Below are 57,671 nucleotides of genomic sequence, written 5' to 3'. Positions count from 1 at the left end.
TCGACAATTTCCGCGCGGGCTGTGCCGGCATGATCCTGGCGCCGGACACGATCGATTACGCCCTGCGCGCCTATAACCGCTACAAGGCCGGCGACGAGGCAGGGGCGGATGCCGCCTATCGCGAGGTTCTGCCGGCGATCACCTTCATCATGCAGTCGATCGAGACGCTGCTTTGCTACGGCAAGCGCATTTTCGGCGCGCGGGCCGGCATCACGATCCATGACCGTGGCCCGGCGCTCAGGCCGACCGAATTCGGGCTGAAACTGGTCGAGCGCTATGCAAGGGAGCTCGGCCCCTACAGCAAATGAGGACAGTGCGCGATTTCGACTTGAAATGCGCCGCGCCTTGGGGCACATGACGCCCACCTGCAGGGGTATAGCTCAGTTGGTAGAGCGGCGGTCTCCAAAACCGCAGGTCGCGGGTTCGAGCCCTGCTGCCCCTGCCAGTCGTCCCGCTGGCGACTTCATGCCCGGATGCCCAAGCAGGTTGGCGAGGCATCCATGACCCAGAACATCTACGACGACGAGACCTTCTTCGCGGGCTACAGCCAGTTGCCGCGTTCGGTCCATGGTTTGGACGGCGCGCCGGAATGGCCGGTGCTGCGCGCGATGCTGCCGGAGATGGCCGGCAGGAGCGTTCTCGATCTCGGCTGCGGCTTCGGCTGGTTCTGCCGCTTCGCAGCGGGCGAGGGGGCGGCGAGCGTGCTCGGCGTCGACGTCTCCGAGAAGATGCTGGAGCGGGCGCGGCGCGAGACGCCCGATTCCTACGTCGCTTACGAACGCACAGATCTCGAAACCTACGCGCCGCCGACGGGTGCCTTCGATCTCGCCTATAGCTCGCTCGCCTTCCACTACATCGCGGATCTCGCCGGGCTGTTCTCGCGCGTGCATGCGGCGCTGAAGCCGGGCGGCAGTCTCGTCTGCTCGGTCGAGCATCCGATCATGACCGCGCCGGCGCGGCAGGAATGGCTTGCGGACGCCGATGGCCGCGCGACCTGGCCGGTCAACGGCTATCACGACGAGGGCAGGCGGGTCAGCAACTGGCTGACTGACGGCGTGGTCAAGCGCCACCGCACCATCGGAACCTATCTCGACCTGCTGCTGGGCGCCGGCTTCCGGCTCGACAGACTGGTCGAATGGGCGCCGAGCCCGGAGCAGGTCGCAAACGAGCCGGGCTGGGCGAAAGAGCGCGAGCGGCCCTTCTTCCTGCTGATCGCCGCGAGCCGGGCCTGAGAGCTGTTGCCCGAAAGGGTCTTGGCTAAAGGCCGCAAGCGATGTAAGAGGCTTTCGATGACGGCGCGCAACCCTCCCCGGGTTCCGCGCCGCGAATGTTTCAGGACAGCCGATTCGGTGCGCGGCGGGGCCGCCAGCCGGATCGGAACCCGAGGTGGTTCATGGCGAAATCCAATCCCTTCCAGTTCCTGCAGGAGGTGCGCTCCGAGGCGACCAAGGTCACCTGGCCGTCGCGCCGCGAGACGCTGATCACCACGGGCCTCGTGCTCGCCATGGTGGTCCTTTCCAGCCTGTTCTTCCTCTTCACCGACACCGTCATCCGCTGGGTGCTCGGCCTCGTCCTCGGCGCCCGTTGAACGGAATTACGAACGTGAGCACCCGCTGGTACATCGTCCACGCTTATTCGAACTTCGAGAACAAGGTCGCCCAGTCGATCCGTGACGGCGCCGCCCAGCGCAATCTCGCCGACAAGTTCGACGAGGTGCTGGTCCCGACCGAGAAGGTCGTCGAGGTCCGCCGTGGCCGCAAGGTCGACACCGAGCGCAAGTTCTTCCCGGGCTATGTCCTGGTGAAGTGCGAGATGACCGACGAGGTCTATCACCTCATCAAGAACACGCCGAAGGTCACGGGCTTCCTGGGCGCCGACAAGTCCAAGCCCATGCCGATCCCCGAGCATGAGGCGATGCGGATCAAGGGCCAGGTGGCCGAAGGCATCGAGCGGCCGAAGCCGACGATCGTTTTCGAGGTCGGCGAGCAGGTCAAGGTCGCGGACGGGCCCTTCGCCTCGTTCAACGGTGTCGTCGAGGATGTCGATCACGCTCGTGCCCGCCTCAAAGTCGCGGTCTCGATCTTCGGCCGTGCCACGCCGGTCGAGCTGGAATACAGCCAGGTCGAGAAGCTCTGAGGCTTTTCGATCCGGTTTCGGAGCCCTCATCCTGAGGAGTCGCGTCAGCGCGTCTCGAAGGATGGTATTGGAGGCCCTGGAACCATTTGGAGCATCCTTCGAGGCGTGGCCTTCGGCCGCTCCTCGGGACGAGGGCTGTGGTTCGGCATTAACGAATCCACTTCCCTTCGGTGTCGCCTTATGTCATAGGGCGCGCCTCAACCGCGTGGGAGGCGTGCCGGTCGCCAGCCGGATTCAAGGCGCCGCACCACGCACTGCAACCACCCCGGCCCCGATGAAGAGCATCGGCAGGCGGGGTCGTCGTCGTTCCGAATAGGCATCGGGGCGGACGGCAGGAGCAGCCATCATGGCGAAGAAGATCACGGGCTACGTGAAGCTTCAGGTTCCGGCGGGCGCGGCCAATCCGTCGCCGCCGATCGGTCCGGCGCTGGGTCAGCGCGGCCTCAACATCATGGAATTCTGCAAGGCCTTCAACGCGAAGACCCAGCAGATGGAAAAGGGCATGCCGATCCCGGTGATCATCACCGCGTATGCCGATCGTTCCTTCACCTTCGAGATGAAGCAGCCGCCGGTTTCGTACTGGCTGAAGAAGGCCGCTGGCTTGACCTCCGGCTCGAAGACCCCGGGCAAGGGCGGCAATGTCGGCAAGGTCACCACTGCGCAGATCGCCGAGATCGCCGAGAAGAAGATGGCCGATCTCAACTGCGACACCGTCGAATCGGCTTCGGCCATGATCCGTGGCTCGGCCAGGTCCATGGGCCTGGAAGTCGTGGGCTGAGGGAGGCTGACCAATGGCACATGTCGGAAAGCGCGTCGTCAAGGGCCGTGAAGGCATTGACCGCACCAAGCTGTACTCGCTCGACCAGGCTGTCACGTTCATCAAGGAACGCGCCAACGCCAAGTTCGACGAGACTGTCGAGATCGCGATGAATCTCGGCGTCGACCCCCGTCACGCCGACCAGATGGTCCGCGGCGTCTGCAACCTGCCGAACGGCTCGGGCCGCACGCTGCGCGTCGCCGTCTTCGCCCGCGGCGCCAAGGCCGACGAGGCCAAGGCTGCGGGTGCCGACATCGTCGGCGCCGAGGAGCTGGTCGAGTCCGTCCAGAAGGGCGAGATCAACTTCGATCGCTGCATCGCGACCCCGGACATGATGGGTCTCGTCGGCCGTCTCGGTAAGGTGCTCGGCCCGCGCGGCCTGATGCCGAACCCGCGCGTCGGCACCGTCACCATGGACGTGACCGCCGCCGTCGCCGCCTCGAAGGGCGGTTCGGTCGAGTTCCGCGTCGAGAAGGCCGGTATCGTCCACGCCGCCGTCGGCAAGGCCTCGTTCTCGGCCGAGAAGCTCTCGGAGAACATCAAGGCGTTCGTCGACTCCGTCGCCAAGGCGAAGCCTGCCGGCGCCAAGGGCACCTATATCCAGCGCGTCGCCCTGTCGTCGACCATGGGCCCGGGCGTCAAGATCGAGCCGAACACCGTCATCGGCGGCTGATCAGGCTTCAGGGCAGGGCGGCTGAATCCCGGTCGCCCACCTGCTCTTGATTTCGTGAAGTCAAGAGCCTACTTGGCAGGAGCAGGCGAAGGCGGTATACGCACGCCTGTTTCCATGAGTGAAGGGGCTCCGGCGTGCCTGGCACGAAGGGGTCTGTTTCGCGTTTTTCGGCGGTTTTTCGCTGAAAAGTGGGTGATTAGGGCCACGGAGAGCGATTTCCAAGGCCAGAATCATCCAGTCCTGTCTGAGACTGCAGGTGCCTTCCCGGTTCGTCCGGGAGCATAATTTCGCCAAGAGGCCTGCATAGACGGTGCAAGAGCTTAGTCCCGGATCGCGAGATCCGGACAAGACGGTTCGAACCATCTCGCCCGATCGTGACCCTCAGGGGTCGGGAGCGGGGACAGGGCACCAAGCGTCGCTTTGCGGGACGCCGGTGTCAACCGGGGTTTCGGGAAGCGGCATTTGCAACCGGCGGCAGGCCTCAAAGCTTGTCGCCTACCGGAGAGAGCCCAGTGGATAAAGCGGCAAAGAAAGATGCCGTCGCGTCGCTGAACGACGTGTTTGCGAACACGTCGGTCGTCGTCGTGGCCCACTATGCGGGTTTGACCGTGGCCCAGTTCCAGAAGCTTCGTCGCGAGATGAAGGCGAATGGCGCCACTGTTAAGGTCGCAAAGAACCGCTTGGCCAAGATCGCTCTTGAAGGCACCGACGTCGCGTCCATCAGCAAGCTGCTGACGGGTCCCACCCTGATCGCTTATTCAAACGATCCGGTCGCGGCGCCGAAGGTCGCCACCGCTTTCGCCAAGGAAAACGACAAGCTCGTCATCCTGGGCGGCGCGATGGGCACGACCGCCCTGAACCCCGATGGTGTCAAGGCTCTGGCCACGATGCCCTCGCTCGACGATATGCGCGCCAAGCTCATCGGCCTTATCCAGGCCCCGGCTACGAAGCTCGCGCAGCTCACGAACGCGCCCGCCGGCAAGCTGGCACGCGTGGTTCAGGCTTATGCCGACAAGAATGCGGCTTGATAGCCAGCAAACCCTTATCGTTCGAACCTCTTAAGACAGGAAGTTAAACATGGCCGATCTCGCCAAGCTCGTCGACGATCTCTCGTCGCTCACCGTTCTCGAGGCCGCTGACCTCGCCAAGATGCTCGAAGAGAAGTGGGGCGTTTCCGCCGCCGCCGCCGTCGCTGTTGCGGCTGGTCCGGCTGCTGGCGGTGGCGCTGCCGCCGCTGCTGAAGAGCAGACCGAGTTCACCGTCGTTCTTGCCGCCGCCGGCGACAAGAAGATCGAGGTGATCAAGGAAGTCCGCGCCATCACCGGCCTGGGCCTCAAGGAAGCCAAGGACCTGGTCGAAGGCGCTCCGAAGCCGGTCAAGGAAGGCGTTGCCAAGGACGAGGCCGAGAAGCTCAAGAAGCAGCTCGAGGCCGTCGGCGCCAAGGTCGAGCTCAAGTGAGCTTGGGCCGGCTGATGCCGGTCCGACCGTAGTCACTATTGACAGTCCCGGGGCGGCTCACGCCTCCGGGGCTGTTGCGTCGTTTCCGCAAGGTGCGGCGAATCAGTGAGGCAGATCATAGGATTTGCTTCGAACGGCTGACCCGGCGGCCTTGCGGTCGCTTCCGTCGGACCTCCGGGTCAGCCGTCTGCAACAGCGGTTCGTCGTCAGACGAATCTGCGCGGATGTGTCAAGGTTGGGCATGGCGTTCTCCGCCGGGCCCGAAGAACGCGAGGAACAACATGGTCAATTCGCTCCAGGGTCGCAGGCGCGTCCGCAAGTTCTTCGGCAAGCTCAAGGAAGTGGCCCAGATGCCGAACCTCATCGAGGTTCAGAAGGCGTCCTATGACCAGTTCCTGATGGTCGACGAGCCCAAGGGCGGCCGCGCCGACGAGGGCCTTCAGTCCGTCTTCAAGTCCGTCTTCCCGATCGGCGATTTCTCCGGCGCCTCGCTGCTGGAGTTCGTGAAGTACACCTTCGAGCCGCCGAAATACGACGTCGACGAGTGCCGCCAGCGCGGCATGACCTTCTCGGCGCCGCTCAAGGTGACGCTGCGCCTGATCGTGTTCGATATCGATCCGGACACCCAGGCCAAGTCGGTCAAGGACATCAAGGAGCAGGATGTCTACATGGGCGACATGCCGCTCATGACCGACAACGGCACCTTCATCGTCAACGGCACCGAGCGCGTCATCGTCTCGCAGATGCACCGTTCGCCGGGCGTGTTCTTCGACCATGACAAGGGCAAGACCCATTCCTCGGGCAAGCTGCTCTTCGCCGCGCGGATCATCCCCTATCGCGGTTCCTGGCTCGACATCGAGTTCGACGCCAAGGACATCGTCTATGCCCGTATCGACCGGAAACGTAAGATTCCGGTGACGTCGCTGCTGTTCGCGCTCGGCATGGACGGCGAGGAGATCCTCAACCGCTTCTACAACCACATCACCTACACCAAGGACGCCAAGGGCTGGCGCGTTCCCTACGACGCGGAGCGCATGAAGGGCTTCAAGGCTTCCGAGGACCTGATCGACGCCGATACCGGCGAGGTCGTGGTCGAGGCCGGCAAGAAGCTCGTCGCCCGCACTGCCCGCCAGCTCGCCGAGAAGGGCCTGAAGTTCCTGCGCGCGCAGGACGAGGACCTGTACACCCAGTACATCGCCGAGGATCTGGTCAACCCGGCGACGGGCGAGGTCTATGCCGAGGCCGGCGAGGAGATCACCGAGAAGCTGCTGAAGCAGCTCGTCGACGAAGGTTTCGACGAGATCCCGGTGCTCGACATCGACCACATCACGGTCGGCCCCTATATCCGCAACACGCTCAACGTCGACAAGAACTCGCGTCGCGAGGAAGCCCTGTTCGACATCTACCGCGTGATGCGTCCGGGCGAGCCGCCGACCCTCGAGACGGCTGAGAACATGTTCCAGTCGCTGTTCTTCGACGCCGAGCGCTACGACCTCTCGGCCGTCGGCCGCGTGAAGATGAACATGCGCCTCGACCTCGACGCCGAGGACACCGTGCGCATCCTGCGCAAGGAGGACATCTTCGCGGTCGTCAAGGCGCTGGTCGACCTGCGCGACGGCAAGGGCGAGATCGACGACATCGACCATCTCGGCAACCGCCGCGTGCGCTCGGTCGGCGAGCTCATGGAGAACCAGTACCGCCTGGGCCTGCTCCGCATGGAGCGCGCTATCAAGGAGCGCATGTCCTCGGTCGATATCGACACGGTCATGCCGCAGGACCTGATCAACGCGAAGCCGGCGGCTGCCGCCGTGCGCGAGTTCTTCGGCTCGTCGCAGCTCTCGCAGTTCATGGACCAGACGAACCCGCTCTCGGAAGTCACCCACAAGCGCCGTCTCTCGGCGCTTGGCCCGGGCGGCCTGACCCGCGAGCGCGCCGGCTTCGAGGTGCGCGACGTTCATCCGACCCACTATGGCCGCATCTGCCCGATCGAGACGCCGGAAGGTCCGAATATCGGTCTCATCAACTCTCTCGCCACCTTCGCGCGGGTGAACAAGTACGGCTTCATCGAGAGCCCCTACCGCCGCATCCGCGACGGCAAGGTCACCGACGAGGTGATCTATCTCTCGGCGATGGAAGAGGCGAAGTACAACGTCGCCCAGGCGAATGCCGCCGTCGACGCCGAAGGGCGCCTGACCGACGACCTGATCGTCTGCCGCCGCGCCGGTGAAGTCATCGTCACCCCGGTCGACAAGGTCGACTTCCAGGACGTGTCGCCGAAGCAGCTCGTCTCGGTCGCCGCGGCGCTGATCCCGTTCCTCGAGAACGACGACGCGAACCGCGCGCTGATGGGCTCGAACATGCAGCGCCAGGCGGTGCCGCTGGTTCGCGCCGACGCGCCTTTCGTCGGCACCGGCATGGAAGCCGTCGTCGCCCGTGACTCGGGCGCTGCGATCGCGGCCCGCCGCGGCGGCATCGTCGACCAGGTCGACGCGACCCGTATCGTCATCCGCGCTTCGGACGAGATGGACCCGACCAAGCCGGGCGTCGACATCTATCGCCTGCAGAAGTTCCAGCGCTCCAACCAGTCGACCTGCATCACGCAGCGCCCGCTGGTCCGTGTCGGCGACATCATCAAGAAGGGCGACATCGTCGCCGACGGCCCGTCGACGGAGTTCGGCGAGCTCGCGCTCGGCCGCAACGTGCTCGTCGCGTTCATGCCGTGGAACGGCTACAACTTCGAGGACTCGATCCTTCTCTCCGAGAACATCGTGGCCCAGGACGTCTTCACCTCGATCCATATCGAGGAGTTCGAGGTCATGGCCCGCGACACCAAGCTCGGCCCGGAGGAAATCACGCGCGACATTCCGAACGTTTCGGAAGAGGCGCTGAAGAACCTCGACGAAGCCGGCATCGTCTATATCGGCGCTGAAGTGGCGGCGGGCGACATCCTCGTCGGCAAGATCACGCCGAAGGGCGAGAGCCCGATGACCCCGGAAGAGAAGCTGCTGCGCGCCATCTTCGGCGAGAAGGCTTCGGACGTGCGCGACACCTCGCTGCGCGTTCCGCCCGGCGTGCAGGGCACGATCGTCGAGGTCCGCGTGTTCAACCGCCATGGCGTCGACAAGGACGAGCGCGCCCAGGCGATCGAGCGCGAGGAGATCGAGCGTCTCGCCAAGGACCGTGACGACGAGCAGGCGATCCTGGACCGCAACACCTTCGCGCGTCTGGCCGAGATCCTGACCGGCAAGACCGGCCTCGCCGGCCCGAAGGGCTTCAAGAAGGACACGGTCATCACCCGCGAGGTGATGAGCGAGTTCCCGCGCTCGCAGTGGTGGCTGTTCGCGACCGCCGAAGACTCGCTGATGACCGAGATCGAGGCGATGCGGAAGCAGTACGACGAGTCGAAGAAGCGCCTCGAGCAGCGCTTCCTCGACAAGGTCGAGAAGCTGCAGCGCGGCGACGAGCTGCCTCCGGGCGTGATGAAGATGGTCAAGGTCTTCGTCGCGGTGAAGCGCAAGATCCAGCCGGGCGACAAGATGGCCGGCCGTCACGGCAACAAGGGCGTGGTTTCGCGCATCGTGCCGGTGGAGGACATGCCGTTCCTCGAGGACGGCACCCATGCCGACATCGTGCTGAACCCGCTCGGCGTGCCCTCGCGCATGAACGTCGGCCAGATCCTGGAGACCCATCTGGGCTGGGCTGCCGCCGGTCTCGGCAAGCAGATCTCGAAGGCTCTCGACGCCTACAAGAAGTCCAACGACTTCAAGGCGTTGAAGGCCGAGTTCGATGCCGTCTACGAGGATAACGAGATCATCGCCTCGATGGACGAGAACGAGCTCGTCGAGATGGGCCAGAACCTGCGCCGCGGCGTTCCCGTCGCGACCCCGGTGTTCAACGGCGCCAAGGAGGCCGATATCGAGCGGCTCCTGGAGCAGGCCGGCCTGCATTCCTCGGGTCAGTCGACCCTGTATGACGGCCGCACGGGTGAGCCTTTCGACCGCAAGGTGACGATGGGCTACATCTACATGCTCAAGTTGCACCACCTGGTCGACGACAAGATCCACGCCCGTTCGATCGGTCCGTATTCGCTCGTCACCCAGCAGCCGCTGGGCGGCAAGGCGCAGTTCGGCGGCCAGCGCTTCGGCGAAATGGAGGTCTGGGCGCTCGAAGCCTACGGCGCCGCCTACACCCTGCAGGAAATGCTGACGGTGAAGTCGGACGACGTCGCGGGCCGCACCAAGGTCTACGAGTCGATCGTGCGCGGCGAGGACAACTTCGAGGCGGGCATCCCCGAGAGCTTCAACGTTCTCGTCAAGGAAATGCGCTCGCTCGGCCTCAATGTCGAGCTGATCAACAACAAGGTGAAGCCGGGCGAGTTGCCGCCGGCCGAAGCGGCCGAGTGAGCCGCTAGACCAACCTTGGACATTCGCCGGCGGCACTGACGCCGCCGGCTGACGGAATTGACGAGCCGGGCAGGGCGGCCTTGAGCCCCACCGGCGGAAGGAGACAGGCGATGAAGCAAGAGGTCATGAACCTTTTCGGCCAGCAGCCGGTCCAGCAGGCCTTCGACGCGATCAAGATCTCGATCGCGAGCCCGGAGAAGATCCTGTCCTGGTCCTATGGCGAGATCAAAAAGCCGGAGACCATCAACTACCGCACGTTCAAGCCGGAGCGTGACGGCCTGTTCTGCGCCCGCATCTTCGGGCCGATCAAGGACTACGAGTGCCTGTGCGGCAAGTACAAGCGCATGAAGTTCAAGGGCGTCATCTGCGAGAAGTGCGGCGTGGAAGTCACGCTCGCCCGCGTCCGGCGCGAGCGCATGGGCCATATCGAGCTGGCAGCCCCGGTCGCGCATATCTGGTTCCTGAAGTCGCTGCCCTCGCGCATCGGCCTGCTGATGGATATGCCGCTCAAGGACCTCGAGCGTATTCTCTATTTCGAAAGCTACGTCGTCATCGAGCCGGGCCTCACCCCGCTCAAGGACCGTCAGCTTCTGTCGGAGGAAGAGTACGTCCGGGCTCAGGAAGAGTACGGTGCGGACACCTTCACCGCCATGATCGGCGCGGAGGCCATCCGCGAGATGCTGCGCGCGCTCGACCTCGACCAGATCAACGCCGATCTCAAGCATGAGATCGCGACGACGACGTCGGAGCTGAAGCCCAAGAAGCTGATGAAGCGCCTCAAGATCATCGAGGCCTTCCAGGAGTCGGGCAACAAGCCGGAATGGATGGTGATGACCCAGATTCCGGTCATCCCGCCGGATCTGCGTCCGCTCGTTCCGCTCGATGGCGGCCGCTTCGCGACCTCGGACCTGAACGACCTCTATCGTCGCGTCATCAACCGCAACAACCGCCTGAAGCGCCTGATCGAGTTGCGCGCGCCGGACATCATCATCCGCAACGAGAAGCGGATGCTGCAGGAATCCGTCGACGCCCTGTTCGACAACGGCCGCCGCGGCCGCGTCATCACGGGTGCCAACAAGCGCCCGCTGAAGTCGCTCGCCGACATGCTGAAGGGCAAGCAGGGCCGCTTCCGCCAGAACCTGCTCGGCAAGCGCGTCGACTACTCGGGCCGCTCGGTCATCGTCGTCGGCCCGGAGATGAAGCTGCACCAGTGCGGCCTGCCGAAGAAGATGGCGCTCGAGCTGTTCAAGCCGTTCATCTATGCGCGCCTCGACGCCAAGGGCTACTCGACCACGGTCAAGCAGGCCAAGAAGCTCGTCGAGAAGGAGAAGCCGGAGGTCTGGGATATCCTGGACGAGGTCATCCGCGAGCATCCGGTGATGCTGAACCGCGCCCCGACGCTGCACCGCCTCGGCATCCAGGCCTTCGAGCCCGTGCTGATCGAAGGCAAGGCGATCCAGCTCCATCCGCTGGTCTGCGCCGCCTTCAACGCGGACTTCGACGGCGACCAGATGGCCGTTCACGTCCCGCTGTCGCTCGAAGCGCAGCTCGAAGCGCGCGTGCTGATGATGTCGACCAACAACATCCTGCACCCGGCGAACGGCATGCCGATCATCGTGCCGTCGCAGGACATCGTGCTCGGCCTCTACTACCTCTCGATCGTCTCGGACGGCGAGCCGGGCCAGGGCAAGATCTTCGGCGATTTCGGCGAGCTCGAATACGCGCTGCACGAGAAGGTCGTGACGCTGCATTCGAAGATCAAATATCGCTGGACCGGCATCGGCCATGACGGCAAGCCGTACACGAAGATCTACGACACCACGCCGGGCCGCGTGATCCTCTCGACCGCGCTGCCGGAGCATCCGGCCGTGTCCTTCGACGTCGTCAACAAGCTGATGACGAAGAAGGAAATCTCCGGAATGATCGACGCCGTGTATCGCGGCTGCGGTCAGAAGGAATCGGTGATCTTCTGCGACCGCGTCATGGGGCTGGGCTTCAAGCACGCCTTCAAGGCCGGCATCTCCTTCGGCAAGGACGACATGGTCGTGCCGGAGAACAAGTGGGAGATCGTCGACACGACCCGCGCGCTCGCCAAGGATTACGAGCAGCAGTACCAGGACGGCCTGATCACCCAGGGCGAGAAGTACAACAAGGTCGTCGACGCCTGGGCGAAGTGCTCCGACAAGCTCGCCCAGGAGATGATGGCCCGCATCTCGACCGTCCAGAAGGACGAGACCGGCCGCGACAAGCAGATCAACTCGATCTACATGATGTCGCACTCCGGCGCCCGTGGTTCGCCGGCGCAGATGCGCCAGCTCGCCGCCATGCGCGGCCTGATGGCCAAGCCGTCGGGCGAGATCATCGAGTCGCCGATCATCTCGAACTTCAAGGAAGGCCTCGACGTTCTCGAGTACTTCAATTCGACCCACGGCGCCCGCAAGGGTCTCGCCGACACGGCGCTCAAGACGGCCAACTCCGGCTATCTCACCCGCCGTCTCGTCGACGTGGCGCAGGACGCGATCATCTCCGAGACGGATTGCGGCTCGGATAACGGCATCAAGATGCGCGCCATCGTCGATGCCGGCCAGGTCGTGGCTTCGCTCGGCATGCGCATCCTGGGCCGCGCGACGGCCGAGGACATCGTCGATGGCGAGGGCAAGGTCATCGTCGCCAAGGGCGTCGTGATCGAAGAGAGCGACATCGCCAAGATCAACGCCGCCGGTGTCCAGGAGGTGAAGATCCGTTCGGTTCTCACCTGCGAGACCAAGAACGGCGTCTGCGCCACCTGCTACGGTCGCGACCTGGCTCGCGGCACGCCCGTCAACATGGGCGAGGCCGTCGGCGTCATCGCGGCGCAGTCGATCGGCGAGCCGGGCACGCAGCTCACCATGCGTACCTTCCACATCGGCGGCGCGGCCACCATCGCCGACCAGTCCTTCGTCGAGTCGAATTTCGAAGGCACCGTCAAGATGCGCAACCGCAACGTCGCGCGGAACTCGGACGGCGACCTGATCGCCATGGCGCGCAACATCGCCATCGTGATCGTCGGCCCGGACGGCGCCGAGCGCGCGGTCCATCGCGTCCAGTTCGGTTCGAAGCTGCGCGTGGACGAGGGCGACAAGGTCAAGCGCGGCCAGCGCCTGATCGAGTGGGACCCCTATTCCCGCCCGATCCTCGCGGAAGTGGACGGCAAGGTCGGCTACGAGGACCTCGTGGACGGCATGTCGATCACCGAGACGACCGACGAGGCGACCGGCATCTCCAAGCGCGTCGTCATCGACTGGCGCGGCTCGGCCCGTACGGCCGATCTCAAGCCGGCGATGGTGATCTACGGGGCCGACGGCAAGGTCGCGAAGCTCGCCCGTGGTGGCGAAGCCCGCTACATCCTGCCGGTCGACGGCATCATCTCGGTGGAGCCGGGCCATGCGATCAAGGCCGGCGACGTGCTCGCCCGCGTCTCGACCGACTCGGCCAAGACCCGCGACATCACCGGCGGTCTGCCGCGCGTCGCGGAGCTGTTCGAGGCCCGTCGTCCGAAGGATGCGGCGATCATTGCCGAGAAGTCGGGCGTGATCGGCTTCGGCAAGGACTACAAGAACAAGCGTCGCGTCACGCTGACGCCGCATGACGGTTCCGACGGGGTCGAGTACCTGATCCCGAAGGGCAAGCACATCCATCTCCAGGACGGCGACGTCGTGGAGGTCGGCGACTACATCCTCGACGGCAACCCGGCCCCGCACGACATCCTGGCGATCAAGGGCGTCGAGGAGCTGGCGGCTTATCTGGTCAACGAAATCCAGGAGGTCTATCGCCTCCAGGGCGTGACCATCAACGATAAGCACATCGAGGTCATCGTCCGGCAGATGCTGCAGAAGGTCGAGATCACCGAGTCCGGCGACAGCGACATCCTGACCGGCGACCAGGTCGATCGGATCGAGCTGGAAGAGGTCAACGCGAAGCTGCGCGAAGAGGGCAAGAAGCCGGCCTCCGGCGTTCCGGTCCTGCTCGGCATCACCAAGGCCTCGCTGCAGACCCGCTCCTTCATCTCGGCGGCGTCCTTCCAGGAGACCACCCGCGTCCTCACCGAAGCGGCGGTCAACGGCAAGTCGGACATGCTCGAAGGCCTCAAGGAGAACGTCATCGTCGGCTCGCTCATCCCGGCCGGCACCGGCGCCCAGGTCGCCCGCATCAAGCAGGTGGCCACGCGCCGCGACGATCTCATCGTCGGCCAGAAGGCGGATGCGGCGGCCAAGGCCGCCAAGGCAGCCGCCGCTGTACTCCCGGCTGCCGAATAAGCTGCCGGCGAGAGCCAGATGCTACGAAACGGCCGCCTTCGGGCGGCCGTTTTCTTTTTCGCGCGAGCCGCGACGTGTCCGAACGGCGCGCCGGCAAGCTATGGCTCATCCTCGGCCCTTCGCCGGACGGGCCGGCGCGGGGCCGCCGTTTACTCGCATTTTCTTCACGCGCCTCGTCGGGCTCGGCCTTGCGCCGCGCGAGGCGAGCGAGCGTCTCGGCATCACCGAGGAGACGGCGCGGGCCACCTTGAAGCGCGCCTTCCAGAAGACCGGTGTGACGCGGCAGAGCGAGCTTTCGGCATTGCTGGCCCGGGTGGCGGTTCGATAGGGCGGGCAGCGGCTTCGCCGGAAGCCTCTTTCCGGCAGATGATTCTCTTCTGGGGATCGTGTGGTGGTCCGGATCGAACGGAGCTGTACGCTTCGATCCGGACCGCTATGCTGCCGATCGGCGCAAGCTATGCGATCGCACCCGGACTCAGTATGCCATTCGCTTGGTGGGTGGCGGAAATGCAGGCCGAAACGCGCTCGGAGCCGGATTCCGGGGTTGACGCGAATCTCCGCGTGAGTCATAAGCGCGCCACTGTCGACGGCTGTCGGACACGTTTGTCGCTTGCGCATGGTTCGCGAGCGAGGTTCGCGACCGAAACTCCGTCGGAATTCCAGCGTCGATTGACGACATGGCAGGACGCATGAACGCGGGTTTTCCGTGTTCCTCTGCTGGCGAACGCGCCTGAGGCCCCTGAAAGGGCGCCGATGGCGCGGCTTCGTTTATGTCATGGCTTTTTTCGATCTGGGAGATTGACCAGGAATTTCCAAACGCTCAGTGGGGCGAGAGGCCAGAATGCCGACAATCAGCCAGCTCATCCGCAAGCCGCGGTTGCCCGTTAAGGTGCGCAACACCGCCCCGGCGCTTGAGAATTGCCCGCAGAAGCGCGGCGTTTGCACGCGCGTCTATACGACGACCCCGAAGAAGCCGAACTCGGCGCTCCGCAAGGTTGCGAAGGTTCGCCTGACCAACGGCTTCGAGGTGATCGGCTATATTCCGGGTGAGGGTCACAACCTCCAGGAGCACTCTGTCGTCATGATCCGTGGCGGCCGCGTGAAGGACCTTCCCGGCGTGCGCTATCACATCCTGCGCGGTGTGCTCGACACGCAGGGCGTCAAGAACCGCAAGCAGCGCCGTTCGAAGTACGGCGCGAAGCGTCCCAAGTAATTTCGGCCCGACCGGCCGGGCGCGCCGCCTGAGCCGGTCCGCCGCGTTGAAGATTTACGGAGACTAGACGATGTCCCGCCGCCACAGTGCCGAAAAGCGCGAAGTTATCCCGGACCCGAAGTTCGGCGATATCGTCGTGACCAAGTTCATGAACTCGGTCATGTACGAAGGTAAGAAGTCGACCGCCGAGCGGATCGTCTACGGTGCCTTCGACATTATCGAGGCCAAGACCAAGAGCGAGCCGCTCGGCGTCTTCAAGTCGGCGCTCGAGAACGTCGCTCCGGCGATCGAGGTCCGTTCGCGTCGCGTCGGTGGCGCGACCTATCAGGTTCCGGTCGAGGTTCGCTCCGAGCGCCGCCAGGCACTCGCGATCCGCTGGCTGATCGCTGCCGCTCGCGGCCGCAACGACAAGACCATGGTGGAGCGCCTGTCGGCTGAGCTGATGGACGCCGCCAACAACCGCGGCAACGCCGTCAAGAAGCGCGAAGACACGCACCGGATGGCGGAAGCCAACCGCGCCTTCTCGCACTACCGCTGGTAAGCGGCGCGTCGACCCGAGACACAGAGCACGATCATGGCCCGTTCCCATCCCATCGACCGTTATCGCAACTTCGGCATCATGGCCCACATCGATGCCGGCAAGACGACGACGACCGAGCGCATCCTCTACTACACAGGCAAGTCCCATAAGATCGGCGAAGTCCATGACGGCGCCGCGACCATGGACTGGATGACGCAGGAGCAGGAGCGTGGCATCACGATCACCTCGGCTGCGACGACCTGCTTCTGGCAGGACAACCGCCTGAACATCATCGACACCCCCGGCCACGTCGACTTCACCATCGAAGTCGAGCGTTCGCTGCGCGTGCTCGACGGCGCCGTCTGCGTTCTCGACGGCAACCAGGGCGTCGAGCCCCAGACCGAGACCGTCTGGCGCCAGGCCGACAAGTACGACGTCCCGCGTATCGTGTTCGTCAACAAGATGGACAAGATCGGCGCCGATTTCTATCGCTGCGTCCAGGACATCATCGACCGCGTCGCCGGCAAGCCCGTCTGCCTGCAGATTCCGATTGGTTCGGAAGCCGCTTTCGCCGGCGTGATCGACCTGATCAAGATGAAGGCGATCGTCTGGAACGGCGAGGCGCTGGGCGCTTCGTTCGAGGAGCAGGACATCCCGGCGGACCTCGCCGACAAGGCTGCCGAGTATCGCAACAAGCTCGTCGAGGCCGCCGTCGAAATGGACGACGCCGCGATGGAGGCTTACCTCGAGGGCACCGAGCCGGATGCCGCGACGCTGCGCAAGCTCGTCCGGACGGCCGTTCAGCGCCGCGCGTTCCACCCGGTTCTCTGCGGCTCGGCCTTCAAGAACAAGGGCGTGCAGCCCCTGCTCGACGCCGTCGTCGACTTCCTGCCGTCGCCGGTCGATCGCGGCGCGGTCGAAGGCATCGACTTCAAGACGGAAGAGCCGACGACCCGCAACCCGACCGACGCCGATCCGTTCGCGATGCTCGCGTTCAAGATCATGGACGACCCCTTCGTCGGTACCATCACCTTCTGCCGCATCTATTCGGGCAAGGTCGAGGCCGGCCAGGGCGTCATCAACTCGACCCGCGACAAGAAGGAGCGCGTCGGTCGCATGCTCCTGATGCATGCGAACAACCGCGAAGACATCAAGGAGGCTTATGCCGGCGACATCGTCGCCCTGGCCGGCCTCAAGGACGTCCGCACCGGCGACACGCTCTGCGACCCGACCAACGCGGTCATCCTGGAGCGCATGGAGTTCCCCGAGCCGGTCATCACGATCGCGATCGAGCCGAAGTCCAAGGCCGACCAGGAGAAGCTGGGCCTCGCCCTGTCGAAGCTCGCGAACGAGGATCCGTCCTTCCGCGTGTCGACCGACCAGGAAAGCGGCCAGACCATCCTGAAGGGCATGGGCGAGCTCCATCTCGACATCAAGGTCGACATCCTGAAGCGCACCTACAAGGTCGACGCCAATATCGGCGCCCCGCAGGTTGCGTATCGCGAGACGCTGACCAAAAAGGCCGAGATCGACTACACCCACAAGAAGCAGACCGGCGGTACGGGCCAGTTCGCCCGCGTCAAGCTCGTCATCGAGCCGAACGAGACCGGCAAGGGCTTCGAGTTCGAGTCGAAGATCGTCGGCGGCGCGGTGCCGAAGGAATACATCCCGGGCGTCGAAAAGGGCCTGAACTCGGTCATCGGCTCCGGCGTGCTCGCCGGCTTCCCGGTGGTCGACGTCAAGGTCTCGCTGATCGACGGCGCCTTCCACGAAGTCGACTCGTCGGCCCTGGCCTTCGAAATCGCCTCCCGTGCGGCGCTGCGCGAAGGTCTGCAGAAGGGCGGCTCCGTGCTGCTCGAGCCGATCATGAAGGTCGAAGTCGTGACCCCGGAAGACTATACCGGTTCGGTCATCGGCGACCTGAACTCGCGTCGCGGCCAGATCCAGGGCCAGGACATGCGCGGCAACGCCGTCGTGATCAACGCGATGGTTCCGCTGGCGAACATGTTCGGCTACGTGAACCAGCTTCGCTCGTTCTCGCAGGGCCGCGCGAACTACACGATGCAGTTCGACCACTATGAGCAGGTGCCGTCGGCGGTGGCCGCCGAGGTCCAGGCCAAGTACGCCTGAACCCCGCACCGAACCGACTGACCATTTGAACAAGATTTGACGGAGGCTACGNCTCGCAGGGCCGCGCGAACTACACGATGCAGTTCGACCACTATGAGCAGGTGCCGTCGGCGGTGGCCGCCGAGGTCCAGGCCAAGTACGCCTGAACCCCGCACCGAACCGACTGACCATTTGAACAAGATTTGACGGAGGCTACGATGGCCAAAGAGAAGTTTGCGCGCAACAAGCCGCACTGCAACATTGGAACGATTGGTCACGTCGACCATGGCAAGACGTCTTTGACGGCTGCGATCACGAAGGTTCTGGCCGAGTCCGGCGGCGCGTCGTTCACGGCGTATGACCAGATCGACAAGGCGCCGGAGCGTGTGCATGGACACCCGCTTGTCGAGCTTGGCCGCAACGGCTGCGGCATGACAGGCCCGGTTGAGCTGGCGCGTCGTGATCGGCTGGCCCGGCTGCTGGCCGGGGAAGAGCCAGCCACGCGGGCGCTTCACCCGCCACCATTGCCGCAGGAGGTCGAGCAGGTCGGGCGCGAGCATGACATAGCGGTCCTTGCGGCCCTTGCCCTGCTCGACCCGGATCAGCATGCGCGCGCTGTCGACGTCGGCGACCTTGAGGTTGGCGATCTCCGACACGCGCAGGCCGCAGCCATAGGCGATACTCAGCGCGGCCCGGTCCTTCAGGCTCCGCGCATGGGCCAGCAGCAACGCCACCTCTTGCGTGTCCAGCACGACTGGCAACCGCTCCGGCGTCGGGATCCGCGCCATGCGGTCACCGAAGCCGGTCCGGCCCAGCGTGACGTGGAAGAAGAACCGCAGCGCCGTGCATGCCAGGTTCATCCGGGCGTAGCTGGCGCCGAGCGAGGCCAGGTGAAGCTGATAGCGCCGCAGGTCCTCCGGCTCGGCCCGGTCCGGCGGCAAGCCAAGGAAGGCCGTGAACTCACGCACCTGCCGGACATAGTCGCGCTGCGTGTGCTCGCTAAACCGGCGGATGGTCATGTCCTCGATCATCCGCTGGCGTAGCGGACTGACGGTGACGGGATCGATCATGGAAGCCTCCGAGGATGAGGGAAAACGACCCTGAAATCCTCGAATGCAGCGCCTCACAGGCAAAATCTCAGCAATTACCGAGCCGCAGCGCACTGCCGCGAGAGCGGCTTAGTCCAGTGGCGCGACGTTGACACGACCTGTGTCTGCACTCAGCCATCGATTTTTGATTGACCGGATCGTGGATTGCAGGGGATTGCCGTTCGGCTGTGACCTGCCACACGATCTGAGAAAATTGTATGCAAGACCCCGGCGTAAACCGTCTGTTAGGAAATACCTTCATAAGGTGGGATACGAATTCCTCAGCGCTTAGCGAGGGTCTCGTCCACAAACCAGTCGATCGCTCCTGCGGCGATGAGTTCACGAGGCCAGCCAGCTCGAACTGCTTGTTCGAAGACTGAGCGCAGGGAGGGATCGAGCGCTCGTGTTGCGTCGGACTTGCCGACCCGCGCCGCCGTTAGGACTTCTGGGGGAGGAGGCGCTACCGCCAGCCTCGATACCCCCTGCAGAATATGTGCGACGAACTCTGGCGGGCCCCTCCGGACCCAGTTTTCTACAGTCCGGATGGGGATGCGATACGCCCGCGAAAAGCTGGCCTGGGAGTACCCCAGGTCACCCAGCATCGCTTTAAAGGCTGAACCGTCCATCCAGTAACCCGTTGCGTCGCGAAAGCAGCCAGGTCGGCGGGCACCTCAATGCCCGCACGATCCGCCCTTCGCCGAAACTCTGCAAGCCGCAGGGTTAATCGATCCTTGATGATCAACAGCTCGATCAAGGATCGAGGTTACAGTCCTTCAAGGATTCCCACCTTTTGGGTGGGAACTTCACTGCCCATCGACTCCAGTTGGGGCCGCTGGCCGGGCCGATCCCCTTTATCGTCAACATGACCGCACCGCATCTCGGCGGCGGTTCAATCACGCCTCGAGGAGCTCATGGACTTCACGGATCCAAGAATGCGCAGCCAGGCCTTGAAACGGATCGACCTACTGCGGCGTCTGACCGATGATCTTACTGGGATCGTCAACGGTAGTTGCCCCTCTCCAGAGCAGATTGAAGCGGCAGTGGGCATTCGAGCCTTCTCGGTCGTCGATCGATCCGTCCCGTGCCTACAGGGGCTCGTTACCGCGCACCCCACGATCCGGCCGGGCCCGATCACCACTTCGCAGCTCTTCTACGTCGACGTCAAAGGCGGCTGGGCGCGATCACTCTCCAGATTTTATCGCTTGGAAGGATTGACGCCATGAAGATCCGTAGGAACGCGGCCAAGATGCGGTCATGCAAGGCGGCCGGTTCATTCTCCTGCGAAAAGTGGGGCAGCTTCGAACTGTTGACCCACATCGAAGCCGACCCCGCAGTCGGGAGCTTCTGTGAGTTCAATTTCGAAGCGGAGCTCTCCGCATATGATGCCGAAAATTTCACAGATGTCGCGGCCTACCTGGTGCGTCACGAAGCCGGGATCTTCGTCCTGTGCGCTGCTCCCCAGTTAGCGCATTGGTCGACACAAGCGCTGGAGGTCTGGCGGCAGCTCGATGTTACTCTGGCCAGGAAAGGTTGGTGGCTGCTTTCGGTTGAGCCCTCCAAGCTTCGGCGCGAGCCTGCGTGGACGAATGCGCTTCAACTATCCAGGTGTGCTCAGTTCGAGGTGGACTCACGCGACGAGGCGCGTGTTCTGGAGCACCTGTGGCATGTGGGGCGCGCGTCAATCGGCGACGTTATGAGACACTGCCAGGCCACACAGGATTCATTCGAAACAATCCTGAAGCTCCTCTCGTCGGGCATTCTCGTCTGCGACGACGATGACACGCTCACTCCCAGCAGCCGGGTGCGAGCAGGTCGGCCCACACCCCGTACCAACGCGATTGCTTGGCTCTGAAGCGGAGCCGTAGGTCACAGCTGTAGCGTCGTCTGGCGCTGACGCGGCCCGCTCCCCGGAGCCTTCTGCGACGGACCTGCTGGCCGCGACTGTCGATCTTCCAATTTTCCCAACTCGTTCTGTCAATAGGAATGCGTCCATGTTGCAGCGTGCATCCGTGCCGCCGCCGTCAAATCCGCGGCCTAAGAAGACTGTCCAACTCCTGTTGGAATCGAGGGACCCGATAGGGCCGTCTCTGCGCCGTCTGGGGAACAGCGATTGTATCGTTGTTACCTTTCCTCGGGACGCTATGGGCCGGGTTGCCGATTGGCCCGAGCTCCACCGAAGCGGCATTTACTTGCTGATTGCCCCGGCGGTCGGCGATAATCTAATGCGCATCTACGTCGGCCAAGCCCGCCACGTTATGAAGCGGCTCAGGTCGCACGAGCGGGATCGGCTCGATCCAATCTACGTGCAGATTGCTGCGATCGTCAGCGCAGACAACCAAATGCGAGACGATATGCGGGGGTACTGCGAACAGCGGTTTGTCTGGCTGCTCAACCAGACCCGCATGGTGGAGGTTGAGAACTGCTCTCCGCACTATCCCCCAGTTCGCCACGATGTCCAGATCGTGGCCGAAGGGTTTCTCAAAGACGCCCTATTGCTCCTGGGGCCGACCGAGCCCCTAGCGGCAATGGTTGCGGCGACGATAGCTGTGCAGGAGATTGGCAGGGAGGTTACCGGTGAAGCCGGGCCTCAGCCTGTCAGGCCCCTCCTACCAGAACAATTATATGAGCTGCACCGGGGCCCATGCCAGGCCTTTGCCATCAGTTCATCAACCCGGGGCATGCGGGTCCTCGCTGGATCAAGGATCTCGCCCGATATCCATTACACACTGCCGAAGCGGGGGCTGGATCTCCGCAAGAGGCTGCTCGAAGACGGCACGCTCATTTATTGCGATGATAGCGCTGCGCTTGTGCTGATCCGAGACGTCAACGTCTCAACCCCCACCATCGCTGCCAATCTCGTGACCGGCCGTCGGATGGATGGTTACCACAGCTGGAAGCTGGTGATCCTTGATCTGGAGGCGTCTCATGATTGAGGCCTCCGACGCCAACGACTTACTCATCGTTGACGATGAGAACGACTTCCAGATTCCATTGAAACAATCTTTCTTGAAAGGGCGCTTGCAAGTGGAGGAGCGGCTTGCACGGCTCATGCTTTGGGAAGCATGCCCGAAAGCTCTGCGATTAAGGGTAGCAGCTCGAAAGCCTGTCGTGGTGATCATCGAACCGCCCGACGACGATTGGTATAATGCCATCCTCACCGCGGCCCGAGCGCTTGTTCGGCCAGCCCAGTTCCTCCTGTGTGAAAGCGGGAAGAAATCCAAAGGCGATTTCTTCCAGGATGCAGCGCTTCGAACGTCCGTCGAAACAGCCCAGTCGTTGGTGATCATCGGTCGGGAAAGCCTCAGCCCCGCGGTTCAGGCTTCAGCTGATTTCAACGTCAGAGTCTCGCGTCCCGATGGCAAACTCATCGCCCATACCATCAAGGAGACGTTCGGGACCAAGCGATTGCAGCCGCTTCCGAAAGAGTTCGGGGCAAAGCTCACCGCGAGCATTTTGCTCGGCGCAATCCGACGTGGCGAAAGCGCGGCTCGGGCGATCTCTCGTTTAACCGAGCTCGACCGCAAATCGCGCCTGCCTACGAATGCGCTAGCCGGACCTCGTCTTGAGGACCTCGGCGGTTACGGCGACGCCAAGGAATGGGGCTTCAATCTTGCGACCGATATTGCCGCGTATCGGCAGGGGGCCTTGAATTGGCAGGCGGTCAGCAGCGCCGCCGTACTCTTCGGCGAGCCAGGCACAGGCAAAACCTATTTTGCGGCGGCCTTGGCGCGAACATGCGGCGTCCCGCTAGTCGTGACAGGCCTCGGAGAGATATTCAATCAATGCAACGGCTATCTCGAAGGGGTGGTAAAGGCCCTCAGTGCGGCGTTCAATGAAGCCGCTGAGAAAAGCCCTTCGATCTTGTTCTTCGATGAACTGGATTCCATTCCGGACAGAAAGAGTCTCGAACCCCGTGCCCGTGAATGGTGGACGACGATTGTCAATCACGTTCTGAAGCTGATTGATAATCGAGCGGACGGTGTCGCTCTCCTAGGTGCGACAAACCTTATCGATAGGTTGGACGGCGCTCTCGTTCGTCCAGGCCGCCTTGAACGTCAGTTCGAGATCGTCCCGCCTAGTGCTGAGGAGCTTGAAAAGGTCTTCCGCGTGCACCTAGGCGATCGGCTTGTAAACGACGATTTAAAATCGGTCGCACAGCTCGCTATCGGGTCCAGCGGCGCGCGCGCTGCCATGATTGTCAAGTCTGCTCTCGCAGTAGCACGGCGTCAGGGCAGGGAACTTGCCATCGATGACCTGGTCGCAGAGCTAGCCGAGGGGCTGCCCCCTGACCTGCTTGAACGCATTTGCATTCACGAAGCTGGCCACGCCGTCGCAGCCATAGCCCTAGGCTGGGCTGTGGACCATGTATCAACCCTGGGGAAGAGCGGTAAGCTGCCCGGGGTATGCGTAGAAGGGCCAGGAAAAGGCGCCACTCGGCGCAGTCTCGACGATCACGTCGTCATGCTGCTAGCAGGGCGACGCGCCGAGCTTCTTCTTCTCGGCGAAGCCAGCGCCGGCGCCCAGCTCGATCTCCGAGCTGCCACGCGCCTAGTAGCCGCCGCCCATTTCTCTCTCGGCCTGGGTGACCAGCTGACATATCTCGGAGACATAGCTGACGCTGAAAACCTGCTCATCGACCGGGGTGCTGCGAAGGCAGTAGAAGCGGCGCTCCAAGAGCTGGATCGTCGATGCGATGAGCTCCTTGAGCCCCGGCAATCGCAGATCCGTGTTGTGGCGGACAGGCTACGTGAAGCGCGGGTCCTCTCCGGGGATGCCGTGCGGCAGTTGGTGGCGCCGTGAGCGCAATCATGATCCCAGCTGTGCTTCGGTTGCTGGATCGCTGGCAGGCAGATGATCCCACGGTCTGTCGCATTCTGAACATAGAGCCCGATCGCCTTCTGGCTTGGCGCGTGGGCAAATACGATGATTGCGGGGAGGAACTGACGACTCGGCTTATGATCCTCCTCCATATCCATACCCGACTACGTGTCATGTTTACGGATCCCCAGCGGGGCTATGGCTGGGTCTCTCGGCCGAATGATCAGTTTCATGGGCACACTCCTTTGGAGGTGCTCGGGCAACGCGGTCTGCAGGGGCTGATCCGAGTGATGGATTACCTCGACGCTGAAGCGGCTTCCTGAAGGATTGCTCAACCATTCGGCGAACCTGGCGATGCAATCAATGATTGCGAAAGGAGCGGAGACCCATGGTCGCCGCGCCAATTGGACAGCGCACATTGGGCAAGAGACGTCACGAGGGCAGTGAGAAGGTTTGAAGAGTGACTGGCAATAGTGAAGCATCAGCGCTGCTGATCCCCCTGTGCTATACAGATGCAGCGCTACTAGACGAACCCGTTCAGATCGCCGGCGAGCCAATTCTCATCAACGGTGCCTTCCATCGATTGTCGTCTGCAGCGCGAAGCCAACTCGTAAGCTACGGTATCAAGGAAAAGATGCCGATCGTTTTGAAGCGTGACGGCTCATACAATCATCTCATCAATGGCTTTTTGCGTTCCTTGCCAGATAACGGCTGCAACTCGCCCCTCAGTTGGGAGGCATATGCCCGCGACCTCATGCTTTTCGAGACATTTCTGATCGGCCAGGGATGCGAGGAAATCGGCGAGGCTTTACCCCATCATTTTCGTGCTTACCGTGCCCTCCGACGCCATAGGACCCCGGGCCAAAAACCAGTTGAGGCGACGACATGGGACCGGCAGTCGAGCACGTTGCGTCAGTTTTTCTCATGGAGATCGAGAGAGAAAAAAACAATCAACCCTTACGAGCCAGCAAAGAAAGCCCGCCGCCCTTACGGCTTTTACGGTGACAGAAGGCGCGGAGAAGGCAACACGGCGAGCTCCAGCAGATTGGTTAAGCACATCCGCCTCGAAGACTTCCGGGATTTCGTTAACTTGGGACTTTGCGGGTCTTCCGATGATAACCACCCGCCTGAGAAGCTGCGCATGTATCTGCGAAACGCTGCCTTTGCCCAGCTCGCGGTTTGCACGGGTCTAAGATTGACCGAAAATGCCGCTCTCTTGCTCGCCGAATTGGGCAATTTCAACGAGACAACGTCCAAAGTCATTCCGTTCGAGCCGGGCGTTATGACTACGAAAGGTCAGAAGCATCGGCGCCTTTTCATTCCCACTAGTGTCCTCAAGGGTCCGATAGAAAAGTACTGCTCTCTGTTGCGGTCAAACATCGTAACTAGCGACGTTGCAATGAGGCACTACAGCGACAATAAACACAATTGGCAACATGCGGCCCTTTTCGGTGATCGGTATTTCATAGATCGCGTTAGCAAGCAAAGACATGAATACCACAAGCTCGACGTCGATCAGCGCAAAAGGCTTCTCGATGTGTCCGACGGCAAGTATGAGCCAGCAATGCTGTGGCTGCAAGAAAATGGCCAGCCAGCCGCTAACACGACATTTAGCGCGGCGTTTGAAAGGGCCAATCGCTTGCTGGAGACACGCTATGGAAAGGCGCTTGGTGTATCACCCCACATGCTTCGCCATACGTTTGCTGTGTACACTTTGACTGGGTTAATCCGTCGCCTGACTGGTTCTAGTAAAGATCTCGAAAAAGAGAAACATAGATCAAGTTCCTCCGCCTATCAGGAACTCATCGGGGACCCTTTGCGCACTTTGCAGCGGTGGTTGGGACACAGCTCTATAGATACAACGATGATATACCTGACATATATCGATCAAAATCAAGACGAGATCGAGCACGATTTCGCCAATTGGAACAGGCATATTGATCAGGTTTGGAGCATGGCCAAATGAATTCTAGCTCTGACCGCGGAACTTGGCCCGATTCAAACAAGAAGGACGCAGAAACCGTGCGCGCTGAAATTCGGTTTAAGGTAAATTTCACGGGAGGCCGCTCCACGGATATTAATGTAACCCGCGCGGTCGGAATCGCCTTCGAGCAGGAGTTATTCAACTTACTTACGGAAGAGGCTCACGATGAAGGGGCTATCAGCTCGCCTGATTCGGTTTTGTCATCTGTGTTCTCGTTTAGAACATTTTTAGAATACGCATCATTAAACAAACTTAATTTCATTAGATTGTCAGATATATCTGTCGAAGATATCGATAGCTATGAGAAGTTCCTACTGAAAACTTACGCCGATAATCTCGCTCGGGCTTGGGCGCAGATAAATTGCCTTATTCGATTGCTTCGCGCCGCCGATAAACAACGTCTTCTAAAGGATGAATTTACGCATCGTCTGAAAGTTGTTGCGCGTTATATTCCCTTTACACAATACGACCCGAAAGAACCTCTTGATCCAGAGATTTGCGATCAGGTCGTTCATGCGGCGCGGCGACACGTAAATCACGTAAGGCGCCGAATCGCTTATGGATTTAGCTTACTCGCTCAAAGAAATGAATCTGATGTCAGCTGGAGTTCTATTCCAAATATACTAAATTTTATATATGAAGATCCCGGTGGGAGTGTATCCCTTCGGAAACGAATCGCGGTCCACAGGAAAATTTATCGGACATATACCCAATTTTGCGACCTAATATATCTGAATCCTTACGATATTTTCTGCTTCGCTACGCTTATTGCCGTCGAGACAGGTCTTCCAATCGAGTCGATATATGAGCTGGACGAAGACTGCCTAGAAGACATCGGAGCAGTTAGCGCTCGTCTGAAGTATATCAAAAGGCGAGAAAGTAAGTCCGGCAAAAGAGACACCCCGATGTATCTTACTGTTCCGGTGGCCGGGGATTATTCGGCGGTATATTGCATCCGGCTGCTTAAGGATCTCACGGCGTCGGCGAGAGGCAATACGGCGGAACATGAACGGGTTTGGCTGTTCTTGGGGCGTACGCCGAGAGGGCGGGGTACGCCGTCGAAGGTCGGTCGAGTGGTTACTCGTTCGTTGAAATATGCTCGCGCGCTTTGCAACCGCTACAATATTAAAGCGCCTGACGGAAGCATTCTCGATGGCTTCCAGCCTGGGAGAATTCGCAAGACGACGAAGGTCGAGGCCTACAAAAAGGACCCTGTCAGGGCTAGAAAGGTAAGAGATCACTCCAAGACTATTCAAGATGCTCGCTATCTGAGCGTAAAGGCACTTAAGCGACTTCACGAAGCAGCCATCGAAAATGCTATGATGGCGGCAATAAATATGGCCACCAATTCAGAGATCGACGGCAATCTGGGTGACGTGATAGAGGGCGATAGCGCGCAAGGCAAGTATGAAAATCTCGGGGTAGCAAGCTGCAAGGACATAAAAAACTCTCCGATAGGATCTCATCCCGAGAGCGGGCTTTGCGCTACACCAGTTATCGGCTGCTTCAATTGTAAGAATGCGGTAATAACCCGTTCGCACCTGCCTGATATTCTTGCTTTGCAAAAATACCTGATCGAAATGAGGAGCAAGATTGAGCTAGCGCGTTGGCTTGACCTCTTCGCGAAGCCGTGTGCCCAGATTCAGTACAGCATATTACCTAGTTTTCCCCGCGCTTATGTGGAAGACGCTATGTTGTTAACGCAGATTCAGGCATCGAGTGTCTACATTCCGCCGGAATACCTTTTAGGGTGATTTATATGAATAACTCGCCGCAGATTTTGAAATCTAACTTTTGGCCGGACGATATTCCGGTGATGAAAGAGCATCCGCTGGTCAATTTTGTCCAGGCGATGCGCGAGACAAAATTTGGCTCCCGTCAGTGGACCGTTGGCTACCGCGAAAATACAAACGTTGCCAACATGTCTGTCGATTTTGACAAATTATTCCCGTTGCCTCAGCGTCATCTTCTGGCGCGCGAATTATTGATGTTTTTGCTTAATAACGATACGAACACATTCGTTGGCGAACGGCGCCTTAAACGTTACAAAGGAGATTACGCTGTTATAATAGTGCGTTGCCTATACCGGCTTTATCTGTTTATGGATTCCATTTCAATAGGCTCACTTCGCGACCTCACTCAATCTCATCTGAATCAATTCATCGATATGAAAGCTAATTCCTCTGGCGAGGTCCGGCAGCGCGAGAGATCTCATCTCGCAACGATCTATGCTGCTGGAGAATCTATGACCAATGACCGGCTTAGCTTCATGCCTTGGGAGGGGGTGACCGGTCAAAAATACGTTAAGCGATCCCTAGAGACAAAAACTAAGGTCATCCCGCCTGACGTCATGGGTCCATTGCTTATTTGGGCGATGAAGTACGTTGACCATTACTCGGACGACATCATTGGAGCATTTTATAACCAACGACTGAATAGCGCGGGGCACCGCGCCATTCGTGAGAATATTAAAGGCATAAAGGGAGTTATGGTCAAGGCGATGCTTTCAGATCGCGCCGCGGTGATCCGAGACAAGATCGAGAGGGCAGCCGTTGGTGACTATCATGTGGTCGCTGAAAGTGGCCTGCGGTGGCGTGAGTTGATTGAAGGGCTCGATATAGCTGATGAATTTCGCAATCTGGTTGCAGCTTGTTACATTGTCACGGCATACCTTTCTGGTATGCGAGACAGTGAAGTACAAGCTATCCGGAGAGGTGGCTTAGAAATCGCTGTCGATTCGAATTCGAACGTTATCCGTCGTTATTTGGAATCTACCCAATACAAAGGATCCCATGTAGGCGGTAAATTGCGGACTTGGGTCGTTGTTGAGCCTGTTGAGCGCGCTATTATGGCAGTTCTAATGTTGTCCTATTACAATAGTAAATTGGGAGGGAAATCGTTTATGTTTATTTCTCCTTCGATGTTTGAAGGGGATACTGTTCCAGTAAAATCATATATTAACAACAATATCGCATCGTTTATTGATCACGTGAATAATTACCTGGAGCCACGTCATCGCTCTCCTTCTCATCCACCTATTCCAGTCGAACGATTTGGGCGTATTACGACTCGGATGTTTCGTAAAACTATCGCATGGCATATTGCAAACCAACCTTTTGGCATCGTTGCGGGAATGATTCAGTTTGGCCATTTGAAGGCGCAGATGTTTGAGGGGTATGCTGGCACAGCGAGTGCTGGATTGCTTAAGGACATTGAGGAGCAGCAAGCTCTCGCGAACGCTCGTGAAGTGCGCGCGATCTTTGATGACCATCTAAAAGGGATCAAAGTAGCCGGCCCGCTAAGCTCTGAGATCAACACTGAGATGGAGAAAATTGGAGAGCTAGCCTCTTTTGAGGGGAAAGTGGTTACGGACGGGAGGGAGATTGACGCGATGCTGCGGCATCGAGCAACGAGTTTCTATCCACGGCCTGTAAATGATTGTTTCTTCAACCGCGACCGGGCGCAATGCCTTCCGCCAGTAGTCCGAGGCAAAACGGATAATGCAGTTCCGGTCACTCACACCTGCAAATTCGACCGCTGCGAAAACAGTTGCTGGCGTTTGAAGCATTTGCCCGCAATTCAGGCGCGATTGGAGGATTTGTTAAAACTAGCTACCAAAAACAATACCGGCCCGGGGCAACGAGCAATCGTGCGCGAGGAAAGCGCCCGCCTAAATCGTATCGTTGAGGAAATCAAGGAGGCTGCAAGTGGGGGTCACTGACGACAACCGCGCCAAACTGCGTCTGGCGATGGCCGATCTGCTCGGTTCTGGTGACCAAACAAGTAAGAAGCGCCTCACTTGGAAGATGGTGTTCGAGAAGGCTAGAGTTGCGCGATCGACTGCAAACCATCCAAATTATCGGGATATCAAGCAGGCTTGGGATGAGGATTTAGCTAAGAGCTTGTCGAAATCCGAAGCGGCAGCAAAATCGCTGGACCAGCAGAGGCAGCGTAAGGGGCGGGTAAAGGAGGACCCTGCGGCGCTGCGGCGCACAATCTCCGTCCTGGCCAACCACATTCAGGTGCTCGCCCTGCAGCTTGAGGCGACGCAGGCGGACCTGATCAAGGCGAATGCTAGGCTGGCTGAAGAGCGGTCAAAGTTGCCAGCGATGAAGAAAATGATTTCGGCGTAGACGGCAAACGCCTTCGGCAGGGTGTACCTGTAAGAGCGGTTAGAGCGTGAGGAATGTGATTCCGGTTGAGAACGATATGTCTATGGAAGGTGCGCGACTTGCCCCGAGAGGCTTCCTAGTACTTGAGCCCATGTGCCTCAGCAAATTGCCGGTCCGCAGGTCGCTATGCCGGCGACCGGCGGGTCGACTTGGGCCTATAGCGCCGATCCGCATGGATGTTGAGACTAACTGATCGACCTGGGTGTCCGTTTCTACCGCTCGTGTTGCTGCCGCTGTTTCATGCATCCCGCGACGGACCTTGGCCGAGCAGATGCGCCGCGGCTGGGAGTTTCCGACAGCAGTTGCCGGGCGGTAGTGTGGTGGTGTTTGCCCGTTGCCTCGCAGCCGCTGGATCGAAATTTGTGCTCGGCGGTGAGAAAACCACCCAGTGAACCGCCGTCGCGCCTGCCGGCGCAGGCGCCACTTGCTAGGCTAATCCCCTGGGGCGGTGATGATGTTCGCCGCGGAGGCGCGGCGGTTCGCAGTTCGTTTTCATGGCTTGAGCAATCCCGTTTGCCCGATATCACAATGGCCCCGATCGGGGCCATTGTGATATCGGCGGAACAGCGCCACTGGCATGCTTTTCTCCGCCACGCTGGCCTCGAATCCGACCGCCGTGGACTGTCATCCGCTCACGAAAGGCTCACCAGCCAGAGGTTGCATCCGTTGCTTGCCGGTCATCGGCGGCCCGCACCGTTCGCTCCGCTCTCGGTCGGGATAGAATTGGACTTCTCAATCTGTTGACATAACGTATCTTATATCAACAGCCATAAAGGCCAAATCTGCGATAGGCTCGGCACTGTTGGGCTTTTCGCCTGATTCCCGGTTAGCAAAAGTTTTCAAAAGTCTAATAATGAGGCTAATTTTAGCGGACAACAGGCATTTCCTCTAGCCGCGTGGTGTAGCGCGGCGAGCGCTGATCAAACTCGTGACCCACGCCTTGCGCTGGCGGGAAACCTGCGGCGGCGGGGAAAACAGTGACCCGGCCGTGCCATTTGCAGGCGTCCAGGGCCGCCATGTGGCGCCCGGATTTATCGCGGTCGAGGCTTACGATGAGCGCGCGCTGCGACGCTTCCAGCGGAGCCAGATAGACCGTCATGAGCTTGGCTTTGGCGTAGCGATATCCCCGGCTTCCAGAGCCGACGAGCGCCCCACTTCGCCGCCCGGACCGCGTGTCATTGGTGGCCTCGGGAAAATCCACCGTGGTCGATACCAACCTCGCTGGGCCGCCATCGAACGGTGAGGTGTGGTAGAAGACGGTGACGTGGTCCATGGCGAGGCCATGATGGCGGAGCTTCTCGCCGAGCCGCGTCGCGTGCGCTGCGGGCTTTCTGCATCATGTCCAGGTCGTCGACGCGGCCGGCGAAGGAACGCGTCACGGCGCAGCCTCCCGCGTCGGAGCTACCGCCTCGAGGTCGATGCAGGGGTGGCCGCGCAGCTCATGGATTATCCGCTCGCCGATGACAGTGAGCGTCTGGCGGGCGAGTTTCGGATCGAGTGCGGCGACGGCGGCGGCGGTCTTGCAACCGAACGCCTTGAGCTTGGTCTGTCTGGCAGCCCCGATGCCCGGAAGTCGTCGAGCGGCATCAACCGAAGCCCTTCCCTTTGCGCGTCGTCGCTAGTCAGGTCGCAGACGCCACCGAGCTGCGGGGTACCTTTGGCGATCTCGTTGGCAAGCTTTGCGAGGGTCTTCGTTGGGCTGATGCCGAATTCAGGCGGGAACTATGTCCATATAGCCAGAGCGTTCGCTGTCATATCAGCCAACGGCTGTCTGTCGACTTTCAGCAGGAGAAGGCGCTTCGGCGATAGCCGAGTAGCATCGCTCAGCGCGGTTGCTCTGCCGTGGATACCGGTGTCAGCGAAGAAGAAGCGCGGGAAGGGCGATCGTCACCGCTAATGCTATGACGACGAACGTCCTCACCCATACAGCCCGTGTTCGCGACGAAAATAACCAAGAACCCTGCATCTGAACCTGACGTTACCGAGAAACCAAGGACGCCTCCTTCATATCACTTCTGATTGTGATCACAGGTCAACAGCGCCGATCAGTTCAATGCGGTTGTCTTCCCGAATTTCTGTTGAGTGGGCACGTGATTACGCCTTGAATATGCGATTCAACCGGCCTAGCCGATGGTCAGCGCGTCGACCGGCGGCGCATCGATTCGCTTCCTAACTTCAGGAGAAGAGCTATGGCTGAGGAAGGCGAAAACGTCATCGCGTTGGTGGCTGACATCGTATCAGCGTACGTATCTAACAACAGCGTCCCAGCTGCTGATCTTCCTGGCCTGATCGCCACGACCCATGCGGCGATAACGGGTTTGGGTGCGCCGCCCGCTTCGGAGGTCGAAGATCGTCCGAATCCGGTCGTCTCAATCAAAAAGTCGATCACGTCGGAGTTTCTGATCTGCCTCGAGGATGGCAAGAAGTTCAAGTCTTTGAAGCGCCACCTGCGCACGGCTTACAATATGTCGCCAGAGGACTATCGCGCCCGTTGGGGCCTGCCGGCTGATTACCCTATGGTCGCACCGGCCTACGCTGAGGCTCGCTCGGCCTTGGCCAAGCAGATGGGTCTGGGACAGCAGCGGCGGAAACCGCCTGTCCGCAGCAAGACCTCCAAAACGAACTGAATTCTGGCAGCGTTAGAGGGAACCATGACCAAGAACGAATTGATCGCCGCGATCGCCGACGACACAGCCAAGTCGAAGGCTGATGTGTCGGCCGTGCTGATGTCGCTTGCCGGCGTAGTTTCAAAGACGCTGAAGTCCGGTGGCGACGTAACGCTCGGGGGCGTTGGCAAGCTGTCTTCCGCTAAGCGGGACGCTCGTCAGGCTCGTCATCCCTCGACCGGTGCCGTGATCGATGTCCCCGCCAAAACTGTTGTGAAGTTCAAGGTCGCCAAGGACCTCGCTGACGCTGTCGTCTGATCGGTTTCGCCTTTCAGCAAAACGCAGGCTCGCTCCCTGGATCAGTGCACTGGTGGTCCAAACCGATTACGGGATGCTCCAGCATTATCCCTTGGGAAAACTGATGCGGATTTGCCGGTGATGGGGGCCCCAGACGATGCAGGCCTGACGCGGAATATGGATTTCGATCAGCCATAGGCCAATATGGAAGAGGCGCTCGTTCAGCGTGGCTGCTTCGAGAGGCAATGCAGCGTCGAAGGTGCTCTTCGACCCAGCCCGAGTGGTCACGGCGACGCAGCCGCTTGATGTTGTGCTCCTGCTTGCCAGGGGCGGATCTCTTACGTTCCGCCTGCCTTTCCTGCGACTCCAACTGCTAAGCCCACTCGGCGGCGGTGTTCTTCACGAAATGGCGATTGAGGTCTGGTGCGCCGTCGGTCCACCAGACGGCGCCTCGTCCCCTGAGCTTCACCTTGGTGGAATCGACGCGAGCGGTGGCGGCTACGAGCGGCTTCTCGTTGGCGTTTTTCGGACAGATGCAAACGGGATCCGGAAAGGCGCGTCTCGTTGTTGCCCGTTCGACCCTGGTAATTTTGATGGCTCGGAAATTTGACGGTGTACCGCGCTGGCACGGAATGGGCCTTCCGAGACGTATCTGGAACGCCGTATTGCCCTCCTCCGACATAGAGGCGGTCATCGTGTCATCGGAGGATGTCGCCCGCGGACAGGCACCCCAGGTTGTTCTGACGCGCGAGGCGGAAGAGCGCCGTCGCGCATCGAGAGCTCCCGGCTCGATTGATGTTCCAGCCGATTCCGCAAATTCATGTGCTCTTCAGATCGTCACCATCCGCCCCGACCAATTTATGGACTGGCTCGAAGGCCGCAGCTTGCTAAACCCCGCTTCATCCCGCTTAAAATACGCTGAAGAAAAAGCGTGAGGCGGCGGCATGCCGGCTGGGCTGAGGCTGGAGCGGGTGCTGAATAAAAGGCCTAGCAGCCGGGAACTCTGTCAAACGGCGCGCAATGTTGCCCCCCGATCGGCGTCCAATATTGGGTCTGACGCAATCTCGCTGCAGATAGGCGGCTCATCGTGCACCGACGAGGCGCGCCTGAAGCAAGTCGATCTTCCCGCGTCCGTACATCTGGCGTTTGACGAGCTTCAGCTTCGTGATCTGGCCTTCGGTCTGCCCGTTCGACCAGGGTGAGGTGATGGCGGCGCGGACGGCCGCTTCGTCCTTTCTGACGCCGCTGCAGAATGACGCCACAAGGCTGTCGGCGGCTCGCTCCATCCACAATGTCATGGCGGCGACGCCCCTGGTGCGGATCATCTGATGGAAATCCGCGATCACCTCGCGGGCCTTCACCAACTGCGGCAATCCGGTTTCGATGGCTGCAATGAGCACCGTCTCCGCTTTCGAAAGCTTGTCGCGCCCGTTCGTCATGAAGCGAGCAATTGTGCGGGCGGAAGGGATGCGTGCGAGTGTACCGGCATCGGTCTTTTCGGCACGCCGGCGGCGGGTCGCCCATTCGGACACGACTCTCAAGCTGCCGCGGAACCCGCGCGCCCGCATCGTGCGCCAGAGCTCTGCGGCATTGCGCTTACCGGCGTCCCACTGCGCTTCGAGCCACGGCAGCATTTCGTCCAGCGAACTCTGCCGCGTTCGGAACATGTCGGAGCGCTGACCGCGGACGATGCGACGCACCGTATCGCGCGCCAGGCCGGTGCGCTTGACGATCCGCTTGATCGGAACGCCATCGCTAAACATTGCCATGACAGCAGCGTTGGTCTCTTCCCGGCGCTGATACCCTTCATATTGCAAGCGCTCGGCGGACGTTAGGAGCGCGGGATTGATCTCCGTCGCGCCGATGACGGAACGGATCTGGCGCATGGATTTGCGCACCGCGTCCAGAAACGCCCGACTGGCGTTCTCCATAAGATGCCAGCGGTCGGCGACCTGTTCGGCGGCCGGCAAGGCCTTGGCCGCTGCTTCGCTATATCCGCCGCCGCGGTCGCGCGCGACGATGGTGATCGACGAATGACGCCGCAGCCATGCCTCTGACGTTGCGGGCTCCCTGTCGGGCAGCAGCGTTACCGTCCGCCGCCGTTCGAGGTCGCAGACGATCGTGCCGTAGCGGTGGTTGCGCCGCCACGCGAAATCGTCGATGCCGATCACAAGCAATGTGTCCGATGGTAGCTGCGCCTTGCGCCTGACAACGCGTAGCAGCGTATCGTTGCTCACAGGGACCATCAGCCGCTCGGCGAAGCTCGCCGCCGGCCGGCCACCAAGCACCAGGCCCAGCTGGTGCACGATCATCTCCAGGCGACCCGTCCGGCGCGACATTGGAGCCAGCACGTCGTCGCCAAATCGCTCCGCGAAGATGCGACGGCCACACAGCACGGCATCGCACCAGAAGCGCCTGACCCTAACCCTGAGGTCGACACGCAAGCCTGCAATCGGGAGATCGGAGGCCCGTCGCCAGTATCGGCTCTGGACCCGACGCGAGCAGCATCCGCATGATGGGCAGGTGCCCGTAGGCGCCGTAGCGTGAACGCTGACGACGGCGCGATCCCCGTCGATCTCGGACCGGATGACGGCAAAACCCGACGGCACAAGCTTGGAAGGCCGAACTCCCTGATCCATCGCGCTGATTCCTTTTGGAAAACAGCGCCAGATCACCGCCTATCTGCAGCGAGAATGAGTCAGACCCAAAGTTGGACGCCGATTGGAGTGCGCCCCTGCAGGTAGACAGGATCAGGCTGCGGTTTTGACCGGGAGCCGGGCGTGTTGATCCTCGAACTGCTGCGGGCTGAGATAGCCGAGCGCGGAATGCAGTCGGCTTGTGTTGTAGACCTGATCGATGAAGCGCGGAAGATCGGCTGCGACATCGTCGAAAGTCTCGTAGGCCATAGGATAGACGGCCTCGACCTTAAGCGTTTTCATGAAGCTCTCGGCCTTGGCGTTATCGTATGGATTGCCGCGGCGCCCCATCGATCCGACGAGACCATGTTCGGCGAGGGCGTGCCGGTAGCGCCCGGCCGCGTATTGCGAGCCGCGGTCCGTGTGGTGGATACAGCCGGGGGGCGGTCCCCGCTTTTCAATGGCTGTGCGCAGGGCGGCCAGCGTCAGCCTGACGTCGATCGAGCGGCCGATGGCGTAGCCGACGACCTTGCGCGACCAGGCATCGAGGATGACAGCGACATAGACGAAGCCGATGGTGATCGCGACGTAGGTGATGTCGGCCACCCAGAGCTGGTTCGGCCCGTCCGGGACCATATCTCTCGCCAGGTTCGGGAAGATCGGCAAACCGTGATCGCCATCGGTGGTGGCGATGTAGCGCCGACGCCGTCGAGGCTGGAGGCCGTGCTCGCGCATCAATCGCCTGATCTTCTTGTGATTGATGATCAGGCCACGATGCCGCAGCGCTGCCTGCATCCGGCGATAGCCATAAGCCTCGAAACTCTCGGAGATCGCCGCCATCGTCTCGACGAGTGCGGTGTCGTCGATGCTCACGGCCGGCTTGTCGTAGTAGGTCGAGCGCGAGATCCCCATCAGCCGGCATCCTTCTGCGACAGAGATGCCGCGGGGCCGGTGACGACGGATGTAGTCGCGCTTCTCGGCCGCGGTCCGTGCTTCAGAGCCCCCTTTAGAAACTCGATCTCCAGGGCCTGCCTGCCGACAAGCCGCTCCAGCGCGGCGATGCGCGCCTCATAGGCTTCGATCGTATCGACGGCGACGGCCTCGTCGTCGAAGGCGCCACCCTCGAACTTCTGAATCCAGATGCGGATCAGGTTGCGCGACAGGTCATGTCGACGGGCGAGGCTGTGGAGCGTCTCGCCAGCCAGGTAATCCTGCGCCACCTGGCGCTTGAACTCGATGCTGTGGGTGCGGTGTCGGGCCATGGGCTTTCATCCTTCGAAAGCCCGGCTCCCCGGTCAATTCCCTATCGTCACACTGTCCGCCTCAAGGGGCGCACTCCAGATCCCCCGCCTCAAGGGGTCAAACTTGCACGCCGAAACACAGGAACTCATGATACGACACGCTGTTACACCGGCGTCAGTGCGCTGCGTGAGGTGTTCCCATGGTGGCTCTACAGGATACCCAGCCGGTCCCGCGTCGTCCGCAGACCGCCAGACGAGAGCTCTACCGAGAGCAGTGCCAGGACGAGGATGGCAATCGTTTCGCGGTCATCGTTTGGCAGAACAAGCCCGGCCTCTCGACCGTGTCCTATTCACTCGAAGATGGCACGCCATTGCACTATGAGGACGAGTGCTTTTTTGCGACGCCCGGCGGGAAGATGCTCACTCGCTGCGCCAGCTGACGTATTATGTCCTGCCTAAGAAGCCGACGATCATTCAGATGATTTCGGACCATGGCCGCTTTCTTTCGAGCTGGGGGCGATGCCGCAAAAGCCAGGCGGCAGCGGGCCGGGCTAGATATCAGCCGGTCCAGTGAACACCTGGGCAGTTGGAGCCTTAGTGCAACAAGGAAGTGCTAATGGGGTAACGATGCTCGATATAGCAGACGAAGGGCCGTTTTTTCACGGTACCGTCGCAGCCTTGCGCGGCGGCGATTTGCTCGTCGCAGGATACCGCTCGAATTATCGCCCCGAAGTGATCATGAACCACATCTATTTCACGGCACTAGTCGATGGTGCCGGACTTGCCGCGGAAATCGCAGCCGAGCTCAATGGAGGTCGCGCGATTCCGCGGGTCTATGTAGTAGAGCCGACTGGCGCTTTCGAGAACGACCCGAACGTGACCGACAAGAAATTCCCCGGAAACCCGACGCGGTCATATCGAAGCAGCGCACCGCTAAAGGTAATTGGAGAAGTTGCAGAGTGGACCCGTATGACGCCCGAAGCGATGCAGGCCTGGAAAGAGCGACTAACTGCGCTTCTCTCGGATAAACGAGCCCAAATAATAAACTAGCGGCCGAGGGCAAGCCGGAAAGGGGACCAGCTCACCTGCCGATCCCCTCCCACGCGGTTTTCAGGCGCGACACTGAAGGGGCCACGCTGCCCACGAACGATAGTCGTGCCGGTCGAGTTCCCCGGGCATCGGCTTTGTACAGCTCCGCTAGTTTCCTGTTGGCGTTGTGGCAGGCACGAACGTCGATGCTTCCTCCCTCAGACCCGAGACTGCCTGGGCGGAGACTCCCTCCGCTATGCCGGCAGAAGCTCGACCATCACCGGCGCGTGGTCGCTCGTGTGCTCCCAGCCTCGCGGCGACCGTCGGACCTCCGCGGATTTCAACAGCGGCGCCAGGGTAGGGCTAAGCAGGAGGTGGTCGAGGCGAAGGCCGGCGTCACGTTCGAACGAGTTCCGCCAGTACTTCCAGAACGTGTAGATGCGCTCTCTCGGGTGAAGGTGCCTGACGGCGTCCGTCCAACCCTGATTGACCAGGTCGGCAAAGGCGTTTCTGACCTCTGGACGAAAGAGGGCGTCATCTCGCCATCGCTCGGGTGCGTAAACGTCGAGTTCCGTCGGCATGACATTAAAATCGCCTACGAGCGCGATCGGCACACCGTACGAGAGAAGCTCGTCTGCATGGCTTAGTAGCCGGTCGAACCAGCGGAGGTTGTATTCGAATTTGGGGCCGGGGGCGGGATTCCCATTGGGTGCCGACCGGAACCGTCGACTTGGTCACGATCACGGTATAGCCGCGGATCGCCCCGGCGATCTCGCGGGTCGCGGCATAGACATAGGACAGGTCCGCGAAGCCGTCGCCGCGGCGCGAGGGCGTGCCGACCGCGATGAACACCGCATCCGCGTCCGCGACGGGCCCGGCGAGATCGGTGGTGAAGGACAGGCGCCCCGCCGCCGCGTTGCTGCGCACCAGTTCCGACAGGCCGGGCTCGAAGATCGGGATCTCGCCGCGCTTCAGCGCCGCGACCTTGCTCTCCACCTTGTCGACGCACACCACGTCATGCCCGAAATCCGCAAAGCAAGCCCCGGAGACCAAGCCAACATAGCCAGACCCAACCATTACGATCTTCATGCGCTGCTCCTGATTGGGATAGACTGCGTCGCTACGTAAGGTTGTGCTTGCGCGACGGCGTTAATGCCTCAAAGAACGCAACGTCATCTCTTCGATGCCGTTATGCCTTATGATCGTGCTTCTATCATGGCGGCTGTTCTGCACGCCAGCGAACTTCGGATTCACGCGAGAAAAGGCTTGCTTTGCTTGTATTAATAGTTAAGGTTCCAGTAACCATGTTAGTGTGTGGTATACGAGGGTTGGCGGGATGCTGCCTGTTGGTGTCGGTGAGCATTCGGCCGAGGGTGTTAGGCGGGGCATATCCAGATTCTCGTTAGGGTATGGTGCTCTGCAGCCTGTGGCGGCCCTTGCCGACGCCCTCGCGATCATGATGGTCGGCGGCTGTGCCACCTGGATCTACCAGAATTTTATTCGGTCAGGCAGAAAGGTTCTCGACGTTGACTTCCTGAGTGTCGCGTTGATGACCGCGGTGCTGTTTGTCACGTTGTCCTATTTGACCGGCGGTTACGAGCCGAAGACGCATGCCGATCGCCGTGCCAGCATCACGTCGGCGATGAAGATCTGGGCGCTGACTTTGGCGTTCATCGTGCTATGCGCCTTCTTGTTCAAGATAAGTGCCCAATACTCGCGTGCGACGATCATCCTCCATGCCGCCGGGGGAGCGGTGGGAATCACGTTCATCCGCGTGTTCTGGCCGCGACTCGTCCGTCAGGCGATGGAGAATAATGTCGCCTTCACCACGAATGTGCTGGTCGTGCGGATCGGGGAGGATCTCGATGCCGGCAACACGGCCGACCTCGCGCGCATGCGCGAGCTCCGCAATAGCGGCTTGCGGCCGGTCGGGTCGCAGGTGATGTCGATCGGGCCGTCCGATGGCCGGATCGATCAGCTCATCGCCTTCGTCGATGAACGGTTCAGGCTCGGCCAGCTCGACGAGGTCATCCTGCTGGCCGGTCATGACGCCTTGTCGCATCTCGACGCGGTGGTCGAGCGGCTGCGGGTCGTGCCGGTGCCCGTCCGGTTTGCGCTGGATCCGGTGACGCGCAAGGTCCTGACGCGCCCGTTGAAGAAGGTCGGCTCGCTGATCCTGGCGGAGTATCAGCGCGCGCCGCTATCGCTCACCGAGCGCTTTCTCAAGCGCAGCCTCGACATCGCGGTATCGTTGACCGGGCTGCTCCTGCTCAGCCCGCTTTTCCTGATCGCGGCACTGGCCGTGAGGCTCGACAGCCCCGGTCCGGTCCTGTTCAAGCAGGCGCGGCGTGGCTTCGGCGGCAAGCCCTTCCTGATCCTGAAGCTGCGCTCGATGGCGGTTCAGGACGATGGCGGGGTCATAGTTCAGGCCAAGCGGGGCGACGCGCGCGTCACGCGCGTTGGTCGGTTGCTGCGCCGCACGAGCATCGACGAGCTGCCGCAGCTCTGGAACGTGCTTGCGGGCCATATGTCGATTGTGGGACCGCGTCCGCACGCGGTCGCCCATGATGACTACTATTCGCAACTGATCGAGGATTACGCCTTCCGCCATCACGCCAAGCCGGGCATCACCGGCTGGGCGCAGGTCAAGGGATTGCGAGGCGAGACGCCGCATGTCGAGAACATGAAGGCGCGCATCGAGAAGGACATCTGGTATATCGACAACTGGTCGATCTGGCTGGATATCATGATCATTCTCCGGACCGGCCTGGTCGTCCTGGGGCAGCGAACCGCCTACTGAGCTGCGGCATGGCCAGGCATGGAGATAACCCCGACCCAAGGGGATGGTTTGCCGACATCGATGCTCCGTCCGGACCAGGGTTTGCGCGTGGACCGCAAGCCCGGACGTGCCTCAATTCGGAAGCCGGCGGCTCGGGTCAGGGTATCAGCCTCTCGTAAGCACCAGCCGCTGAAGCCGTGGCGCTGCGGGCCTGGCCTGCGAGATCGAAGGCCAGCACGGGGGCCTTGACGCGGCCGATCGCGGGCGATCCGGCCTGGAGGCTGTAGTCGCCGCCCCCGGAACCTGCCGTGGGGCCGCTCGTGGTCGCCTGGTCGTTCGTGAACAGCGGGTTGTTGCGGGTGCTGTTGCTCGTCCCGATAATGGCATCGAGGCCCGGATAGTCCTGCGCGAAGGACGTGCCGAGGCCGCCATTGTTCGCGTCGATGAATTGCGAGAACTCGCCCCGGCAGCCGACGCCGTAGAGATAGGCCCAGTTCCCCGTGCGCGAGGCCGCATCCGCGCCGGCTTCATTCGCACCACGGAAGACATCGCCCTTCGTATTGATCGCGACATGGATGTTCCCGACGAAGGAGTAGAGCTTGTTCGATCGCGCGGTCGGGCCTTCGTCATAGAGCAGGTTGCAGCGTCCGCTGTTCCAGAAGCCCGCGATCGTGTTGTGGTGCATGACGAGATGCGTGCTGTTGCCGGCCTGGCCGTCATTCGAGATGCCGACGAAGTGCCCGGTCGCGGCGCTCGTCCATTCCAGGACGTTCTGCAGGATCGCGCAGCCGACCACGTCCGACGTCGAGGCGAGCCCGATGCAGGTCGTGCTGGTCGGGCCCTGGATCCTGTTGAAGGCGAGGATGGCGCCGGAGGCCGATTTCGTGCCGGAGTTGATTTGAGCGGGTCGTTCGATATTGCAGCCCAGAATCGTCCAGAGCTGCAAGGCCCCACCGTTCAGATCGCCTGAAACACCGCGCATCAGCAGATGGTCCCCAGCCGATGTCGGGCCGAGGATGCTGTTGCCGGTCAGTCCGGTGAAGGAGCCGCCGATCCAGCCGACATCGCTATTCGAGAAGATCGTGGCGTTCTGCGAATTGTTGGCGAAGGCGAAATCCTCGACGATCACGCGCAGGCGCGACGAGGCCTCGCCAAAGAAAGTGGACGTGCCCGTCCGGTCGATTGTCACGCCTTTGATCCGCAGCCAGCCGCCGGCCGCGCCGAGGCGCGGGCGCATCGCCGTCGTGCCGAACTGAAGGATAACCCCCGCGCGGGTCGCGTTGGGGTCGCGCGTGAAGATGCACTCGCCCGTCGTCTGCGGCCGCGTCGTGATGATGACGCCAGACGTGGTCAGGACATGCGTTCCGGCCATGAACCGGATCTCGACGCCGTCCATGGCGCCATTCACGGCGATGGCGCGGTTGATCGCTCCTGCCGCGGTCGCGCAGGGCGAGGCCTCTGCCGTCGCAGCATTGGTCGAGACCGCACCACTCGTATCGTTGCCGGTTGTCGCGTTGACGTAGACGAAGAGCGGGTTGGCGGCGAGCGCGACGTTCTTGAGGAAGCTCTGCGGGCGGAATTCGCGCAGGGCGGACTGGTCGGCGGAGTTGAGCACCGAAGCCGTGCCGCCGATCCATGGACATACCCGTGCATTGGCCGTGATCGGCCCCGCCGACAGAGAGGAGATGTCCAGATTGCAGGCATAGCCGACGACCGCGTTGAGATCGCCGGGATGGCCGAATACCGACGGCGTGCTGACGATCTGGGTCACTGTCGCTGTGCCGTCCGTCGCGCGAAACTCGACGAACGCGATCTGGCTGCGCGAGCGGGCATTGCGATGGGCGGCGACCAGTTCCAGCCGCAGACTGTTGCCGACGACACGGTGGTCCGGCAGCGCCCAGTTGGCGATGGGTTTGGGCGAGACCTCGACGGCGGCATTCGCCGCCCCGCCGAGGATCGTATCGGTCGCGTAGACATAATCCGAGAGCGCCACCCGGCTGGCGTCGAGACTGGCCTGCGCCGGATAGGGCTGGCGCACGCGCTTGGTCAGGATCAGGGGCTCGACATGGCTCGTCGCAGCGCCCGCCGAACTGTAGCCCGCGCGGGATAGCGCCAGGTAGCGCGGTGAGCCGGCCGGGTCCATCGTGGGCGGGGCGGTATAGGCAACCGACCAACTATCGGCGCGCGCGCTGGTGATCGCAGGATCGGAGGCGGGTCCCGCAGGAGCGGGTGTGCCGGGACGGTGGCGGCGGCCGATGCCTGTTCCGACCGTAGGCATCAGTAATACCCCCGCACGCCGGTCGCGGTGGTGCCGGTCGCCTTGATCCGCACGATGCGCCAGTCCAGGGTTTCTCCTGCCAGAACGGGCTCGACGGTCTCGGCCCCGCCGGGCCAGGTCACGGCGATCGTGCCGGCGGCCCCGGTGATGCGAAGCTGGCGTGTGGTGAAGGGCAGGTCGGTGCTATCGTTCGGCGTGATCGCAAATCCGCCGATCAGCGGCGACGAAAGGCCCGGGCTCTGGTTCGAAAAGACGTCTGGCATCATGGAACTCCTGAATTAGGATATAATTCCTATATCAGAAGCAGGGCGTTGTCAAGAACAAAACAAGAACATACCGGCCGTGACTTCGATGCAGCCGGGCTGTCCTGCGAGGCGCGCCGATGTCCGGCTTTATGGTGAGCGGGGTTTCAGAAGCCGAAGCAAAGGCCGGGTTGCGTCCAGGCGCCTGATCGGATGCGGAGTGATCCGGCCGGAAGCGCAGGGCCGTCACGCTGGCCGATAGCGATGCCGGCGGGGCGTCTTCCGGTCCGCGTCTTATCGCCGGCCTGGATCGACTGCGGCGTTCCGGGCGACTGGCGCTGCCGCGCTGGCCTTGCGATCGGACAGGGCGCGCTCATAGGCGGCCAGCAGATGAGGAACTTCCACGGACCAGTTCAGGTGTTTCTCGACACGCTCGCGGCCGATCCTGCCCATGTGCTCGCGCATCGCCGGGTCGTTGATCAGCACCATGATCTGGCGGGCGAAATCGTCGGGATCGTGAATCCCGGCATAGAGCGAGGCACCCTTCGCGCTTTCACGGCCCTCATCGAGGTCGAACTGCACGAGCGGCTTGGAGAAAGCCATGTATTCCATGATCTTGTTCATGGTGCAGCGTCGTGTGTATTCGTTATAGGGGTCCGGGCACAGGCCGATATCGATCGAGCACAGTGCATTGTGCAGATCCTTGCCGGACAGATAGCCGGTAAAGGTCACATGGTCGGACAGGCCAAGTTCGACGGCGCGCTGCTTCGATGCCTCGAGTTCCGGGCCGTCGCCGATCAGGACGGCGTGGAAATCCGTCACCTGATGGACAGAGATCAGTCGCGCCAGGATATCGAGCAGCACGTCGATGCCGTCCTGAGAACCCATGATGCCGACATAGCCGAGAATGACGCTGGCGCGCGCCCGGATCGCGGGATCGACGACGCCGGTGCGCATCTGGTCGGCCTTTGGCGAGCTGCGCACCACGAAGACATCCGCGGGCGCCTTGCCTCCACGGTCGAAGGCGATCTGGCGATATGACTGGTTGGTCGAGATCACCACGTCGGCAGCCTTGAACGTCAGCCATTCCGTGACGCGCATCAGAAAATGGCCGAAGCCGGCCTTGCCGAACTTCTCCTTGTAGAGCTCGGGCGTCAGGTCGTGATGGTCGAACACCAGTCGGACCCCGGCGAGCTTGAAGGGCAGCGCCACCAGAAACAGCACGTCCGGCGGATTGGCGACATGCACGACGTCGAAGCGGTCGCTGCGCCAGACCTTCAGGGCCAGGCGGAATTCATGGAACAGCGCGGTCGCGTATTCGCGGATGAAGCCGAGAGCGCCGCGCCCCTCGTCAGGTAGCCAGTGCCGCAGCACGCGCACGCCGTCGATGGTTTCGTCGAGTGAAGTATAGCCCTTGCCGACGGGGCAGATCACCGTGACCTTGTAGCCTGCCTCTAGAAGTGTCGTAGCTTCCTGCCACATCCGCCTGTCGAACGGGACCGGCAGGTTCTCGACAATCATCAGAACATGAGGAGCCATGTCATTCCCAATGCAGAGGCGTCGCGGTGCATCTTCAGGCAGGGGCGTTGCCCTAGAAAGCTGGAACTTTCGTAGAGTAACTATCGCAAAGTAGCTACCGTAAAGTAACTAGGCAGCTTTCTTCACGCGGTCGGCATGGCTCGCCGGCTCGTCCCGGCAAGGCACAGTTATCCTCCGGCCGTCTCGCTTCGCTCCTGATCTTCCACCGCACCGCCGCCGTCGGATCGGCAGCGGTGCGAGAGGATTGGGCGTTGCGCCAGTCTCAATAGTTCGGGATGAACCCGCCCTGGATCTCGCGCGCCGGGCGCGTCACGAGACCGACCAGTTCCAGAAGCTTACGCAACTGAGTGCCGGCCGCATTCGAGATGTAGACGACGTCGCCGTGGCGAACCTTGAACTGGTTGCCGACGAAGATGCCGCCGGGCGTGTCGTAGCGGATCTGGTAGACGGTCGGGACCGTCGCGCTGGTGAAGTTGACGAGGTTCTCGGTATCGGCCGGGATCACCCGGCGATCCTCCATGCGGAGCACGAAGATCGAGCTGATATCGGCCCGCGTATCGTTGAAGCCCTTGGCCCGGCCAAGCGCATCCGTCAGCGACATGTTGTCGACATCGATATCGACGCGCAGGTTCTCGCCGCTGGCCCCGAACACATTGAGGCTGCGCGAGACGGGCTGCACATAGAGCGTGTCGCCGGGCAGGACCGCGGCGTTCGCCGCCGGGTCCATCATCAGCCGCCGCATCGAGACGCGCGAGCTGTGCGAGCCGCGCTGCAAGACGACTTCCAGGCTGCGCGACGTGCCGTCGGGGCCACCGGCCTTGGCGACGGCGTCGAGAATGCGCATCTGCGTGTTCCGGACCGGGAACTGGCCGCCGGCCTTGACCGAACCGATGACGCTGACGAGCGAGGCGCGGTCTTCCTGCATGGTCACGACGACCTGCGGCTCGATGGCGCGCTGCTTCAGCTTCTCCTCGATTTCCGTCTGTACGGCCGGGAGGCTGCGTCCCACGACGCTGATCTGGCCGGCATACGGCACCGAGATGTTACCGTTCCGATCGATCTGCTGAGCCGGCAGATTGATGTAATTGCCACCGCCGCCGGAATTTCCAGCCGCCTGGGGCGAGGTGAACAGACCGCCGCTGCCGGCTTCGAAGATCGTGACGAGGACGACGTCGCCGACCTTGGCCGAAACCTGCGCCTGCGCGCGCCGGGGTAGGGACCCGAAGCGGTCGGGTTCGCCGGGAAGAGACCGGGCGAGTTCGAGCGACGGCGCGACGAGCACGAAAGGAAGGTTCGTCTGTTCCTGCGTGGAGCCGACTTGCACCGTGGCTGTCTGGCTTGCTGCGAACTGGGAGGGGCCGCCTTCCGGGATGAAGCCGCTCGTGCATCCGCTGAGCGGCAAGCCCAGAAGAGCCGCGGCCGTCACCAATTTACGGAAACTCATTATTCACCTCGCCGCCCAACGACGTATTCTCTAAGCCACAATTCCGCCACACGCAAAGCCCTTGCCGCGAATATCCCTAACAACGCGGCGAATCACGTTTGGTCAGACCCATCCATCGCCAAGCATAAAGCACCGAAGATTAATTGCCCACTTAGGAATCCTGGCATCGCGCATCAGCGGCAGCATCCGACGAGGGAAGTTGTTTCCATCAGATTCTGCAGGCGGAGTGGCCGATTTTCTAGGGAAATCGACATTAACTCCGTATTGGAGCCATGTGCGGTTATGGTTTTAAGTGATAAAGCTGGCCCCGTTGCAGTAAAATGGCCTGCGCGCAATTGCGTGGTTTTGAATAATTTTTGCCTCTGTCGCAAAATGGCAACGATGGTCGCTTGTGCCACATTTCGGGCGTAACTGCAGCCCCGGTCCCGTGCAAGACTTCCGCTCGTACAGGTTTGGCAGGCTTCGATATCCGGACCCTCGGGCATAGGGTGCCGGCGGTAAGGTATGTCCGGTAAGCCGTAGAAGGCCGTAAGCCGATTAAGAAGCCGTCATCTTAAACACAAATTGAGAAAATGGCGGTCTACTCGGAAGCGAATGCTATCGTGTGTTGCTGCGATGCGATGGTTTCGTTACGCGATGCAATGTAGGTTAGGTGGAGTTCGCGCAAGGTGGCCCAGTCGGAGAGTTTGGTGCAGGAGCTCGCAAAAAATCGCTCTGCCGGGGCGTTGTCGCAGACGACGGCGAAGCGAGCAGGCTGGAGCTATCCGACCCATGTCACCAGCGAACTCGCGGTGATGGTGTCGCCCGGTTCCGCTGCGGCTGAGCGCCTCGTCTCGGTCGCATCGCAACTGCAGCATATGCATGTCGATCTCGGGACAAGGTCGTTTTGCTTTATCGGGGACAACAGGAAGGTTGGCACCACCGTGGTGGCCGCCAACGTAGCCGCAGCCTTTGCCATGAGCGGCCAACGGACGATCCTGGTGGAGGCGAATCTGAGGTCGCCGCGGGTCGCGGCGATGTTCGGCATCGACAGTAGCAAGCCAGGCTTGTCTGAATGGATGGCGGGACTGGGGGATGTGCAGTCCTGGGCCGGGTACATGCAGCCGGCCTGTCCTAACCTCATGGTCATGGCTGCCGGAAACGCCCTCAAGGAGGGAGAGGCTTATCTTGCGACCGAGCTTCGCGGCCTCATCCTCGAGATGTCGCGCATGTTTGATGTCGTGATCTGCGACTGTGCCCCCATGTCGGATGTTTCCGGGACATTGGCGGTCGTAGCTGCCGTCGAGCGCACGATCATGGTCGCCCGCGCCAACAAGTCGCGTTTGAACGCGCTGATTGCTTTTCAGGAGGTCGTCAAGAATTGCGGCGGCGTCATCGGCGGCAGCGTTTTGCTGGACTTCTGAAGGCCGGGGCCCCGGATTTCTTGGATTCTTGGGCCCCTCAGCGCCTCTCTATAGCCTTCCCCTTACGGCGCGCAGCATCGCGCCGAGGAAGCTCTCGATATTCGCCTTGAGGCCGGAGCGTGCGGCGAGCGGCCAAAGCGAGCGGCCCGAAAACCGTGTCGCGGGCCGCCCAGTCAGCCGCATCGCCAGCAGGCGCGACAAGGTCAGGCGCGTGCGGCGAAGCTGATAGGGCTGCATCAAGGCGATCTCGCGCGTCGCCAGCGGCTCGGTTGCCAATCGCCCTGCCTGCCGTGCGGCGGTGATGATGCTGTCGCCCAAAGCGGTGCGGCCGAGGACCAGCGAGCGCCCTTCCTGCTCGTCGAACGTCGGATAGCCCGAATCGTCGCCGTACCAGGCGTCGGCGCAGACGATGTCGGCCGACATCCCGGTGCCGTCCGCGCAGATCTTGCAGCGCAACTGGACATGCTTGCTGAGAACGTCGCCCCAGGATTGCGAGTAGGACAAGCTGAACTCCTGCCCGTCATCGGTGCGTGCCACGGTGCGACCGGGCCAGCCATTGCCCCGGAAACGGAAGGCTTTGACATCGTCCGGCGCTGCGCCCATCCGGCTGATCAGGTGGCGGATGCCCGTTTCGCTGGGGATGCCGCCGCACATGAACGCGATCATCGCGACGACGAGCCGGTCGACGCGCGGATCGTGTCGGGCATAGGCGCGCAGGGCGGCGATGTCGCAGGGCTTTCCGACCACGACGAAGGGCCGGCTTTCCTCAAGGCAGGCGACGATCGCGGCGAGCGGGGCGGAGGGCGCATAGCGAGAGCCGCTGGCGTGACGGATCTGTCCCTCGCTCGTGCTTCGCATCACGCGGTTGAGCCAGGGGACGTCTTCGCTCGCCGCCACCTGCAGGACGTAGCTGGCCTGGCCGGACAGCAGCAGATGTTCCAGTATTGCCGAGAGCGCGCCGCCTGACGAGGCCGCCTGCCGCAGGTTGGTATCGACCGCATGGCCTGTTGCAACCGATTCAAGCGGGCCCCATTCCGGAAAGTCGGGATCGATGCGCCCGTCGGGGAGATGGACCCGGCTCCCGGGGCAGATGTCGGCAATCACCGCGTCTTCGGACGGCGTTGGCGCCCCGGTCAGCACCGGGCGCAGGAAGCCGGGTTCGGTCATCGCCATGGTGGCCCGTGACGGGCCGAGCATCGCGGCGCACAGACCGCAGCCTGAGCAGAGATTGGCCTTGAGAACGGTCGCTAGAAGCATGGAATGCCTATACCTGCCTGCCTCGTGAAAGCGCCCCGTGACGCAAGAGCCGCGCCTCCGCATCTTCTTGGGGTGCGAGCCGCCGCTGGCCCGGCCAGTGCAGCCATGATCTGCATGACGAGGCGGCATCGCCATGCGCCGGCGAAGCGATCGGAGCAAGCCTCATACCGGTTCCCGCCCGTCGTTCGCCGCAGCCAGGAGCGGATGTCCTTCGGGCCAGCCGGCGACGGGGAGATTGAGATCTGCCACGAAGCCACCAAGTTCCTCCACCGGCCGCTCCCACCAGCGGCTGGCCAGGATCCGTGTCCGGATCTCGGGATCGAACCGTTTCCGCAGCACCCGGCCAGGATTTCCTGCGACGATCTCGAAATCATCGACATCGCGTGTGACGATCGTGCCCGCGCCGATCACCGCGCCGATGCCGACCCGCGTACAGGATTCGGTGAAGATGACCGATTGGCCGATCCAGGCATCCGCGCCGATCACGATCGGTTCATGCTTGATGGTGCGCTGGCCGACATGGCCGAGGCTCTCGTTATAGAAATAAGGGTGCATGATCAGGTGATCGAGCGGATGGTTGAGCCGCCGCATTACGCCGCTCGCCATCGAGACATAGCGCCCGATCCGGGCCCCGCCCGGAAACTGGCCGGGCTCGAAGCAGGAGCCATAGCTGTGGGCGCCGATCTCGGTGTCATGGAAGCGCGCGAGGATCAGGCGCAGCGTGGCGCTGCGGAACTGTCCGCCTTCCAGGCGGCTGGCAAGCGCCAGCACGCGCCGGCGCAGGCGCTTCGTGCGGTAAAGCCGTAGCAGCAGGGGGGAGATCGCACTGGTCTTCAGCTCGTCGCCTTGCGCGTTCATGCGCGAGGTCCGGACGGCGCACCTGCATTGCATGGTACTTGGCGATCCCGTGCCGGGCGTTGCCGGTCGATGCGATAACCGATCACGAGATCTCTGCCTCCCCTGGCATCGCCGACCAACGCATCGGCCAGCCTCCGGCCCGTCATCGCTGGCGGAAACCTGCGGCTCCGCAGCGTCAGGCAGCGGCTTAGCTGCGTTCAACGCTGCAAGTATGACGATATGCGTTTCGATTCCGTTGTTTTTAAAGCTGCCGGCAGAATTCCAACAGCCTTGCCTGCGGCCGTGACCATGGGTTCGTGCGGCAGGCCGACAGAGTCGATCCTCTGACCGCACAAGATGGCAGCGATAATGCGCTTCACGAGATGGATGAGACGGCTGTTCAAATCGTAGCTGACGTGACAGTGCTTGCCAGAGTTGCCGCTGCGGAACAAAAGCGAAGCGGCCGGGATCGTCGACGGTTTGCCAAGTCTGTCGGAGCAAAGACCGGCAGACCGACAAAGAGATGTCGCAGTTGGCCCGCATGGGGCATCGCGGCGAGATGGAGCGACCGGAACGATGGTGCGATGGCTGCGCGCGGCGTCAGGGCTGCCGTTCCTGTTCGAGATGGGAATTATCGCCGAACTGGTGGGCTCGCTGCTGAGAGCCGTCGCGCTCGCACGCATCCTGCCGCCGGATCAGTTCGGGATCGCCATCTCCTTGATGCTGGTGATCACGCTCGTCGACATTGCTTCGGATATCGGGTTGGACAAGTCGATCATCCGGCTGGGCCAGGACGTGGATGCGGATGTTGAACGCGACACCCTGCATCTGTTGTCGGTCCTGAGAGGCGCTCTGTTGGCGGCCTTGCTGCTTGCGGCCGCCCCTTTCCTGGCGGTCCTGTTCAAGGCGCCGGGCGCCACGGGCTCCTTTGCCCTGCTGGCGGTCGCCGCGCTGGCTCGTGGTTTCCTGCATCTTGGCGTCAAGGAGATGACCCGCGACTACAAGTTCGGTCCCGAGGGGCTGACGAACCTGGCGCTCTATGTGTCGACCACCCTGATCACCATCATGGTCGCATGGATCACCCATTCTTATACCGCCATGGTGTACGGGATCGTTGCGGGGCAGGTCATTCAGTCGCTCGTGTCGCATGGATTGGCGCCGCAGCCCTGGCGGCTGCGCTGGAATGCTGCCGCAGCGCGCAAGGCCGTTGCTTATGGCCTGCCGCTGGTCCCGAACGGCATATCCCTGGCGCTGAAGAATGTGGGTGATCGCCTCATCGTCGGGTTGGTCGCAGGCGCCAGCGCGCTGGCTGTCTACAGCGTCGCCGTCATGGTCGGTTTGATGCCGCGGGGCATCGTGCTTCGCTACCTGGTGGCCGTTTTCCTGCCACGGATGGTCAATTCCGGACACGGCCCCCAGACGGTTCCAATCGTCAGCGCCTTCGCCATCTTGTCGGGAACTGTTGCCACGGTGCTCGGAACCGGCCTCTGGGCCATCGGCCAGCCCGTGATTTCCCTGGTTTTCGGCGCGACTTATCTCGTCCCCCAACCGTTGATAAGTGCGGTTGCGATCATGATGACCACCAAAATTCTGTTCGGGATCGTGTCGGTCCCTGTGCTTGCCTTCGGAGAGACGCGGCTCGTGCTGATCGGCTCCGCCGGCAGCCTTCTTGGCATGGCGGCGGCTGCGCTGACGCTCGTCTACAGCCACGATCTCGCGATTTTCCTGCTCACGATGAGCCTGTTCGAATTCACCGCGCTGATAATCTCGATCCGCGCCAGCCGGGGCAAGCTCCTGTTCGACATGGTCGTCGCCGGCGCGAGCCTGATCGGCCCCATGGTGGTCCTGCTCGGCCTCGCCATCGGCGCGCAGGTTGCATCCTGCCTTGACTGGTTTTGGCGTGCTGTTATCGGGGTCGGCGTGCTTGCGATCTGTCTTCCAGGCATTCTCTACTTGCTCAGGCGCTGTCGCCTGTCGCTGCCTCAGGTATGGCGGCTCGTGCGCGGCAAAGAGTGAGCGCAAATCGCGGCTTCGGGCCGCAAGGTAAGCGTGTTAGAGCGGGAAGGTCGCGTATGTTTGCCGAGAAGCCAGCGCTGGAGCAGTCTAGTGAAGCGTAGATCGAATTTCTTCCCGATAGCAGCATACACGCTCATTTGCCTGACGAGCTTGTCCGCGACGCCTGCGCGAAGCCAGAACCTGGTCTCGTCTCCACAAGAGCTGCTTCAGGCTATGCAGGCGGCGAAGGGCGGCGAGCGCATTGTGTTGGCACCGGGCGATTACGGTGCGCTGCTTCTGAACGCGACGCGCGAGCGGTGGGGAACGTACAGCTCGCAGGTGACATTGGTGTCAGCCGATCCAGCCCGCCCGGCGTCATTCTCGTCGGTCAGCCTGGTCGGGGTTCAGAACCTCGCCTTCTCGAATGTCGCGTTCAACTATGCTTTCGCCCCGGCGGACAAGGTGAACATACGCCCGTTTTCATTCCGCGGCGTGAAAGGACTGACGATTGCCGATTCGAGCTTCGTCGGGAGCCTTGCCAGTGGAACCGGCACGCCAGCCGATGGTTTCGGGACCGGCACAGGGCTGATCATTGGCGATTCCGTTTCCGTCAATATCGAGCGTAACGTCTTCCGGCAGTGGCACCGCGCGGCAGTCTTCCACGAGACCAGCGACCTGAACGTTCGTGAAAACAACATATCTCAGATTCGTTCGGACGGGTTGGATTTTGCGCAAGTCGAGCGCGTTCTGATTGAACGAAACCATCTCCACGACTTCAAGGGGCAGACTGGGGGGACGGACCATCCCGATATGATCCAGTTCTGGACGAACAAGACCAAGGCGCCGTCGGTCGGTATCACCATTCGGGACAATATTCTCGACCGGGGCGAGGGTAGCTGGACCCAATCGATCTTCATGCGTAACGAAGAGGTCGACAGCAAGCGGGCTGGGCCCGAGATGTTCTATCGCGATGTGACGATCACCGGGAATGTGATCCGGAATTCGCATCTGCACGGCATCACGGTCGGAGAAACGGCCGGCCTGACGATTTCCAACAACACGCTCATTCAGGCCGAGGCGGCGCCGCGCCCCCAGCATGTCACGGTGCCGAGCATCAACGTAAAGTCCTCCTCCGAGAACGTTCGGATCGAAAACAACATCGCACCGCGCTTCCCCGATGTTGGCAGCAACCCGAAGGATGGATGGAGGCTCGCAAACAACCTGCGTGTGCAGCGCAGTTTTCCGCGGGCAAAGGATTTCTACACCAACATCTTTGTCGATGCGCTTGCTGAAGGGAGCATTCCGCTGTCGAAGCTTCAGCGGCTTCCTTCGGACGCAGCCGGCCAGGACGATATCGGCGCGCCGCTGACGCGTTTTGACCCTAAGCCCGCCATACCGACCGTCGTCATCCTGTCGTCGCCCGTACCCGGAAAAATGAGCGCCGAACAACGGCTCGACGCTTCCCTGGTGTACGGCCCCGGAGGCAGGATCGACATGACGGGTGCCAGCGCGGTCTGGGACCTTGGAAATGGCGTGAGCAAATCAGGATTGGTGCAGACTCACCGCTTTCCTGAGCGGGGATCGCCTCGCGTCTCCGTCACGGTAACGCTGGGGAATGGCACGCGCGTGGTCGGAACAAGAACACTGATGGTGGAGTGAGATCAGTTATTGAGGCGGGAACAGAATGCCGACCGTTCCTGGGGCGACCGTATGCCGGTTGGAAGGGCTTCTATCTCTATCGGTGCCGTAAGGGCGCCAAAGGCGATTGCGTAGATAATGTTCGAGCCTTCCATCTGCCGACGTATCGTCCGTCTCCGTGATCGGCCGGCGCTGCTAAAACTTGGAAGACAATTAAGGTCTCAGGTCAGATTCTTCGCGCCCTCCAATTGCTTGACGTCTGCAGGTGGTGACGTTTACTGGCTGCCTCGACAAGAATTGATCGTTTTGTCGAATCTGGGGGTATAGGATTTTGGACTCGCAAACGCCTGCTCAGTCGACGTCGCCTGTATCTTCGTATCGTCATAAAAGATTCGAGCTTTTTGCAAAAATCATAAACGAGATGCCGAGTTCGAAGAAGGTTGTCACTATTTTGGATGTTGGGGGGACAGAATCATATTGGTCAGACAAGATCGCGATGATTAAGAGAGACGTGCATGTCACTCTTTTGAATATCCATCAGGTTGAAACGAGCGCGGCGAATTTCTTATCCGTAGCGGGGGACGCTCGAAATATGCCCCAGTTCGGTGACAATCAATTTGACATCGTTCACTCGAATTCGGTCATCGAGCATGTCGGGCGATGGACGGATATGGTCGCGATGGCCCAAGAGGTTGCGCGTGTCGCACCATCGTACTTTGTGCAAACACCGTATTTTTGGTTCCCTATCGAGCCGCACGCTCGGACCGCTTTTTTGCATTGGCTTCCTGAACCTATCAGGTATCGAATTGTCATGGCTTTTAAGTGCGGGTTTTGGTCAAAATGCGCGACTGTCGACAGTGCGATGAGGACAATACAGAGCTCTGAACTTATCGATATTGGGATGATGAAAAGCTTGTTTCCCGGGTCTGTTATTGTTAAGGAGAAGGCATTCCAGCTTACGAAGTCAATAATTGCCATCAAGTGAGGTGCGATTTCTGATTGTGTAGGCGTGGTTTACGTTGATTGCGTGTGGGGTCGAAGGTTGGAAGTTTCAGCCTCCGTGCTCCAGCAGATGGTCTCGGCCCAGCCGGGCGCCTTTGGCAATTGGGTCAAAAATGCGAAGAAGTCTACTGCGTGCCTGCACGAGCGTGTCGGAGGCGCGATCCTCGATCTGCCGGTATCTCTATGTCTATAACAGTCAGGTGCTTCACCGGGATTGGGTGGCAGGCGCCCGATCTGACCAGCCTCAACGCGCCAAAGCTTGGCGGCAGCATGGCCAAGGCTGAAGCCCGTTTAGCAAGAGCCCCCCGCAACTGTTGAGATAAAACGAACTGGTGCTTCGGGCCCGCCGCAAACGCGCGGCTATTCACTGAACGTTAAAGTCGATCCTAGGTTTCACGATAAAATTTGATCTTTGAAGGGTGCTTTAAATTAGAAGTATGATGCCATCCTGCAAGCGTGGCGACACAAAGTCACCAAATTATTCGATCTATCAAATCTTGCAGGAGCCCTAAATGTCGGTCGGTCATGTCGTCGTGGTGTCGAATTCAGCAGAGCTTTCCGCCGCGCTCAAGGGGCGCGCAGACGATACGGTGATTATGCTGAAGCAGGGAAATTACGGTGACTTCGGTTTCAACGCGGCCGAGAGCCCTCGTGCAATCAACCTCGTAGCCGCCGATCCGACGAAGCCGCCTGTCTTTGGTTCCCTGACGATCTCGAATGCCAACGGAGTCAGTATTGAGGGTGTCACGTTTACTCCCAAGGACGGTGTCAAGTATGCCAACGGATTGACTCTGCGAAATTGCGAAGATGTCAGCCTCACAAAAAATGCATTTGTCGGTGGGCCGACTGCAATGGAGTTTTCGCAGCGCGGCCTGGTTGTCGAGAAATCGTCAGGTGTCAGCGTTTATGACAACGAATTTTCCGGATTGATGCGTGGCGGCGTGTTTTCCGCCAGCGACGACATCAAGGTGACCGACAATTCGGTCTACGGCATGCGAAGCGAAGGGTTCAATTTCTCAAGTGTCAAGGATGTCGAGGTTTCCGGCAACAAGATGGGTGATTTCAACCCGGCCGCAGGCGATCACCCGGATTTCATTCAATTCTGGACGACGAAAACCCAGGTTGCGTCCGAGAATATCTATATTCACGACAATACCCTGATTCAGGCAAAGGGGGGGCTGTCGGTTCAAGGTATATTCATGGATAACGACGATAATATTCCTTACAAAAATGTCGTCATCGAGAACAATCTTATTCAGTCGGGCGCTCCGAATGGAATTTTGCTTGCAAACGCAGTTGGTGTGAAGGTATCAAATAATACAGCATTGGCTGTTGAGGATTCGAATTACAAGTTGAGCCTTGCAATCAAGGATTCTTCTGATGTTGTTGTTATCAACAATACAGCAAATGCTATAACTTTGACAAATAACAATGGCCAGTCGGTAGATGGTAACGTTGCCGTAAGCAAATTTGTCGATGGGTTTAAACCATTGACGGCAGATGACATTGCGCAGCTTCGTCATGATGCGCCGATCATGCGGGGTACCGATGGTGACGACCGCCTGACGGGCACGAAATTGAACGACGTGATCCTGGGCGGCGCCGGCAACGACGTTTTGTCCGGTGGGCGCGGCGATGACGTTATCATAGGTGGATCCGGCGATGACATGTCCTTGGGCGGCGCCGGGGCTGATCGGTTCGTCTTTTTCGGCCTTGGTGCCAAGGGGCTGGAAAACGAGCGCATCATGGATCTGTCCTTTGAAGAGGGGGATATGATCGAGCTGAGCGGATTTGGCGCCCGGACGTTCGGAAAGGCCGCCGGCGTCGATCTCGTATCCGATGCGCATACGTCGAGCGTTCTGATCAATTCGGTCGCCGATTTGATCGAGTTGTCGAAGCTGGATGCGGTGACGATTTCGCGGAAAGGTTCGACCGACCTTATCAAGCTCTCGATCCGTGATGACAACGGGTACGTTCTCGATATTCAGCTTTCGAATATGTACAACAATTATGCTGGCGGGGGCGGCACGCTGATCTGATGCCGTTTCTCCAAGAGAGCGGCTGTATTGGCTAATCAGTGCGACGCGCAGGCGTGGGCAGAGTGTCCCGCGCCGCGCGATGCCGCAGAGTTCTGACGCTGCATGATGCTTCTGTGGCAGATGGTTGTGATGTGCCTTTTGCCAACGCTGTGTTAGACGCTGAGAAGTATCAGGGCTTTCGCTCCGCTCCGAAGAAGTGCTTGGTGAAACGGTAGGTGATGATGTCGTTTGTCAAAGCGATGATTGCAGGCCTGTCGGGCCGGAAGCCGGGATTGCAATCCGCAGCTATGAGCCAGCGCCACGACCCGCGGTCGCGCGGTCGCGCGGTCGCGGCTTCCGAAGAGGAAATGGTTTTCCGCTTCCAGGCCTCCGACAATATGCTTGGGGACGTCGGAAGCGAGAAGCTGCTGCGCGCGATCAAGTCCTTTGCGCCAAGCCAGCCGACGCAGAACATTGCGCAGTTCGCCGGCCGTGCCGATATTCTGACGCAGGTGATCACCGCGATCGAAGAACACCGCAACCATCTGGTTCTGTTCGGAGGGCGCGGAACGGGCAAAACCTCTCTCGCCCTGGCGATGTCGTCCGTTGCGCGTCGTGCCGGCTATCACTGCTCGTACATATCTTGCACGCGCGAGAGCACGATCGACTCGATCTTCCGTTCCGCGCTGTCGGAGTTGCCGATCCGCTACGATCATCAGTTCGATCCGCGCAACGAGGAGGTCGATCCCAATCTCAGCTTCGAGTCCTTGGCGCCGCAGGTGGAGATGACGCCGCAGGTCCTGGCGGATTTGCTGGCGCGCATAAGGAGCACGCGGCTCCTGATCGTGATCGACGAGTTCGACCGAAACGAGAACCAGACTCTGACCCGGGGTCTCACTGAGATCATGAAGGTGCTGTCGGATCGCGCCATTCCGGTGCAGATCGTTATCGTCGGCGTCGGCGACGTCGTGGACAATCTGGTCGGTGAGCACTCTTCGATCGCGCGAGTGCTTTACGTCGTGCGCCTGACGAGCATGTCGGATCAGCAGATCCGGGACACGCTCGCATTGGCCTCCAGATATGCCGAGGTCGAGATGCTGCCGGATGTGACGGAGGCTATCGTCAGTATTTCCTACGGTCGCCCGTATATTGCACGCCTTGTGGGGCTCAAGGCCGCGAAAATGTCCCTTCTGCGGGGCTCCCCTTATGTCGAGATCGAGGATTTCCGATCGGGAACGGAGGAACTCCTCGGCTATCTCGATTCCGCGGGATTTGGCCAGGCGGGCCGCTTTATCGGCGCCTCGGCGACGAATGTGTCGCTCTTCGTCGCAATGCTTAGGTGCAGGCGGGACTCTTCGGACCGTTTCACGGTCAGTGATGTCTGCGAAGTGCTCACAAATCCGCCGGCAAGCGCCGACTGCGTCCAGCGGGTCCAGCAGGCGATCGATCTTCTGGCGTCGCCGGAATTCGGCCTGCTGACCACCACGCCCGGCCCTGTACCCTTGTCCCAGTTCGTCGATCCTCGTGCGGAGCTTTGTATCTCGATCTTGTGTGGACGCGCCTTGGGCAGGCTTCCGCGAGCCCAGGCAAGCGTCCAGGCATTCCACCCTTCAAGTTGAGCACTTTTTCGATCCGCGGGCCGTCGCAATGCGGCGGCTTCCGCGGGCGGCGGGGTGCCGCAGGGTTAACCCTGCCGGGCTTTTTGTCATGCGGTCGTTGCGTTGCAGCGTAGAAAACGTTATTC

The 57,671-nt window shown here is 61.1% G+C and carries 45 protein-coding genes, 1 tRNA gene and 4 pseudogenes (1 of these 50 cut by a window edge); 37 read left to right on the top strand and 13 right to left on the bottom strand.

Annotated features, from left to right (window positions below):
* The 16 genes and pseudogenes from Q9235_RS26100 to Q9235_RS26025 all read left to right on the top strand — a co-directional run.
* Positions 1-308: the end of a dihydrodipicolinate synthase family protein gene (locus tag Q9235_RS26100; RefSeq protein WP_306224635.1), read on the top strand. 592 nt of this gene lie to the left of the window's left edge; only the last 308 of its 900 coding nucleotides appear in the window; the start codon falls outside the window, past its left edge; it ends in the stop codon at positions 306-308.
* Positions 309-369: 61 nt separating this feature from the next.
* Positions 370-445: transfer RNA gene (locus Q9235_RS26095), tRNA-Trp, on the top strand.
* Between the two features lie 55 nt (positions 446-500).
* Positions 501-1,232, top strand: coding sequence for a class I SAM-dependent methyltransferase (locus tag Q9235_RS26090; protein ID WP_306224634.1), 732 nt, complete (start codon positions 501-503; stop codon positions 1,230-1,232).
* A 161-nt stretch (positions 1,233-1,393) separates the two neighbouring features.
* Positions 1,394-1,588, top strand: coding sequence for a preprotein translocase subunit SecE (secE, locus tag Q9235_RS26085; protein WP_306224633.1), 195 nt, complete (start codon positions 1,394-1,396; stop codon positions 1,586-1,588).
* Positions 1,589-1,602: 14 nt separating this feature from the next.
* Complete coding sequence (nusG, locus tag Q9235_RS26080; protein WP_306224632.1) at positions 1,603-2,136, top strand: transcription termination/antitermination protein NusG; 534 nt, start codon at positions 1,603-1,605, stop codon at positions 2,134-2,136.
* Between the two features lie 346 nt (positions 2,137-2,482).
* Positions 2,483-2,914 (top strand): 50S ribosomal protein L11, encoded by a 432-nt coding sequence (gene rplK / locus Q9235_RS26075; RefSeq protein ID WP_038358273.1) that lies wholly within the window; start codon positions 2,483-2,485, stop codon positions 2,912-2,914.
* Positions 2,915-2,927: 13 nt separating this feature from the next.
* Positions 2,928-3,626, top strand: coding sequence for a 50S ribosomal protein L1 (gene rplA / locus Q9235_RS26070; protein WP_265059853.1), 699 nt, complete (start codon positions 2,928-2,930; stop codon positions 3,624-3,626).
* 512 nt (positions 3,627-4,138) lie between these two features.
* Positions 4,139-4,654: a 50S ribosomal protein L10 gene (rplJ, locus tag Q9235_RS26065; protein ID WP_113586819.1), complete on the top strand. Its 516-nt coding sequence runs from the start codon at positions 4,139-4,141 to the stop codon at positions 4,652-4,654.
* A 49-nt stretch (positions 4,655-4,703) separates the two neighbouring features.
* Entirely contained in the window at positions 4,704-5,084 is a 381-nt protein-coding gene (gene rplL / locus Q9235_RS26060) for a 50S ribosomal protein L7/L12 (protein WP_306224631.1), read from the top strand.
* 281 nt (positions 5,085-5,365) lie between these two features.
* Entirely contained in the window at positions 5,366-9,487 is a 4,122-nt protein-coding gene (gene rpoB, locus Q9235_RS26055) for a DNA-directed RNA polymerase subunit beta (protein WP_306224630.1), read from the top strand.
* Between the two features lie 110 nt (positions 9,488-9,597).
* A complete protein-coding gene (rpoC, locus tag Q9235_RS26050) occupies positions 9,598-13,782 on the top strand; it encodes a DNA-directed RNA polymerase subunit beta' (protein WP_306224629.1) in 4,185 nt (1,394 codons plus the stop codon).
* A 100-nt stretch (positions 13,783-13,882) separates the two neighbouring features.
* A complete protein-coding gene (locus tag Q9235_RS26045; protein WP_306224628.1) occupies positions 13,883-14,110 on the top strand; it encodes a helix-turn-helix domain-containing protein in 228 nt (75 codons plus the stop codon).
* Positions 14,111-14,623: 513 nt separating this feature from the next.
* Positions 14,624-14,995 carry a 30S ribosomal protein S12 gene (rpsL, locus tag Q9235_RS26040; protein ID WP_047577906.1) on the top strand — a complete coding sequence of 124 codons (372 nt, stop codon included), beginning with the start codon at positions 14,624-14,626 and terminating at the stop codon, positions 14,993-14,995.
* Between the two features lie 70 nt (positions 14,996-15,065).
* Entirely contained in the window at positions 15,066-15,536 is a 471-nt protein-coding gene (gene rpsG, locus Q9235_RS26035; RefSeq protein WP_047577908.1) for a 30S ribosomal protein S7, read from the top strand.
* A gap of 33 nt (positions 15,537-15,569) precedes the next feature.
* Positions 15,570-17,645 (top strand): elongation factor G, encoded by a 2,076-nt coding sequence (fusA, locus tag Q9235_RS26030; protein WP_306224627.1) that lies wholly within the window; start codon positions 15,570-15,572, stop codon positions 17,643-17,645.
* A 197-nt stretch (positions 17,646-17,842) separates the two neighbouring features.
* Positions 17,843-18,007, top strand: a pseudogene (locus Q9235_RS26025) (GTP-binding protein); the annotation flags it as partial.
* Positions 18,008-18,058: 51 nt separating this feature from the next.
* Here the strand turns inward: Q9235_RS26025 and Q9235_RS26020 are convergent.
* Positions 18,059-18,643: pseudogene (locus tag Q9235_RS26020) on the bottom strand (tyrosine-type recombinase/integrase); the annotation flags it as partial.
* 1,001 nt (positions 18,644-19,644) lie between these two features.
* Here Q9235_RS26020 and Q9235_RS26015 point away from each other — a divergent pair.
* The 9 genes from Q9235_RS26015 (at position 19,645) to Q9235_RS25980 (ending at position 29,647) form a co-directional block, all read left to right on the top strand.
* Positions 19,645-19,935: a DUF6634 family protein gene (locus Q9235_RS26015; protein ID WP_306224626.1), complete on the top strand. Its 291-nt coding sequence runs from the start codon at positions 19,645-19,647 to the stop codon at positions 19,933-19,935.
* Positions 19,932-20,564 (top strand): hypothetical protein, encoded by a 633-nt coding sequence (locus Q9235_RS26010; protein ID WP_306224625.1) that lies wholly within the window; start codon positions 19,932-19,934, stop codon positions 20,562-20,564. The genes Q9235_RS26015 and Q9235_RS26010 overlap by 4 nt, the downstream gene beginning before the upstream one ends.
* Positions 20,565-20,934: 370 nt before the next feature.
* Entirely contained in the window at positions 20,935-21,645 is a 711-nt protein-coding gene (locus tag Q9235_RS26005) for a GIY-YIG nuclease family protein (RefSeq protein WP_306224624.1), read from the top strand.
* Positions 21,638-23,512 (top strand): AAA family ATPase, encoded by a 1,875-nt coding sequence (locus Q9235_RS26000; RefSeq protein WP_306224623.1) that lies wholly within the window; start codon positions 21,638-21,640, stop codon positions 23,510-23,512. Before Q9235_RS26005 ends, Q9235_RS26000 begins: the two co-directional genes overlap by 8 nt.
* Before the next feature lie 8 nt (positions 23,513-23,520).
* Positions 23,521-23,853 (top strand): MbcA/ParS/Xre antitoxin family protein, encoded by a 333-nt coding sequence (locus Q9235_RS26955; protein ID WP_422678244.1) that lies wholly within the window; start codon positions 23,521-23,523, stop codon positions 23,851-23,853.
* Positions 23,854-23,990: 137 nt separating this feature from the next.
* Positions 23,991-25,496: a tyrosine-type recombinase/integrase gene (locus Q9235_RS25995; RefSeq protein ID WP_306224622.1), complete on the top strand. Its 1,506-nt coding sequence runs from the start codon at positions 23,991-23,993 to the stop codon at positions 25,494-25,496.
* Positions 25,493-27,268 carry a hypothetical protein gene (locus Q9235_RS25990; protein WP_306224621.1) on the top strand — a complete coding sequence of 592 codons (1,776 nt, stop codon included), beginning with the start codon at positions 25,493-25,495 and terminating at the stop codon, positions 27,266-27,268. Before Q9235_RS25995 ends, Q9235_RS25990 begins: the two co-directional genes overlap by 4 nt.
* Before the next feature lie 5 nt (positions 27,269-27,273).
* Positions 27,274-29,235 carry a site-specific integrase gene (locus tag Q9235_RS25985; RefSeq protein WP_306224620.1) on the top strand — a complete coding sequence of 654 codons (1,962 nt, stop codon included), beginning with the start codon at positions 27,274-27,276 and terminating at the stop codon, positions 29,233-29,235.
* Positions 29,222-29,647, top strand: a complete 426-nt coding sequence (locus Q9235_RS25980) for a hypothetical protein (RefSeq protein ID WP_306224619.1) — start codon at positions 29,222-29,224, stop codon at positions 29,645-29,647. Before Q9235_RS25985 ends, Q9235_RS25980 begins: the two co-directional genes overlap by 14 nt.
* A gap of 904 nt (positions 29,648-30,551) precedes the next feature.
* Here the strand turns inward: Q9235_RS25980 and Q9235_RS26950 are convergent.
* Positions 30,552-30,959, bottom strand: a complete 408-nt coding sequence (locus Q9235_RS26950; RefSeq protein ID WP_306224618.1) for a DUF4113 domain-containing protein — start codon at positions 30,957-30,959, stop codon at positions 30,552-30,554.
* Positions 30,960-31,875: 916 nt separating this feature from the next.
* Here Q9235_RS26950 and Q9235_RS25970 point away from each other — a divergent pair.
* The 3 genes from Q9235_RS25970 to Q9235_RS25960 all read left to right on the top strand — a co-directional run bounded on the left by Q9235_RS25970 (position 31,876) and on the right by Q9235_RS25960 (position 33,524).
* Positions 31,876-32,313, top strand: a complete 438-nt coding sequence (locus Q9235_RS25970; RefSeq protein ID WP_306224617.1) for a Ros/MucR family transcriptional regulator — start codon at positions 31,876-31,878, stop codon at positions 32,311-32,313.
* A gap of 24 nt (positions 32,314-32,337) precedes the next feature.
* Positions 32,338-32,610 carry an HU family DNA-binding protein gene (locus Q9235_RS25965; protein WP_306224616.1) on the top strand — a complete coding sequence of 91 codons (273 nt, stop codon included), beginning with the start codon at positions 32,338-32,340 and terminating at the stop codon, positions 32,608-32,610.
* Between the two features lie 449 nt (positions 32,611-33,059).
* Positions 33,060-33,524 carry a hypothetical protein gene (locus tag Q9235_RS25960; RefSeq protein ID WP_306224615.1) on the top strand — a complete coding sequence of 155 codons (465 nt, stop codon included), beginning with the start codon at positions 33,060-33,062 and terminating at the stop codon, positions 33,522-33,524.
* Between the two features lie 147 nt (positions 33,525-33,671).
* Here the strand turns inward: Q9235_RS25960 and Q9235_RS25955 are convergent, their stop codons facing one another.
* From Q9235_RS25955 to Q9235_RS25945, 3 genes are all read right to left on the bottom strand, one after another.
* Positions 33,672-35,228: an ISL3 family transposase gene (locus Q9235_RS25955; protein ID WP_306224614.1), complete on the bottom strand. Its 1,557-nt coding sequence runs from the start codon at positions 35,226-35,228 to the stop codon at positions 33,672-33,674.
* A 111-nt stretch (positions 35,229-35,339) separates the two neighbouring features.
* Complete coding sequence (locus Q9235_RS25950) at positions 35,340-36,164, bottom strand: IS3 family transposase (RefSeq protein WP_306228454.1); 825 nt, start codon at positions 36,162-36,164, stop codon at positions 35,340-35,342.
* Positions 36,137-36,487, bottom strand: a complete 351-nt coding sequence (locus tag Q9235_RS25945; protein WP_306224613.1) for a transposase — start codon at positions 36,485-36,487, stop codon at positions 36,137-36,139. The genes Q9235_RS25950 and Q9235_RS25945 overlap by 28 nt, the downstream gene beginning before the upstream one ends.
* Before the next feature lie 179 nt (positions 36,488-36,666).
* Here Q9235_RS25945 and Q9235_RS25940 point away from each other — a divergent pair, with 179 nt between their 5' ends.
* Positions 36,667-36,906, top strand: a complete 240-nt coding sequence (locus Q9235_RS25940) for a hypothetical protein (protein ID WP_306224612.1) — start codon at positions 36,667-36,669, stop codon at positions 36,904-36,906.
* 187 nt (positions 36,907-37,093) lie between these two features.
* Positions 37,094-37,516: an NAD(+)--rifampin ADP-ribosyltransferase gene (gene arr, locus Q9235_RS25935; protein WP_306224611.1), complete on the top strand. Its 423-nt coding sequence runs from the start codon at positions 37,094-37,096 to the stop codon at positions 37,514-37,516.
* Between the two features lie 233 nt (positions 37,517-37,749).
* On the opposite strand, the pseudogene Q9235_RS25930 reads toward arr, so the two are convergent.
* Both Q9235_RS25930 and Q9235_RS25925 read right to left on the bottom strand, forming a co-directional pair.
* Positions 37,750-38,205, bottom strand: a pseudogene (locus tag Q9235_RS25930) (exodeoxyribonuclease III); the annotation flags it as partial.
* Positions 38,204-38,584, bottom strand: a pseudogene (locus Q9235_RS25925) (UDP-glucose 6-dehydrogenase); the annotation flags it as partial. The pseudogenes Q9235_RS25925 and Q9235_RS25930, both read right to left, overlap by 2 nt.
* Positions 38,585-38,831: 247 nt before the next feature.
* Between Q9235_RS25925 and Q9235_RS25920 the strand changes: the two are divergent.
* A complete protein-coding gene (locus tag Q9235_RS25920) occupies positions 38,832-40,295 on the top strand; it encodes an exopolysaccharide biosynthesis polyprenyl glycosylphosphotransferase (protein ID WP_306224610.1) in 1,464 nt (487 codons plus the stop codon).
* 136 nt (positions 40,296-40,431) lie between these two features.
* Here Q9235_RS25920 and Q9235_RS25915 read toward each other — a convergent pair whose 3' ends face one another.
* The 4 genes from Q9235_RS25915 to Q9235_RS25900 all read right to left on the bottom strand — a co-directional run bounded on the left by Q9235_RS25915 (position 40,432) and on the right by Q9235_RS25900 (position 45,777).
* Entirely contained in the window at positions 40,432-42,552 is a 2,121-nt protein-coding gene (locus Q9235_RS25915; RefSeq protein WP_306224609.1) for a hypothetical protein, read from the bottom strand.
* Positions 42,552-42,818: a spike base protein, RCAP_Rcc01079 family gene (locus tag Q9235_RS25910; protein ID WP_306224608.1), complete on the bottom strand. Its 267-nt coding sequence runs from the start codon at positions 42,816-42,818 to the stop codon at positions 42,552-42,554. Before Q9235_RS25910 ends, Q9235_RS25915 begins: the two co-directional genes overlap by 1 nt.
* Positions 42,819-43,088: 270 nt before the next feature.
* A complete protein-coding gene (locus Q9235_RS25905; RefSeq protein WP_306224607.1) occupies positions 43,089-44,333 on the bottom strand; it encodes a glycosyltransferase family 4 protein in 1,245 nt (414 codons plus the stop codon).
* Between the two features lie 262 nt (positions 44,334-44,595).
* The gene (locus Q9235_RS25900) at positions 44,596-45,777 is read right to left on the bottom strand and encodes a polysaccharide biosynthesis/export family protein (RefSeq protein ID WP_306224606.1); all 1,182 of its coding nucleotides are present in this window, start codon (positions 45,775-45,777) and stop codon (positions 44,596-44,598) included.
* Positions 45,778-46,466: 689 nt separating this feature from the next.
* Between Q9235_RS25900 and Q9235_RS25895 the strand changes: the two genes are divergently transcribed.
* A complete protein-coding gene (locus Q9235_RS25895) occupies positions 46,467-47,180 on the top strand; it encodes a P-loop NTPase family protein (protein WP_306224605.1) in 714 nt (237 codons plus the stop codon).
* 48 nt (positions 47,181-47,228) lie between these two features.
* Here Q9235_RS25895 and Q9235_RS25890 read toward each other — a convergent pair whose 3' ends face one another.
* Both Q9235_RS25890 and Q9235_RS25885 read right to left on the bottom strand, forming a co-directional pair.
* Entirely contained in the window at positions 47,229-48,437 is a 1,209-nt protein-coding gene (locus Q9235_RS25890) for a Coenzyme F420 hydrogenase/dehydrogenase, beta subunit C-terminal domain (protein ID WP_306224604.1), read from the bottom strand.
* A 162-nt stretch (positions 48,438-48,599) separates the two neighbouring features.
* Entirely contained in the window at positions 48,600-49,295 is a 696-nt protein-coding gene (locus Q9235_RS25885) for a CatB-related O-acetyltransferase (protein WP_306224603.1), read from the bottom strand.
* A 555-nt stretch (positions 49,296-49,850) separates the two neighbouring features.
* On the opposite strand from Q9235_RS25885, the gene Q9235_RS25880 reads away from it, so the two are divergent.
* The 5 genes from Q9235_RS25880 to Q9235_RS25860 all read left to right on the top strand — a co-directional run bounded on the left by Q9235_RS25880 (position 49,851) and on the right by Q9235_RS25860 (position 57,546).
* Positions 49,851-51,290 (top strand): oligosaccharide flippase family protein, encoded by a 1,440-nt coding sequence (locus tag Q9235_RS25880; RefSeq protein WP_306224602.1) that lies wholly within the window; start codon positions 49,851-49,853, stop codon positions 51,288-51,290.
* Between the two features lie 213 nt (positions 51,291-51,503).
* Positions 51,504-52,928, top strand: coding sequence for a right-handed parallel beta-helix repeat-containing protein (locus tag Q9235_RS25875; RefSeq protein WP_306224601.1), 1,425 nt, complete (start codon positions 51,504-51,506; stop codon positions 52,926-52,928).
* A gap of 400 nt (positions 52,929-53,328) precedes the next feature.
* Positions 53,329-53,892 carry a class I SAM-dependent methyltransferase gene (locus Q9235_RS25870; protein WP_306224600.1) on the top strand — a complete coding sequence of 188 codons (564 nt, stop codon included), beginning with the start codon at positions 53,329-53,331 and terminating at the stop codon, positions 53,890-53,892.
* Between the two features lie 529 nt (positions 53,893-54,421).
* Positions 54,422-55,948 (top strand): NosD domain-containing protein, encoded by a 1,527-nt coding sequence (locus Q9235_RS25865; protein ID WP_306224599.1) that lies wholly within the window; start codon positions 54,422-54,424, stop codon positions 55,946-55,948.
* A 218-nt stretch (positions 55,949-56,166) separates the two neighbouring features.
* Entirely contained in the window at positions 56,167-57,546 is a 1,380-nt protein-coding gene (locus Q9235_RS25860; protein WP_306224598.1) for an AAA family ATPase, read from the top strand.
* Positions 57,547-57,671 lie beyond the last annotated feature (125 nt).

Source organism: Bosea beijingensis, assembly GCF_030758975.1.
GTDB lineage: Bacteria > Pseudomonadota > Alphaproteobacteria > Rhizobiales > Beijerinckiaceae > Allobosea > Allobosea beijingensis.
The sequence above is the reverse complement of the archived record's forward strand: the minus strand, read 5'-3'. Positions and strand labels throughout refer to the sequence as shown.

What these genes read in the sequence shown, in the direction of transcription:
- Q9235_RS26090 (WP_306224634.1), top strand. Translation starts at nt 501, where the DNA reads ATGACCCAGAACATCTACGACGACGAGACCTTCTTCGCGGGCTACAGC.
- secE (WP_306224633.1), top strand. Translation starts at nt 1,394, where the DNA reads ATGGCGAAATCCAATCCCTTCCAGTTCCTGCAGGAGGTGCGCTCCGAG.
- rplK (WP_038358273.1), top strand. Translation starts at nt 2,483, where the DNA reads ATGGCGAAGAAGATCACGGGCTACGTGAAGCTTCAGGTTCCGGCGGGC.
- rplA (WP_265059853.1), top strand. Translation starts at nt 2,928, where the DNA reads ATGGCACATGTCGGAAAGCGCGTCGTCAAGGGCCGTGAAGGCATTGAC.
- rplL (WP_306224631.1), top strand. Translation starts at nt 4,704, where the DNA reads ATGGCCGATCTCGCCAAGCTCGTCGACGATCTCTCGTCGCTCACCGTT.
- rpoB (WP_306224630.1), top strand. Translation starts at nt 5,366, where the DNA reads ATGGTCAATTCGCTCCAGGGTCGCAGGCGCGTCCGCAAGTTCTTCGGC.
- rpoC (WP_306224629.1), top strand. Translation starts at nt 9,598, where the DNA reads ATGAAGCAAGAGGTCATGAACCTTTTCGGCCAGCAGCCGGTCCAGCAG.
- Q9235_RS26045 (WP_306224628.1), top strand. Translation starts at nt 13,883, where the DNA reads ATGGCTCATCCTCGGCCCTTCGCCGGACGGGCCGGCGCGGGGCCGCCG.
- rpsL (WP_047577906.1), top strand. Translation starts at nt 14,624, where the DNA reads ATGCCGACAATCAGCCAGCTCATCCGCAAGCCGCGGTTGCCCGTTAAG.
- rpsG (WP_047577908.1), top strand. Translation starts at nt 15,066, where the DNA reads ATGTCCCGCCGCCACAGTGCCGAAAAGCGCGAAGTTATCCCGGACCCG.
- fusA (WP_306224627.1), top strand. Translation starts at nt 15,570, where the DNA reads ATGGCCCGTTCCCATCCCATCGACCGTTATCGCAACTTCGGCATCATG.
- Q9235_RS26015 (WP_306224626.1), top strand. Translation starts at nt 19,645, where the DNA reads ATGCGCAGCCAGGCCTTGAAACGGATCGACCTACTGCGGCGTCTGACC.
- Q9235_RS26010 (WP_306224625.1), top strand. Translation starts at nt 19,932, where the DNA reads ATGAAGATCCGTAGGAACGCGGCCAAGATGCGGTCATGCAAGGCGGCC.
- Q9235_RS26005 (WP_306224624.1), top strand. Translation starts at nt 20,935, where the DNA reads ATGCGCATCTACGTCGGCCAAGCCCGCCACGTTATGAAGCGGCTCAGG.
- Q9235_RS26000 (WP_306224623.1), top strand. Translation starts at nt 21,638, where the DNA reads ATGATTGAGGCCTCCGACGCCAACGACTTACTCATCGTTGACGATGAG.
- Q9235_RS26955 (WP_422678244.1), top strand. Translation starts at nt 23,521, where the DNA reads ATGATCCCAGCTGTGCTTCGGTTGCTGGATCGCTGGCAGGCAGATGAT.
- Q9235_RS25990 (WP_306224621.1), top strand. Translation starts at nt 25,493, where the DNA reads ATGAATTCTAGCTCTGACCGCGGAACTTGGCCCGATTCAAACAAGAAG.
- Q9235_RS25985 (WP_306224620.1), top strand. Translation starts at nt 27,274, where the DNA reads ATGAATAACTCGCCGCAGATTTTGAAATCTAACTTTTGGCCGGACGAT.
- Q9235_RS26950 (WP_306224618.1), bottom strand. Translation starts at nt 30,959, where the DNA reads ATGGACCACGTCACCGTCTTCTACCACACCTCACCGTTCGATGGCGGC.
- Q9235_RS25970 (WP_306224617.1), top strand. Translation starts at nt 31,876, where the DNA reads ATGGCTGAGGAAGGCGAAAACGTCATCGCGTTGGTGGCTGACATCGTA.
- Q9235_RS25965 (WP_306224616.1), top strand. Translation starts at nt 32,338, where the DNA reads ATGACCAAGAACGAATTGATCGCCGCGATCGCCGACGACACAGCCAAG.
- Q9235_RS25955 (WP_306224614.1), bottom strand. Translation starts at nt 35,228, where the DNA reads ATGGATCAGGGAGTTCGGCCTTCCAAGCTTGTGCCGTCGGGTTTTGCC.
- Q9235_RS25945 (WP_306224613.1), bottom strand. Translation starts at nt 36,487, where the DNA reads ATGGCCCGACACCGCACCCACAGCATCGAGTTCAAGCGCCAGGTGGCG.
- Q9235_RS25940 (WP_306224612.1), top strand. Translation starts at nt 36,667, where the DNA reads ATGGTGGCTCTACAGGATACCCAGCCGGTCCCGCGTCGTCCGCAGACC.
- arr (WP_306224611.1), top strand. Translation starts at nt 37,094, where the DNA reads ATGCTCGATATAGCAGACGAAGGGCCGTTTTTTCACGGTACCGTCGCA.
- Q9235_RS25920 (WP_306224610.1), top strand. Translation starts at nt 38,832, where the DNA reads ATGCTGCCTGTTGGTGTCGGTGAGCATTCGGCCGAGGGTGTTAGGCGG.
- Q9235_RS25915 (WP_306224609.1), bottom strand. Translation starts at nt 42,552, where the DNA reads ATGCCTACGGTCGGAACAGGCATCGGCCGCCGCCACCGTCCCGGCACA.
- Q9235_RS25910 (WP_306224608.1), bottom strand. Translation starts at nt 42,818, where the DNA reads ATGATGCCAGACGTCTTTTCGAACCAGAGCCCGGGCCTTTCGTCGCCG.
- Q9235_RS25905 (WP_306224607.1), bottom strand. Translation starts at nt 44,333, where the DNA reads ATGGCTCCTCATGTTCTGATGATTGTCGAGAACCTGCCGGTCCCGTTC.
- Q9235_RS25900 (WP_306224606.1), bottom strand. Translation starts at nt 45,777, where the DNA reads ATGAGTTTCCGTAAATTGGTGACGGCCGCGGCTCTTCTGGGCTTGCCG.
- Q9235_RS25890 (WP_306224604.1), bottom strand. Translation starts at nt 48,437, where the DNA reads ATGCTTCTAGCGACCGTTCTCAAGGCCAATCTCTGCTCAGGCTGCGGT.
- Q9235_RS25885 (WP_306224603.1), bottom strand. Translation starts at nt 49,295, where the DNA reads ATGAACGCGCAAGGCGACGAGCTGAAGACCAGTGCGATCTCCCCCCTG.
- Q9235_RS25880 (WP_306224602.1), top strand. Translation starts at nt 49,851, where the DNA reads ATGGTGCGATGGCTGCGCGCGGCGTCAGGGCTGCCGTTCCTGTTCGAG.
- Q9235_RS25875 (WP_306224601.1), top strand. Translation starts at nt 51,504, where the DNA reads ATGCAGGCGGCGAAGGGCGGCGAGCGCATTGTGTTGGCACCGGGCGAT.
- Q9235_RS25870 (WP_306224600.1), top strand. Translation starts at nt 53,329, where the DNA reads ATGCCGAGTTCGAAGAAGGTTGTCACTATTTTGGATGTTGGGGGGACA.
- Q9235_RS25865 (WP_306224599.1), top strand. Translation starts at nt 54,422, where the DNA reads ATGTCGGTCGGTCATGTCGTCGTGGTGTCGAATTCAGCAGAGCTTTCC.
- Q9235_RS25860 (WP_306224598.1), top strand. Translation starts at nt 56,167, where the DNA reads ATGATGTCGTTTGTCAAAGCGATGATTGCAGGCCTGTCGGGCCGGAAG.